The organism is Bacillus sp. FSL K6-1218 (assembly GCF_038006445.1).
Lineage (GTDB): Bacteria > Bacillota > Bacilli > Bacillales > Bacillaceae_G > Bacillus_A > Bacillus_A thuringiensis_S.
Genome location: NZ_JBBOVE010000003.1, coordinates 1 through 57671 on the forward strand (window position 1 = coordinate 1; position 57671 = coordinate 57671).

Consider the following 57671-nt stretch of genomic DNA (forward strand, 5'->3'; position numbering starts at 1 on the left):
TCAATTACGTGCAGGCTCTTCTATGAGTATTAACTGTAAAGTAGTTAGCACGATTAGTGTTGCGGTTTGCTAATTTTTCTTAGGGTCTATGTCTATATACATAGACCCCTAATTTATTGGTAAAACGATGTTTTTCAAAATCTGAAGAATCTCTAAATTTCCGCCATGCTTCAGACACCTTGAAAAGCATTGAAACTGTTAATACTTTATATAGAAGAAAACGAAAAGAGAAGAACCTGGATTAATGGAGAAAGTAGGATTGTTGTAGAGAATCTCTTAAATCGAAACTTTCAAGCTACCAAACCAAATGAAAAATGGGTTACAGATATTAAATATTTGCCATTTGGTACAGAGATGTTGTATTTATCGAGTATTATGTATTTATATAACAATCAAATCATTACGTATGAAATAAGTAACAGACAAGACGTAACACTCGTCTTAAAAACAGTTGAGAAGGCGATAAAATCAAAACAAAAGGCTGAAATTTACTACATAGTGATTAAGGGGCCGTATATATCTCCTACGCTTTCCGAACGCCATCTAAAGAAAATGGCATTACCACAAAATTGTCATGATAATGCCGTAATAGAATCTTTTCATTCCTCATTGAAATCTAAATTATTTTATTCACAAGAAAAACAACTACATTCAACTTCTACTCTCAAATAACTCATTCACGATTACATTGAGTATTATAATACGGAACGTATTCAAGAAAAATTAAACTACCTGTCTCCTATAGAATAAAAGAAACAGGTAGCATAGGTGTTTTTTTCATGTACCGAATTCGTGGGTCAGTTCATAACATCCATGTGTATACATGGTCTTTTTCACACTGTCTACCTAAAGGGGATAATATTACTATAGAAACAAGACTTTTCCCCTTTTTATTTTTGTTCGATTCCATACCGGCTATCCTCTGAAACACATAAACTTACCTCATTCACTTTTATACTACATTTTCCTAATCACCGCTTTACTTCTGATTGTAATTTTTCATTTGCTTCCTCTAAAGAATGTGCTGGAATAATCGTAGATTGTGAGTCTGTTACCTTGCCGCTATAAATCACTAAAAAATCCAATTCATCTTGATGTATCAAGTTTTCTCAAATACTCTATTGTGCTAGCAGGAATAATATTAAACTAATAATCCTATATTCCCCACATTAGACCATCATATCCGGATAGAAAAGTTAATAACCAACCACTTTTCTTTAGAAAATCTTTGTGATCAGCTGGTAAATCATTAATTGCTTTTGTATAACACAATACATATTGATTTAGTTTTACTAGTTTTCCCTAGTATATTCCTCTATTTTAGTAGATTATTGTTGTTCTCTATGATTCATAGAATACCCGCTTTCAAGTTAGGTAGAAGAAGCTATAATAAGATAACGAATAATTTTTACACTTTTACACAAGTATAAAAGTGTAAAGTGAATCATAAAACTTTAAATAAGATATTTATACTTTAAGTAATTGCGTTGGGATTTGTATAGCAATGAAAAAAGTATTGGCGGACATTTTATATGTTATTATGATAAATCGTTATATTATAGTAATATTATATAGGTAAGTATTTTTGAAAATTATAGAAAGGAGCGATTTTGTGAATTGGTTAAATCAATCAAACATGGAAGAAGCAATTAGATTTCATTCAGGTATTTATAAGTTCAAAGTACCTTATTTAAAGCATGATTTAGTACCTAATAAGGATAATGAAGTAAAAGTATATTATTGTGATGTAGAAATGCACGTGGGTAGAGAGGATGATCTACAAGAAGGTTTACTTGCGACAGTTGTCATGACTGGTGTAGACGCAATCACGAATGATATAGAACATATTGCGACTTCCATTTATCATACAATGTTCCAAAATGTTTTTTATACGCATTTAATGAAACAAAATCAATTAGTAAATAAAATTAAATGGGTAGAAAAGTATGAACCAGGCATTTTATCGGTATATCCTAGAGGACATTGGGTAGATGTTAAGTTGCAATGGAATGAAAAACAAAAGTCATATAGTAAGCCTTCTTGGTACGGTTCACCAGAAGAATCCTGGTACGTAAATAGTATCCAATAAGTAGAGATGCAAGGGTTATTTTAATTTTATAATGCCTCTGATACTATTTTTCTTTGTTATAAGGCATAGAAAGTATCTTTTTATTTCCCTATTAAATTTTACTTAAAATAGAAAATGAATAGTAGCAAATGGTAAACATAAATAAGTAATTGTATATTGTGAGGCAATCGAGTTGCTATCCTTTCTCTTATTCAAGGGAGAAAGAATGTGACTTTACATGGATTTTTTACAGCTTATGCAAATAAGCTGTAAAAAATCGGCAGTAATAAACGTAAAAGCCCACCTAAATGAAAAATTTCTTTTTCTACAGTTAGTCATTTTAGAGGTCCCGCTGCACTTAATCAATTAGCTATAGAAGCAGGCGGAATGAAACGAAAACGTAAGTGCCACGGGCACCATTTTTTATCTTTGTGTGTATGGTTAAATCAACAAATCGCTACTACTCCTCTTACTCAACTTTGTAGTCAATTAGAAACTTCAACAGGAGTTTTATTAAGTCCTGAGGGACTCAATCGGCGATTTAACTCAGCTTCTGTAACCTTCTTCCGAACTGTATTTACTACACTTCTACAAGCTAAAATTGGGGGGTTATCTAAGATTTCTCATGCTCTTTCTGCTCACTTTGAGCGTATTCTTATCCTTGATTCTACAACATTTCAAGTGCCGGATCGATTTGCATCTACTTATCCTGGTGCCGGAGGATGTAGTCATAAAGCTGGTGTGAAAATTCAACTAGAGTATGACTTGTTGAGTGGAGAATTTTCTGATGTGAAAATTGAACCAGGAAAACGAAGTGATCAAGCGTATGGCGTGACTCGAACAGGTATGGCACAGAAGAATGAACTATATATTCGTGATTTAGGATATTTTCGTTTACAAGACTTTAAGTCTATTCAAGATAGGCAAGGATATTATTTATCACGTCTTAAGTTACCAACTAAGATATATAGAAAAGAATTCGAAACAGTGGTATTTAAAACAAAACCCGCTCAATTGAGGCCGGTATATATACAAATTCATTTGGAAGACATCATGAACCAATTACAACCTGGTCAAGTGTATGAATTACATGATGTATATGTAGGGAGCAAAGACAAATTACCTACTCGCATTGTGGTTTATAAATATACGGAGGAGCAAAAACAAAAACGCCTACGTGATCGAGCTATTCGTGAAAAGAAAAAAGGAATTACATATACAGAGCGTACGAAACTTTTACAAGGAATTACGGTATATATGATAAACATTCCTACGGAATGGGTACCAAAAGAGAAAATCTATGATTTATACTCACTACGTTGGCAAATTGAGCTGTTATTTAAAATATGGAAATCTTGGTTTCAAATTCATCGTTGTAAATCTATTAAACAAGAGCGGCTAGAATGTCACCTTTATGGACAACTCATTAGTATCCTATTATGTTCTTCTACTATGTTTAAAATGAGGGAACTTCTGTTACGTAAGAAACAGAAAGAACTAAGTGAATATAAAGCGATGTACATGATTAAAGATTATTTCTTACTTTTTCATCAAGCATTACATAAAAACACCCAAGAATTATCAAAGATTCTCCTTCGTCTGTTTAACCTCCTACAGCGAAACGGACGAAAATCCAACAGATATGAGAAAAAAACGGTCTTTGATATTTTGGGCGTTGTTTATGAGTATACCACTTCCATTCATCAGGTAGCATAGTTATAGTAAAAAAATTGAAACCCGTCAGGGTTTATTTGATATGCCTACTTTTATGATATCTATAAACGATAATAAAATACTTCGTGAAAAAACCGCGTTTTGTATAAAAATATACCTTAAGTTGATGGATGTGTGGTGCTACCCCAAGATAGGGGCCAAAAAAATTGTGCTCTTAAAGACAGTTAATCTACAATCTAACATTATATCTGTATCCGTAATTAAATTGATAAATAAAATTCACAATATTCAAATTATTAAACTGTAAATATCTTGAAACAGCGGTTTTAAAGGTAATAATCGTTGGATTTCATTATTTTTCCGCTTTCTGAAGGGTATATATTTTTATAGCTTTATGTATTAAGATAGAGCTGTGCTAGAAAATACCGGTAAAAAAGCATAAATAAGGAAAAGGGATGGGATTAAAAATGAAGACTGTATTAAGAAATATTGTATCGATGGTTCTTGTACTCGCTTTGTTTACAACTTCTTTCGCTGGAATCTCCAAAGCTCAAGAGATTAATAGTGAAGAAGAAAAATTAGTGCAAGAAGTAGCTGCACAATTGAAATTTGTTGTTGAAGAAGCTGCAATTAAAGATAAACATGGAAGAGTAGTAGATATTGATATTGATATGATAGAAAACAAATATGGTAAAACTGAAGAATTAGAACAATTGAGACAAGAAATCCAACGTGTAAATACACCACCTGGCTATGAAGATCCATTCAAACAAGAAACGGAAGCTGTAGATAACTGCATAGAAAGAAAACTTATAGCAAATTATAAAGAATTTCTATCAGTAGGCTTTATAGGTTCTATTATTGCTAATATTACTAACAAAGAATATGAATTAGCAGCTAGAAAAATGATTAGATTAGGCGTCAAAGGTAATTTAATTGGTTTAGCTGGTCAGCTTGCTTGGTATCTAGGTACATGTATTTATGAAGAAGAAGGCTGGACAGGAAAAACATGGTGATTAATAAAAAACAACCTCTTATTTTCTAGAGGTTGTTTTTTTTGAAGAAAATAACCACATCATAATTTCAAAAAACACTACTATAAATAGTGTTTTTATAAGGTTTTCAAACCAATTGAATTGATTATGATTAGCATAGTTAAAAGCTATCAATACAATATACAGTAGGACTATAAAAATTAACGGTCTCTTATAAGTGAAACTCAAATTATTCACCCCTTAAATACTTACTTAGGAAAGTTACCTTAATACTATGTTAACTCAAAGCGCAATCATTTTCAGTTATTTTCTATATTTCTCCACATTTGTAACAGCCCCCCTTTTTTAATGATGCGTTCCCATAATAAATTCTTTTTGAAAAAATGTCGAAATTTGTCGTCAGAATGCCCCCTATATATGAGAGGCCGAAACCAGCTCTTGTAGTTAGGTGATGAGTGAACATATAGCGTTGCTCTTCCTTATCTGCAAGAGGATTTTTTTAAGGTGCAAGTAAGAGGTTAAGAGCCTTACTTTGTATGTATTTCTTGATTTCATTCGTAATTAGGATAGTCTTCAAAACTTCATTAATTTAAATGGTCTAAACGGAGGAGAGCTTCGGCTCTCTTTTTTATTTCCATTCGACACGATATAAAAATATACGAGTTGGTAGTTTGCTATGATAAGCTCAGAAATTTTACATTTTGACCTAAAATTATCAGAAAAGGTGGATGGGCAAAAACATCTATAGAGGCTCTCTGAAATAACTATTTTCTAAATCTATAAAATTTCAAAAAAGACACTGCCTTGAGTGTCTTTTTTGAAATGAAATCAATACTAACTATTTAAGCCATCCTTCATAATGACCAATATATGTGCCGCCATTTGCATTTGTAAACTCAATTTTTTTCAAATACCATACCACTGTTCCGCCACAAGCTGGCTCAGTTTTAGTATTATCAAAGTATTGGTGATTTTGTCTAACTTCTTTTATATACTTACCATTTTCTTTTGGATAGCATCCTGCTAATTGTTTTACAGAACTTGGTGTATTAGATCCATTTTCTGTACTTGCTGAAGCGGCCCCGATCCCCCCTGTTAATGCGATGCCAGCTGCTAATGCTCCAACTACTAATTTCTTGAACATAATAAATCCCCCTTTAATAGTTTTTTATAACTTGCACCTTAAATGCATCACTTTTCTTTTTTGTAAATATTTTGAATTTATAGAAATATTTATTTAAATATTGACAATATTTGGATTTAATTTTATCAAATGGAAAATAGAGGGATTTATTATAATATGTAATAATGCATGTTCATTCAGAAAAAAAACGTGATAAAATCTAAGCACCTGTTCTATTTTTTCAGTTATCTTAGAAACCTTACTTCTTATTTACCCAAATGGGAGGCGCTTTATAGCGCCTTTTTTTTATTTTCAAAAGGCCATGCTCATTTAATCCATAAAAACATAAAGTAATTTGAATCCATTAAGATACATGAGTGACTCCTTATTTTTCTCCTACTATTTAAAGGAGGAATTATTATGGGCTTTGGTGGTAGCTGCGGTGGCGGCTGTGGCTTTGCAGGAGGATTTGCTTTATTAGTTGTATTATTTATCTTATTAATAATTGTCGGAGCTTCTTGCTTCTGCTAAAAACTATGGGAAAAGACACTCTTATTTGGGTGTCTTTTCTTTATGCATAAAAAAGCCTCATCTTTCTATAGAAAAGATAAGGCCTTTATATACTATTTATTATCCTATTCATCAGTTTTATTATAAACACATTTGGCTTCCCCAAAAAGGCCACCAGTGTCCCATTCTCCACCATAATGAGCACATCCTAAAGGATCGCCATCGTCTCTCGAAGGTGGTTTATTGTCAATATCATTAATCATATTAATAAAAAATATACTTGCAATTCCAAATACCACAACAAAGGGGATAAGAAAAGATTTAGAAAGCTCTTTTAAATCCTCTTTTGCTTGTCTCTTTTCTTCTCCTGTTGAAAAGAGATAAGCAAATAAAGCTAAAATGAATGCAAAAAAACCAAAAACTATTTCAATTAATCCACTGATTAAATCTATCATTTCTTATGTACCTCCTTACTATATGTGCGTTATTAATTAACCAATAATTCCCTTGTACATTATATCAGCTAGGGTACATGGAGATATACCAAATTATTTTTATAATTTAATGTATTAATCAAAACGGCATTAATACAGGATAGTCAAAGTCGGAGGGAAGCACCTTTAGTTGTCTTTTTTATGTAACAAAGGAGTCCTAGCCTTAAATTAGTAAACTTCAATATTACTCTTTTTTATTAGTTCGTTTTAACTTAATATATTAATGTAAAATTAAAAATTTGTTATAATTAGTAAAGAATTATATTAATTAGATGGAGAGGATACAATATTATGGGTTATAAGTTTCGTAGAATTATCCAAGTTTCCCCGGGTGTGAAAATTAACTTTACATACACAGGTACGGGAGGGAACTCCATTCCACCTGAATCAAGAACAACAACTTATATACCTGGAACTGGAATCTCGTATACACCACAAATAGCTGAATCAAACAACTATTATATACAACGAGGATTTAAAGATCAAAACACTTCCTATCCTACTATGAATGAACAAGATTACAATACGGTAAGAACATTTGAGCCAGTAAGAGAAACCAATACTTACCTTGTTACTGCTTTTCGTAAGAAGGACAATCAAGTAAACTCCGTGGGTAGAAAACTAATGAAACCACTTTCCATAATTGCAGGCGTTTTTGCAGGTCTATTCTTACTTATGATGCTTGTTATACCTGCTCTATTCCTGGCAGCCATGTCTTTCCTATGCTATAAAAATATAAAAACACCACTTGCAGTTGTATGCCCAGAATGTGATGCTGAGAATCTATTCATTTTTGAAGAAGAGAAAATCTCTTGTCGTAAATGTGAGAGCACTCTTATAATCCAAAAATAAAAGGTTCTCAAATACACTTCCCAATAATGAATTGTGGTATTGAATTCCAAGATGGCCCTTGAAGCTCATAATTATTTCCATACCTCTTTGAAGGCTCCAGCTCTCTTTTTTATTTCCGTTCGACAATATATAACAATATAAAGATAAATAATTTGTTATTATATTTACGGATTTATTTACATTAGGAGGAATGAACAACTATGTTTAAAAGATTAGCAGTATTACTTATTGGGGCTCTATTATTATTTGGTTTATCCGCTTGTGACAGCGTTAAATCAATGACAAGTAATGTCACGGTTGGTAAGGTAATTGAAGAATTTAAAGCTGCAGGATTAGAAGCTGACAATCCTAGTGACCTACCAGAAAAAGAATTTGGAAATACTAGAAAAGAAGCAAAGCGCATTCTTGTTCCAGCATTAGGTGAAGATAGTGGTGGTAGAATATTTGAGTTTAAAAACAAAGAAGATCTTGAAAAAGCTAAGAAATACTATAATGATTTAGGTAATGGTAATCAAATGCTATTCTCTCATACTTACGCAAAAGGTAACTTCCTTATACAAATGAATGGTGATATGGAAGATGCCCAATTTAACAAATATAAAGAAGTTATGGACAAAGTAATTAAGTAAGTTAAAGAATCCGCTTTCATTTATATGAAAACATGTTAGAATTATCTTTGGATTGGTGTCCAATACATATTATTAAAATTAAAGTGGTTCAAGTCGGCGGAAGACACCTTAGGGTGTCTTTTCTTTTTCTCAATATAAGAGTTATAAATGCATGCTATAATTTTAATAGAAATTCCCTTTTGTGCATTGAGATAGAAATACCCAACTAACAACCCACTGTTACGGAAATTCAGTGGGCTTTTCTTTTGTTTTTCTATTTGTTATAATTTCCTTAAAGGTATTTCAATGTTTCTGTACGTATATAATAAAAGAAGAGATGCGTCAACATCTCTTCAAATAACTGCTACCGCAAGGTGAGTGGTTACAACTAAATACTACTTTTTAGATTTAGAAGACCGCCCACGCTTTGCCGGCTTACGGGTGGTCTTCTTCTGTTTTTTAGAAGTAATCTTCTTAACTACGAAAACCACAAGTTCTCGTACAATCGTCTTAATTACCTCTAATACTATTTGAAGAAATAGATCCATTGGCTACACCTCCTTTCCCCATCAAATGAGAAAAGGACAGTCGTAACCTCCCACCCTACAATATACAGTTGTTCTTATTCTATCATACTTGTATTAACTCACCAATATAAAATAACCCACCTATTTCCGTAGGTGAGTTCCATGTGATTTTGCACTTGTGCTCAATTGATTATAACAGAAACTCCTGATCATCGTTATATCTCTACACCAAAAATTTCACGTACTATATCTGATTGATAAAACCAACTTCAGCAATAAAGCCTATTCTACCATCCCCTTATCCTCTAACCAACTTAGTGAGAAGTTCCCCCAGGTCTTAAACAATCCCATGTTTTTCATCGTTTCTTCGTAATTAAGCTTGACTTAAAGTCTTGAAGGTTTTTATCATGTGGGAACGATTAAGGAATACGGCTGGAAGGCAGATTTATCCCCTACTTTGAAAGATCACAAAAAAGTAATCAATCAAAATAGAAGGATAAGCGTCTTGTTTTCGCCATGCGGTCACTTATAAGGTATCCGTATGTATAGACCCTGTTCACTCAGCGATTTTCACCGCATACATCCTTTTACTATGGCTTGTCCTTGTAATATCGTCCCTACACGACAAACTGAATGTACTCCCTAGCACCGTAATGCTAACGATAACCACCCGAACCTTTTAGAGAATCGTCCCTGGGCAAGTTCTCGCCCTCCCTCACCAGAAGAACAGGATTCCAATGAGGGGTGCTGTTTTTGTAGGCGCATACTCTGTACCCCCTGCACGACCAACAGCTAGCCACGCCGTAACACGTTCCCCCTATATGTATAGCAGCACGGAATTACGGCTTATCAGTTTTTATTTACGTGGTATCAGGCAATTCCACGCGAACAAAAAACAAAAAGGCATCTCCAACTCCTAAATGGCTTGTACATTCACAAGACCTCTAGGCTTAGAGATGCCCTATATATATCTTTTGACTGCAAAAAATACAATTCTAGCATTTACTAGTTGAATTTTAGCTGAATCATAGATAAAATGGGTATATCAAATAAGCCTAGTCGAAAGGCATAATTGTTTAAGGATAGTGGTGGTACACTACTTAAACGTAAATACTGTGGGTTAATACAGTTCGTTTCTAGCCAAGTGGTGGTACACTAGCTAGATAAGTCATTCCCGCTAAAGGTTGGTAGCCGTTAGCATATGGGAGTGGCTTTTTGTTTTGTGTTCATATTCAATTGTTTTTAATTTTGCTCTATAGATCCTCTTGATCTTCATTTATGTAAAATATCAAATTATGTTTTGTTTTGTAGAATGGTACTTGTTGTTTATTACGTTACAACAAGCTTTTTTCTTTGTAAATACCCCTATAAGCCTGTGACATTCCCCTCTATCTAAAATTCTAATTTCATTTTTATACTTTTATAAATTTATACTTTTATAAAAAACTAGTTTTCTAAAAAAAGAATGATGATTTTTTTATACTTTTATAAAAATATAAAAGTATAAATTTATATTTTTATAAAAAATATGCTAATTAAGCTTTAAAATACAGCTTTTAAAAAATAGTTTTTAAAAACTATCATCCTTCTACAGATTAATATTATTTTTTTATAAAAGTATAAAAGTATAAAATTATACTTTACCGTAGGTATGTTGTGTTATAAAATCAAATTATAAATTTATAAAAGTATAAAAAATTTTTTTTTACGAGGTGACGGAAAATGTGCAAGGTTATCACAACTGGTAACTTCAAAGGTGGGGTTGGAAAGACTACCAACGCTGTAATGTTAGCTTATACATTCGCAAAACAAGGAAAGAAAACTTTATTAGTAGATTTAGATCCACAAGCAAATGCGACTGATTTACTATTTAACACAATGAAAAAAGTACATTCGATTGAACCGGAATTTAAAAGAACATTAGCTATGGCTCTTATAGACGCGAACTTACAAAGCGCACTGATTAATGTACTACCTAACTTGGACTTACTTCCTTCTTACGAGGATTTACAAACGTATGAAAAATTCCTATTTAGAAACTTTGAGGATGACTTCTCGCAAGATACATATTTTGCAAAACAGTTAAGTACAATCAAAGAAAATTATGATTACATTTTTATTGACGTGCCACCACAATTAAATAAATTTGCAGATAGTGCCTTAGTCGCTAGTGACTATGTAATGGTTATTTTACAAACGCAAGAAAGATCATTAAAGGGTGCTCAAAAATACGTTGAACATGTATTTTCATTAGCAGATGATTACAATTTACCATTAGAAATTATCGGGGCATTACCTGTACTAATGCAAAATGGGAATGAAATCGATAAAGATATTCTTCAAGAAGCAGAAGAGATTTTTGGCAAGGCCAATGTATTCAGTAACATCATTAAACAGATGGCACGTTTAAAGAGATTTGATAGAACAGGAATCACTTACAATCTGAAAGATGTTCATGATAAAAACGTTCATACTGTATACCAAAATATTGCTGGTGAAGTCGAAAAAAGAATCGAGATTTTGGAAGGAATGACAACAGTAAATGGATAACAAATTGAATATAGATAAAGAACAACTTGGAATGAGAAGAAAGAAAACTGAAGGGTCAGTAACCTTCACACCAGAAAGCAAAGAAAATCAGGAACGTAGTTTTCCTGACGATGATAAACTCTTTGAAAAACCTAAGAGAAAACTTACTACGAAAGAGTTACCTAAATCTTTCCGTGTCTCATTAGAAACGCATACGGCAATATCTACCCTGGCTACAATTGAAGATATGAAAATTTATGAAGTTATAAATATGTTAATCGAAGAAAAAGTTGCTTCATTACCTGCACCAAAGCAAAAGTTAGTAAAAAACGCTGTAAAACAAGTGCTTGAAGTGAAGAAAAGTCGAGAATAGGAATGAAGTTAAACTTTATTCCTATCTAAATAAACGCATTTATACTTTTATAAATTTATAAAAGTATAAGATTATAAATTTATAAATAGAGGTGGTACCTTTGGATAATAAGAACCATTCATTTGTAGTAACCGTTACACCTATCACTGACGATTCAGCTTCGAATACAGAAATGACATTGCAAACACCTGAGAAAAAGAGTTTTAAAAACCAACAGGGTAGTATTAAAATCCCTAAACAATCCAAAAAAGAACTTGAAGCACTAATGAAAATTACCAACACGAAATTCACTCACGAAATCATCGGTTTACTAATAAATCATTATGTAGATAATGAACTGACCCCTGAACAACAAAGGAAATTTACAATCTTAACAGACATTTAATAGAATGCTAACTAGGAGTGGTATCTTTGGAAAATAAAAGTAAATCTTTTGTAGTAACCGTTACACCTATTACCGAGGCTTCAGATTTAACTGACCAACTTAATCCTGTTAACACGGAAAAGGAAATACAGACACCAGAGAAACCAGATCAACGTTTAGTTCCATCTAAAACAGCTAAAATTTCACCTGCTGTTTTGTTAAAGCTAAATACCCTTAAACCATTTATAAAGGAACAAGAAGGTATGGATAAAACATCAATTAATAATATCATTGACATGTTAGTTGAGCATTATGTAGATTCTCAACTAGTCAACCGACATTCTAAAGCATATAAAGATATGTACAAGCGTCTTTACGAGACGTTAGAAAGTAAATAAAAGACAGAAGTATCCTTGTTTTGAGGATGCTTCTTTTTTGTTTGTTAATATGTATCTAAAGATAAATATATCTTTTTATTTTAAGCAGGAAAAACATATACTCCTGCTTATATATGGTACAAATTCTTATGAAAACTACCACTAGCTCGTTTACAAAACTTTACTTATTGGTAGTTAATAAATATTAGCTTATTTATCTTATAAGTTAAATTGAAAACAATTAGATTCCGAAATATTCCAGTTCTTTTTGTATGTTATTCAAAGCAAATCCCTCTCGTTCTCGAAAAGGGTTATTTGATTCGTTCGAAGATAATCTCAAAATATTGCGCGTATCCTGCGATTGATGGTGCAAAGATTTGAACAAATTTCCAAACGTCTTCAGCATGTTCGGCAATAATACGTTTATAATCTTCTTTAGGTTCCCCTTTCCAGTTATTAACTTCGACTTTCACGAATTTGTAATCGTACATATCCTTTTCCCCCTTTTCCTAATTGTACCATCAGCAAGGAATCCACTCTTTCTTTTTCTACAACTCTATTTTTATACGTTCCTCTTCTTGCCCTTACCAAAACCTCCACCAAGGCTTCTTCTCTTTCGCTGCAGCAACCTCATCCCGAAATTCCTGCATCATTCTCTTCGTTTCTTTCATCTCACGTAGTGTTTTCATCAACGTCTCGTCTCGCGCCTCCAATCGTTTTTCCACTCGTTCATTATGCGATTCTATACTCGCTTTGATTTCCTCGTTACTTTGCTTCGCCTACTTACTTAATCGCTTCTCCATTGCTAACATACTCTGATTGATTTCTTGCGCCATAACGCTGTACTATTGCTACAATTGTTCTTAAAAGTGGAATGGGATATAAGGATTTTTGACAATATTTTTTTGCTTATTCTCCTTTTCAAAGAGATGAACAAAAACACCAAATGATTGAAACAAACTACTTGAGAAAAATTCCCATAATAAACATTTAAATTTAAATATCTATATGTTAATATTAAACGGAATGTGTACAGTGTTCTGTGTGAACACATTATTTTACGGATAAGGGGATTTAATTATGAACTTTAAACAACTAATCTTAGCAGGGACAGTTATCGCATCAACAACACTAACCCCTCTAACAAATGTGCAAGCAGCAGAAACGGTAGGATTTAAAGATGTTCCTGTAGATCACTGGTCTTATAAAGCAATTATGGATTTAAAAGAGAAAAATATTGTAGCTGGTTATGGAAATGGAATATTTGGTTTTGGTGATAATATTACACGAGGACAAGTAGCCAGACTGATATATAACTACTTGAAGCCAGCAGATGAACCTAGTGCACCAAATCCTTTCAGCGATATCCAAGGACATATGTTTGAAAAGGAAATTTTAAGTCTTAGTAAGGCAGGTATTATAAACGGATTTGGCGATGGGAAATTTGGTCCAGATGATTTTTTAACACGTGAACAATTGGCTTCTGTATTAACAAAGGCTTTTAATTTCAAAGCGACATCTACTACTACTTTCAAAGATGTAGATAAAAATTACTGGGCAACAAATGCTATCAGTGCATTACAAGAAAATAAAATCACTATTGGCACGGGCGATAATATGTTTGAACCTAAAAATATTGTAACTCGTGAACAGTATGCACAATTCTTATACAATGCAATTATTAAGTCAGAAAAACCAGAAAAAGAGCCTGAATCTAAGCCTACTGTTATACCGCAAGATTTAGCCGATGAGTATATTACTTATCACGAGGGTTGGATGGATAGTTCATCTGTACTAAAAAAATCTATATCTAAGGAAGCACAAAATCTTGTTACTGAAATCAATGCAAAATATAACGCGGATTTAAAGTATATACAGGTAGGGGCTCCACATTCAGAGATAGTTTTATTCTCTCCTGTATTAGAGGGGATTCCTGGATTTGATGGGAATTTTTATGTAAATGGCGATAATGAAAATAACTTTACTGTTAATTTTGTAATTGATAGAGCTAAAGATAAGAAGGCATTAATAGAGTTAGGCAAAAAGTGGATCACTATGATAAATCCAAACTTAGATTTGAGTACAGAGATTGATAAAATAATAGCTTCTAATACAAGCACAGATACATATCATATAAATAAAAATAATCTTAAAATAGATATAAGTTTAGAGAAGCAAAATCGTAGTAGCGATCTAATGCTTATTGAAATCCACAATTAAAAAAAGAGGAGTGAAATCTCACTCCTCTTTTCCTATGCGTAGTTTGTTACATATTCTTACCAGAACTTCCACCACGGCTTCTTTCCTTTCGTAGCAGCAACCTCATCTCGAAATTCCTGCATCATTCTCTTGGTTTCCTGCATCTCACGTAGTGTCTTCATAAGGGTTTCGTCTCGAGCTTCCAATCGTTTTTCCAATCGTTCATTGTGCGCTTCTACGCTCGCTTTGATTTCCTCATTGCTTTGTTTCGCTTGCTCACTTAAGCGTTTCTCCATCGCTAACATACTCTGATTCATTTCTTGCGCCATAACGCTGTACTGTTCCTGTAATTGCTGTTTAATGTGGAATGGTACTAAATCCGTTTCCTCAGACTCTTCTTGAATCAGATCCGGATTAACTTTTTCTATTTGCTGCGCAATCATCTTCGCTGCCTTCTCTAGTGTCATACCGTCATGCTTACTCAGTTCAATTAATTTCTCAATAACCATAATGTCATTGTCTGTGTATTGGCGTCTGCCACGATTATCCTTCTTTACAGCGAATCCCTCACGCTGTAATACTTCCATGTACTTTCTAAGGGTGCTATCGGAAATTCCTAGTCGTTTGTATACTTCACTAGCAGAATAAACAATTTCGTCCGTCATAACGTCACAACACCTCCTAGTGAGAGTATTCCATGATGGCAAAGAAATTCCTGCAAATAAAAAAAAGACCTGTACAGGCCTTTTCAACTTAACTATATACTTTCTTTTTCTCTTTTCTCTAACTGATAAGTTAAAGCTAGATTAATCAAGAATGTTATAAATGCAAATATACTTGTTGCAATAAAGATATAGCCCATGATTGATATATTATTATAATCAATCGACAAACATAATAATAAGCCTATACAAAAGAAAGATGCAAAGTTATCCGAAATGACTTTTTTCATTCTAGTTTCCTCCATACACTTTCTGTTTCCCATTTTCCACTATAAAAATATTTTATAGCGATTTATTGATTTTAACAAGCAATTTCCTAAACTACAGAATCATTTGAACTACAATATAAACAATTCCCGTTTGACTTATTAGCGAGAATCCTTGTTCCTGGCTACCAACCATAATGTACAAACCACCGCATAACGCTATAACGGTTGAAGTTGAAGTTGAACCGACTGTTAAGTTTCTTAGTCACATCATAAATATTTCCTATTATTTAATTAAATAAGAATTCACTTTTCCATTCAGGATTCTTTCTATTCTCTTCATTATAATCAAGAAGGCACTCTTTCATTATTTTTGTATCTATCGGTAGCCTTTTTTCTAACTTTGACCATCCTTCGAAGATCATTTTGTTTGGCAAAGGAAACACAAACCCTGTAATACAATCCCAAAAGGCATCCCAATTTTCCCCATAAAAATCAGGAAACTCAAGCTTCTCTTTAAGAAGTAAATGCAATTCTTTTGCATTATAAATGTTGCTTACATCTATGACCATAGTTGATTCATGTTCATTCCTCAATTTATACACCTCATTAACATATTGGCTTATATTTTATCATTATTTTACAAGATAACACTTATTCCTAGTCGTTTGTATACTCCACTAGCGGAATACACTATTTCATCCGTCATAACGTCACGACACCCCCTAGTGACAGCATTCCATGATGGTTCAGAAATTTCTACAAGTAAAAAAAAGGAGCCCACTAGGACTCCTCTTTGTTTTAAATCTTAATAGTTAATTATAGCTTGTCCAGCCGGATACCAGGTTCCATTATTTGCCAGGGCGAAACCATAGACCGTCTGACCAGAGCCAATTTTTTGTTTAACATTATTTAATGATTCATATCCATATGCCTGATAACCATTCCCGCTTTGTGGATATGCTACTGTTAATGTATTGTAATTATTTGGATCCGAATAACTATTTGTCCAAGCTATTCTTTGATAATACTTTGAAGTGAATGGATTTTCTAAGCCTTTTACAGCAAATTCAACAGTGCTCCCATTGACATTAACAGTAGTATACGCCGTACTTAAAGTATTTAAGTCTGCAACCTTTTCCTTACTTAAAGCTGGTGTGTTTTCTGCCGCCATCACACCGCCAGCTCCAGACAACATAATCCCAGTTACTAATGCTCCAATTGCTAGTTTCTTTAACATAAAAAATCCCCCTTTAATAGTTTTATAGCTTGCACCTTCATCATACTTTCGATTTTCATATATGTAAATATATTACAATTTCAGAAACATAAAACTATTTATTGCGAATGTTGAGTTAAGATATGTTGTCTGATAATAACGATAAATGGTTATTATTATATGAAAAAGTCCTACATTAGGTAGGACAAAATAGCCTTAGCAATCTCATAAACAACGGAATCATTTGCACAACTATGTAAACCAATCCCAGCACGACTTATTAGCGAGAATCCCTGTTCCTGGCTACCTACCATAATGAACATCCCTCCGCATAACGCTATAACGGATGCAATCGGATATGACACAACTTTAATTAAGAATATAACCGGTTCAAACGCATTTACAATACGATTGTATAATTGGCCATCTATATAATTCTTTATCTTTCCGTCGTTTGATTGCATATCTTTAAATACCTCATTCACATCTAAATTATGATCATCAGCAAATACATGAGGAATATCCATAATTTTACTGAATATAATAGCACTACCGATCACAATACTTATTCGCGCCGCCACGGGTGCGTATTTTTTTGCTTTCTTTTTTGAACAAGCTCCTCTTTTTCTTAGCGCCATAGTTACCATCCATAAAATCCTCGATGCTCATTGTCTCTGCTACCGTATGGACCATCTCCCTGTATAAGACCTTCTATATTTAATAAATGGGCTAAATATTATGTACTTGAAATCACGAAAAAACCAACATCACGTTAAACACTCTTTGAATTACTTGTATAAACTTTAAATCAACTCTATACTTATTGCGTTAACCATAAAAACAAAACGTATTACAAGCAAATCTGAGGAATATTTTTTCAATTTCTCACTTTCATTTTTGTAAACAAAAGGAAAAATCTCAATTAAATATGAATTCTTTTTATTTACTTCTCTAATTTATCGTTTTCCGGCAGAAGACTCCTTCCTCAAAAATGTGAAGGTATGAAACATCAATTTTAGGTGGGAGATGAATGTCGGTTGGCATAAGCCAACATATTTGCTATCATTTACTTGTACAGATTGCTCTTCGAAAACTGAAGATATGAGGTTGGTTGCAGAAAAACGTTGCAACCGTAAAATCTTCAACGTTCTATCGCCCCACGCTTCTCAAAATTGCGAAAACCAAGCTAAAGTAGGTAGTGTGGTGAGTCAGCGTCCAAGATACTTATGTTCTCACCGTAGGGACTGCGGGTAGAGCCTGCTAAGATAACTGGTGGATACATCGGTGTTCGCAGGAATCTCCCACTTCAAACAGTCCGTTAGGACGTTAAGTGGTGAGTAGTTCAATCATTGCAACATATCCGCAAATGAAGTCCCCACATTATTCTTTCGTTTCATATGCTTCTCTAAATAGATCTTTGTTGTTTGAATATTTTCATGCCCAAGTGTTTGCATTAAATGATATAGATCCGCATTTCCTTGTTCAACTGCCATGATTGCAAAAGCATGACGAAATGTATGTGCTGTTACTGGATTTTCACGATACTGCAGAAACTCTAAATTTGTTTTTTTGATCATATCTGTTACCTGGTTTGATAATGTTTTTGAATTATAAAAGCTCCCTCTTTGGTTTATAAATAAAGGACTTTCATCTCCTCGATCCAATACAGTTTGGAACCCTCTTCTCTTTCTCATTTCACAAATACATTGATACAAATGTTCCGAAATGAAAAGTTCACGCACTTTATCTCCTTTACCCGTTACTTTTAACCAGTACTTTCCGTCATAGTGTAAATCTTTGACTCTTGTTGTACACAATTCTTGAATTCTTGCACCTGTACTTGCCAGAGCTAGTAAAATTGTATAGTTTACTACATGCCCTCTTTCTTTATAAAATCCTAATATTTTCATTACTTCATCATAAGATAGGTCCCGATTTGGCCGATCCTGTTCATTTACATTTGCGCGCTGCAGTTCTTCATGAAGAGGCTTTTCAATGTAAGAAAATACATGAAGATGTTTTAGAAAAGAACGAATGAGCACCGTTTTCTTCGCAAGTGTTGCGACTGCATATGTGTCACCATTCCTACCGTTCTCTACCTTTTTCAACCAAGAATTATATTTACGAATATGCCAAGGTTGTAATGTTCTCAATAAAGAGTCATTTTGCCGTACCTCTTCCCCATTTAATTCGAATTCTTCTGCATACTGCACCATGCACTGACAAAATGACAAGATTTCAGATATATAACTCTTTTTCGTATCCTCTTTTCTATTCTTCTTCTCATCCATATCTTTTTGTAAATGTACGAAATGATAAATGACCTCCAGGTCACTTAAATACGTATATTTACTCTTTCCCTCTTTTTCCGCAAACCCCATCTTCTCTTCCACCATATCTACATAACGATTATTATGCAGGTATGGGACAATATCTCTTATATTCTCTAAATATGCATCTATATATTTACTTTGATTATTTATGATAGGTAAATTTTCTTTTATAATTTTATTATCCATATTTCAAATTCACCTCTCCTATTGTAGATTATGAATATAATTATTTTTAATAACTATACTTATCATTTTATTTCACTTCTATTAATTATACAAATGATAATACATATTATTTCAGTAATAATTCTATATTCTTCTCTATTAACTTATATTTATATTTTTTAATAATTTATTAATAAATAGATATTATTTAACAGCTAATAACTTAGCATTCATAGTTATTTTATAATAAACTCATCTATAAAAACCTATTAAAATACAAAACGAATTACAAACATTAACAAAATATAAAAATACATAAAATATTTAATAAAATTCATTTCTTATTTTAAATACAAATAAAATTCTGATATGATATATACATATCTAAAATATTAGCAAACAATAGTTATGGAGGTGTCATTTCATGACACAAGATTTATTGTTCATTACAAAACCTACTGTAACGACAAAAGAGGCAGCCAACTTATTAGGAGTAACGATACAAACAATTTTAAAAAAAGAAAAAGACGGATTAATAGAATGTGTATATAAAGATAACTGGAAGCAATTCGGTAGTAAGATTTTCTATTTAGAAGATATAGAGCGCTTAAAAAATAAAAATACGGTTAAAGGACTTAGCACAAAAGAAGCAGCTGATATTCTTAATGTTGCCCCATCTACTATCTTTACATATATCAAATCTGGAAAATTACCTGCAACAAAGGTAGAAAAACGAGGAAAACAAGTATATCTTATCGATGAGGAAGAGCTAGAAATTTTTATGCTTGATTATGAAAAAACTAAAACAAAAGAGCGAAAAACATTCATTACTAAAATTCAAGGAGAAGATATATATTTATACCAATTATTAAGACATCAACATACCGGAAAAGCAGCTAGGGTAATAGAGATCAATGGAACAGATGGAAAGATTCTTACAGAGGATGAAGAAATTTTCCCGCTATCCACTTATAAGGAACATGATTATTCCTTTGAATCTCTTCCAAAACAAGCTGTAATTACAAAACGGGGGTATTTATCTTTTTCATTTAAAAAGCCTCAATTATTTAATTCCATTACTTATAATTTAATTAACTTATTTTATAAAGAACTTGGTGTCACAAATATGCGATTGAATATTTCATCTGATACTATCAAATTAGAAATTAAACCTTTTGTATTACAAATAGAGCCATTGCAGTTTCAAGAAGAAATTAAATACTTACATTCTCATATGAAATCTGGCACGATCCTTCCACATGTAGAGGGGATTTACTTTAAAAGTAATGTAGAGCCATTCACATTTCATGCAGATAATGAATTCAAGAAAAAAGTAGTTCAAATGGCAGCGGATGCTGGTATTGGGCAAGAAGAATTCTTATTACAAGCAGTAAAATCCTATATAACAAATTTAGAGCAGTATTAAATACTAAAGCAAATAAAAAAGAGAAAAACTAACTAAAATAGTTAATTTTTCTCTTTTTTTATTTACTCAATTCAGGCTGGATTTTTTCAATAAATATATAAATCCTTAATCCTTACTGGAAATAACCAAATAAAATTATTAAATAAATAATATATCTATCTATTACTTGAACTACCCCCACTTTAACTTCGTTTAGAAGTGAGGGATTCCTGCCATCCCTTGTTCGAAGCCAATTCATCTCCCACCTACTCACTGGACTGTGACCCTTCACGCTCCTTGAGGAAAGAGTCTTCTTGACTAAAATGATAAAAAAAGAGCCACCTAGACCAAGGCAGCGTCTATAATAATTGTTATAAACCTATTTATTCTCAAATCATTTATTTCTTTGCTTCCATACCCCATTCTCTTTACGATAAGTATTTTTTCCATTCATGAATCCTGCTGTATTACCAGGAATGATATATTTCTTATTCTTAGACTTCTTCTTCATCCTCTTTTCTTCTTGAACAACTTGCAAATCCACCTTCCATTGTTTCAACAAATCCTTTTTACTTCGCATCGAATTTGTACCCCTTATATTGAAATAATAATCCAATAATCATATTATATACATTTACATATTTTTTCAATAAAAAGAGAGCACCCTGGCTATTGGTGCTCTCAATGTGAATTGGGGTTTATCCTGAGCATTGAATAGGACACGAAGAACTTGTCCTATTGTATTATATGCTTGTCCTTATAATAATGTGCAATAAAAAAAGCACCCTCGCCCAGGCGCCAAAAGATACATATACTTTGAGGTAACTAACACGTTAGAAAAGACCCTTCCATATCATTGTATTGATATCAATTTTCTTTATGCCTAGATGACTCATTAAATACGTTTAATGTGTAATTTCTATATAACAAAGAAAAAGCACCCGTCATGGATGCTTAATGTTAAAATTTTATGGCCATAACATCTTTTTTGCACTCACACACGCTACACTGGAATATGTCATTGTTATACATTCATTGGTCTTTTCATCTTAACGCGGGTTCTTATCGTCTTTGCCGTCCTACTATGCGGTATACGTTATCGTGACATTCTCGCATTAGAACGTTTCATTTATAGGTGTACTAATCCTCTTCGATATGCAGTTGTCAAAGGGATTATACATTAAGAATACCGTTGATTTCATTATCAAAATCCCCCTTTTTTGTCGATGTTTTTAAAATCATAAACATTCCAATTTATTATATTTTCCCTTTTTTGATAATATATATACCCTATTTAGTTATTGATATCATATAATTATACTATTGTAATTTTAAGTAATTAAGGGTGGTTAGACATGACAGTACAACAAGAAAAAGTAACAAGGCGGATTCTTTGTAGGAAATGTAAATCTGATCAAATAGTTGGTAATAAACGTGGTTATAATTTCAAAAGGGTGTTTTTAATTCTGTTTCTTATGTTAGCTACACTTATAGCTATTGGAATAGTTCCTCGACATTCTCCACTTCATGATATAGCTGCATTTGTTGTTTTTTTAATCATGCTCCTAGGGGCGCCAATAACTTTATTTAGCGGGCTTGTTGGTAGAAAAAATATTGTTAATGGTTGCATGAATTGCGGACATACATGGATGCCTAAAAAATAAAACATAAAAAGCCAAATAAATAGTTAATTAAAAACTGTCTATTTGGCTTTTTGTATTATTACCTCACCCCTAAAGATTTAGAGATTAATTGAGTCACATTTTTCTTCATTAATAACTCATCGTAGATAAAACTATCCTTTAATTTCTCCCCATTCAAATATTATATCTTGATAGTCTCTGCCTCCTTATAATCTAAAACGTACTGTAGAGCCTTTTCAATTTTTTTAAATTTGATGTTACTAACATGTCTTATATTCCTTATCTCAGAAAACAGACTGCTTCCTTCTTGCTGTTGCAACCTCTTCTTCATTTCTTTGTCCATTACTAGTAATAATGTTATTTGCTCCATCAATAATCCCTCTATTTCTGAATTTTGGTTTTTATATTTACATAAGGTACGTGAAATTTTAATATTTTATCATTGAATAAGGAGAACATACATAACCAGTAGTCCCATCATCAAATCTGCATGACTCTGTTATCTATTAAGCCTTTAATAACTTACGTTTCTTGTTAGTCATCTTCGTTTATTTCAAGTTTTTTAACTTCAATCTTATTTTTCAGTTCATTTTCTATGTATGTACACGTCGATCCTTTAACTTTTATTTTTATACTATCTATCTTAATTGTTTTAGCTATTCTTGCTCCAAAAGGAGATACAGCAAAAAAATTACTTTTGCTATGTTAATAATTTTACGTATTTTAATTGCTTGCGTATTAATTATTGCTACTATTATTGAGGCAGGAATGGCTGAAACACATTCGAATAATCACAATTCTCTCAAATAACATTTTTTTCATTACTCTTAATTCATATAGGAAACTATGCATTTAAATATTAAAATTTTATTGTGGTTCTCATATAGAGTCATATACGACTTTTCTCTGTTTATGGTGCTCTTCATAGTAGTAAGGGCCATTTTTCATTAAAATTTATACAAAAATCTTAATATATAGTTGTAAAAATACTTTATCAAGTGTTAAAATTCCATATATACTCCTTAGGGAGTTCTCATGTAATTAAACAAGAGTTTAAAAATTCTCGAATCTTAGCCCCTTGGAGCGCCCTCCAAGGGGCTGCAACAATTAAAATAACTTTTTTGTTCACTTTTTTGATACATTTACGAAACATTCATGTGTTATCTTCAGTAAGTTCTATTCTTTTTATAATATCGTGTGAAATATACCAAAACGAGAAGCCCTAGGCCCCTAAGCCTAGGGCTTCTTCTTTTAAATACGAATTCTATGCACTTTTATTCTTTTCACAAACTAATCCATTCATTATATGTAATATACGAATGGATTAGTTTTCGATATCTTTATGAAACATCACGTGTTTTAAATACAACATTTTTTGATGGCCTCTTATCTTTCCGTATGGGGTTCTTTTTTCAAATAATACTTTTGTTTAATTTATATTTAAAAAGTTCATTTCCATAAGGCCTATCATGATGTGCTATACTCATTCTTAAATAATTGTATAAGGAATGTTAAAAATGGCTGATAGATCATCAAGACAATGGAAAATGAAACAAAAGTTAAGAGAACTGAAAACAAAAAATAGAAATGATACAAATCCTTTGTTTAATGAATGCCTTGAATCCCTAGGAGACGAAACTCTCATCTTCTCTCAGGAAAAAAGCAAGCAGATTGCTACTAATTTGATGAATTTATTTCCTATAACTGTTTCTGGAAGAATAGATTGGGAACAGATAGACAATCAATTACTAGCTTCGAACAAAGAACAACTAATTTCCCTTATTAAAGCAAACCAACTAGATTTTGATGAACAGATTTTTATAATATGGGATAACTATGAAATCCCTGTAGTAAGTACAAATCTTGATAAAGTATTCCAATCACTAGTTGACGTTGATGCAGTCAGTTTTTATTACTGGCTATTAAATAAAGAATATAGATTCGTAATTGAAATAAGCGATGAAGAATTGATTAGGGTTGGGTTTCGCTAATACTCTAAGCATATTTCCTCATTCTGCTGTTCCACAAAATTCAAATTTTGTTTTAATCAAATACTTCAATCACATGTAAAAGTTACGTAAAAATTGCTATGATTCAACCGTTACACCTTAGAAACGTTATATAATAAAACATCGAACATTAGGCTTACAAACAACTACCTTTCTGTACGACATAACTCTTTGCTAGGAGCAAAATCCTAGCCCTTTTTATTTAATCTCGCTACTTCCAAAACCATTTTTTCCTCTTTATGATTCTAATAACTCCTCCACATCTTCTAAAGAAAATGACCAACTTATTGTGGAACATGAAAATAAAACATATACATATAGAATTAACAACACTAGATAACTGATTCAGAAGGTGGAACAATTATTGTAGACAAAAATGAGCCAACAATTAACGTTAACAACTTGCTATCCTTTTGACTATATGGGAGACGCTCCAAATCGGTACATAATTGAATCACCTCTTCTTTCCATTAGTTGAGGATGGAAGTCCAATTTAAAATTAAGATGATTCAGGTCAGAGGAAGGCACCTTAGAGTGTCTTTTATTTATGAATAAGAGGTACAGCAGAAATAATAGATTATAGGACAGAAAGATAATCTGAAACTTCCAAACTATCTTTTTATTTCCTTTAGACATAATATAACAATATAAAGATATGTAATTTGGTATTATTAACGAGGTAATCTTACATTTTACATAATTGGAGGAACAAACGTGGGAAAAATATTTAAGTTTGGATGCCTAGGCATTATAGCTTTATTTGTAATCGGAATAATTGCTATGGTTGCTGGTGGTGGAGATTCAACAGAAAAAACTTCAACAGACACTACAGCAGTATCAAAAGAAGGTGTATCTTCTGATGTAAAAATCGCTGTCGGACCTATGGAAACAGTAGATTCTGTGGGTAATGAATATACAAAGGAACAAGCACAAGGTGTCTTTAAAATTTTAGAAGTTACACTTACTAATAATCAGAAAGATGCCATCACTGTTGATGCTAATAGTTTTAAATTGGTAGATAACAAAGGTCGTGAATTCACATATTCAACACAAGGTCAAACATCTTTTGACTTAGCTAATGGTGGGAAAACTGACTTCTTCTTAAAACAATTGAATCCTGGTCTAACACAGACAGGTAAAATTGTATTTGATATACCAAAAGATGCTGAAGGCATTTTCTTAAAAGCTAGTGGCGGTATGACTGGTAAAGAAATTAAGTTAAAAGTTGAATAGTTGAAGGCACTCGAAAGAGTGCTTTTATTCTTTCTCAATGCCTAAAATTGCTTAATGCGGTAAAATAATATTTGGATGGAAATCCAATACATATTATTAAAGTTAAAGTGGGTTAAATCGCAAGGCACATTTGGGTGTCTTTTCTAATAACTGCTACCGTCAGGGTGATGGTTATTCATTTATTTTTTACGAAACTCACCCTTTTGCTTCCGACAGCGACGAGGAGTGGGGGGGGGGCTTTTTCTAAGAACATACGCAGAAGCTTCACCTACAACGGCTTTCACAAATTTTTTTAGAAGCTCAAACAAAAACTCCATCGGTATATTCCCCCTTTCCTTCCAAATGGAAAGAAGGGATAACCAATCACCCTCACAATATACCGTTAATTCTGTTCTATCATACTAGTACAATCTCACCCATATAAAAAAGACCACCATTAGGCAGTCTTTTTTAGGTAGTTTTAGAGAAAAAATTATAACATATTAATATACAGATAACAAATATACTTTTCCAAAGATACTATAATTTTTTATAATTCTTGATTTCTCAATCTTCATTGCATGATAAATTTTTCTATAACAATTAACAAATAACATTAAAATTATCAATCTATTAGATTATTAGGAAAGACTGGTTATACATATAATCTTTCGGTAAAATATGGATATAATTTAAGAAGATAAAGTTAATATAGATCAACTAAGTAATGCAAAGAAAATGTTTTATTGTATAAAAAAAGGCTCCGTTACTGGAGCGCTCAAAAATAAAATAAATAAACGAATTAAAACAAGAAACAGACAATTTAACTATATAGATAAAATATATTAAAATCTATATATATGAAGTATTGCATATAAAAACCCTCTACTTATTGATGCTATAATAGGCTTACTCGATGATTATTATATTTTTTTATGGTTTTTAAGCAATACAATACCTTCTTAACACCAATTGTACAAGTAAAAGAGGACATCTTAACCGTTTTCTTTTTTAGTATAGTACTTCTAAACCAATAAGAAAGCCTCCTTATTGGAGGCTTTTGATGATATAACCTATTATTTTCTTCCTTTTTCGTTGTAGTAAGAATCAGATTTATTATCTTTTAAACCACTTTTATTATACTAAGGTAGCAGGAATCAATATATATCAACGTTTTATACATACTTAAAACATATAAAACAATAATATATAAAAGTGTTATTTATACTTGTCTATCCAATCATTTATAGCTCCAGGAATATTTTTTGTATTACTTTTTACTTCTTCAACAATATAAGACAAAAATTCTGTCCACGAAAATTCTTCTTCGTATGGATTATTTTGATTAATAAACTTTATAATCCTTTTTAACTCCTTTAGTCTTCCAGAGTCTAATTGCTCTTGTAAATACATTTTAAAATATTTGTTTATAATGGCTGAGTTTTTTAAACTCACTTCCAGCAATATTGCTGTAGCTTTAGAGGGTGTTACATCTAATGCATAGGCTAAACTGTTTATCTTTTCAGCGATTTCCTGTGTAAAACGAATTGTAATACGATCTGTCAGACCGTCTATCTTTTGACGTTGTAAAGACGTTCTTTCTAGGTCCCCAATATAGCATGTATTTCCGAACACTAAATCTCTTCTAAAGTATTCTGATAAAAGGTCCATTACTTGTTTAGAATATAAACCAATCGAACAAATCTGCTCTGCTACATCTTTTACTGGAGTAGTAGTTATATAGGAAATCCGTGAAATTGTTTCTTTAAGATTAATAGAAACAGTTGGTTTAATGTCCTTTTTTTTATCTGAACGTGTCTTCCTCTGTTTTTCTTCTATTTTCATTTTGCCCTCCATTTTCATACTTTAAGTTTTAACCAGTGTCCTAGTGTCCTAGATTTATTTTATGTATATGTGGTAGAGAAGAGGGGTATGTATAAATTTTTACTAATCTGTTAAACATAGAAATAAATACGGAAGGGGAGAGGATCTTTATGCGATTATCAAAAGAAGAAGCTAAAAAAATCGCAAAGATAGGTATTGAAGCGAGAAAAAAATATAATTTACCAGGAAAGAAAAAAAAGCAAAATAAAATTATTTTAGACAATAAAAAATAATAAAATATTTTATTAAACTTGTGCAAAAAAGAAAATATAGTCCAGCTATAATTTCTCTTTTATTATTTACTAACAAACCCATTAAACCTATAATTAATATATATGAATTATAGGTTTAATGAAGGAGTTTATGAAGAAAAAGATATTCATGGGAGCCTTAATTGTAATCATCATTCTGGGTGTTACTCTTGGTTTCTTAGTAAACAAAGCAAATAATATGAAGAATGAATTCACAGGATTTAGAGAAGAACTTGACAAAGACTTCTTCCCACTACTTAAGGATACTAAAGAACATTTTGAAGCTATAGTTCAAAAAGGAAACTCCTACGAGTTAGAGAGTTGGTATCTTACAGGGGATGGAATGAATAATACCCTAAAGTATAATGCTAAGATAAAAGAAATAAGGGATAGAATTGTGAATAAAGATGTTAAGAACCAAGATACACTTGAGTTGAAGAAAAATGTTTTAAACTCATTATCTTTAATGGAAACTGCTTTAAAAGACATTAACACTTTTTACAAGAATGAAAACTCTCATTTACTATGGGATATGCTAAGTGAAGACACAGATAAGTTAACAAAGAACATTTCAGAACAAAACAAGATATTAGCTAAGTATTACAAATAAGAATCCATAAATAGGATTTTCATTTAAAAATTCTTTAGATTTGGAAAGCCTAAATGAACAGAAAGGAAACCATATTAATTAATCTTTTTCAAAATGGTTTCCTTTTAATAATTATATCTTGTAGGTTTACAAAACATTTTTGATCAAAAAACATTTCAAATCTACAATAGATTTTATTAAAATTACTAATAAAAAAATACATTTGGATATTGCAAATGTCATTATGTTAAGTAAATTTCCCATTATTTATTAATAAATAATGTATCAGATAAAATCTGTGTCTTATGCCTTGAAACGGTTATTTACCATTTTTTAATAATTCAATTGCCTTAGCAGCAGCTTCATTAGTTGAAAGACCTAACTTTTCACCCTCATTATGGAACATTTCATACATTTTAAGTGCATCATGTGCCACTTCAAACATCTTCTTATTGTCTTTAAAAGCATATGTTTTAAGACGAACATGATCTTCTTCTAAAACCTTAGTTGTATGTGTAGCATATATTGCCTTTGACTGTTGCTCACCTTTTGTTAAAGGATTTGATTTTCCAGATCTAAACTCATTTGTGTTAATATCTTTAAAGCTCATTCTTTTCCAATCCTTTCTATTAACTCATTAACTACACTTTGATACATATCTAATACCGCTTTATCATGCATATCTTCATTAGTAATACCATTTTTACTAAACAATTTTATACGTTCACGTTTCATTATTTGTGAATTAAATAAATGATCACTAAATATCTTCTTAGAGTCTTCAAGCACTTCATTATCGACTTTTCCCTTTTTTGTAACCAAATAAGGAATAACTCCAGCTAATTTAATATTCTCATTATAGTCAAGAAGGTCTTTTAAATACTCAATAAACTTTACAGATGATGCAAAGGACTGTTGATGTGTTTGCATAATAAGAGCCACATAATCACTAGCTACAATTGCATTATTGGTAAATTCACTGATTGTTGGCGGAACATCAATAATAATGTAATCGTAATCTTCTTTGATTTGATCAATTAGATATTTTAATAGATAAAATCTCTTTGTTTTATCACTAGTTAAGTCATATAAATGTGCTGGAAATCCTACTAAATCCAAATCACTTGGGAAGATATCTAACTCTGAATTTGCTTTAACAACACATTTAAGCAGATCCTCTTCTTGAATTGCTTCAAAAAGACTAGTTTTTACATTTGAATCCATATTGAATGTATTAAACATGATTTCAGTAGCATTAGCTTGTGGATCAAAGTCAATTAATCCAACCTTTTTTCCTTGCTGCTGTAATAAGTATGCTAAGATAGTTGCAAAAGTTGTTTTACCAACTCCACCTTTGAAATTAGAAATTGTAATTACTGTCATTTTTCATTTCTCCTTTTGTGTTATTCTACTTAATTTTACACTTTTACACAAGTAAAAAAGTGTAAAAAATAATTAATACTTATCTTTAATTTCTCCAATAATCTTTTTTCAAGTTCTTCACCATTTAATTGCATGAGAGCATTTAAATGGATTTCATCAATTAAAACAATCCACTCTATAAGATGGAATCTTTCAGCTTCAACTACTTAGTTCATATTTCCGCATCATTTTACACTTTGCTATTTTTACACTTTTACACTGTATAGTTTTAGAGAATAACTATTTTGTTTGCTCCTTTAAACCTACGCTTAAATTCTTTCTTTACTTTTATCTTAGCAATTCTCTTAATGATGCCTAAATCGAACATAATCCGCTTGATCTCCCTAACTCCTTATGTATTTCATATGCTATTTCAAATTTAATCAAACCAACACTTACTTCTTTAATCATGTTTTAACGTCTTTTTTTACACTTTAGTTATAATAGAAGATAGTCTCAACTCATTTATTCCCCTATACTAAATGTTTTTATACTGGATCCAACTAAACAAATAGAGGTTGCAACTATAATAGCTTTTAAAATGAAATCCATTGGTTGTGAAAAATCCCTTATGTATTCAGCAATCTTATTCAAATAGAAAATATATATTCCAAACATCCCACCATGTGCAAATGAATCCCTTGTAAGATCATAATTTTTTAGTTATTCGTTTGCTCGCTGTTTTCCATAAATTTTAGCTTTCTTAATATCTTTAAATACAAAAACCTCACTACCTGAACCCACCATTGCGTCAATCATAATTTATTACTACCAAAATTGGACTTGTCATAACTGAAGCATCCACCTTATATATATGTAAGTTAGTAATAAGTTTAATTCTTTAAAACACTTTTACACTTTTACACAAGTATAAAAGTGTAATTTTTTTCTACTTCAAGCGAAGTAAAGCATATATAAGAACATGTAACAAGAAGCACACACCAAAAAACAACTAGCTCCTCGTAAGAGGTAATAGTTGACGTAAAATTCGTTCTCAGAAGTTGATCTTGTAGTGCTCTTTGGTAAAAAACATAAATTACCAGTTTATTTATTTTAAAAATGAGAAAAAAGATGTCATTGACATCTTTTTTCTGTTTGTTTTTCCATTTTTCAGGTGTTTATTTTTTGCAACACCCTATACCTTATAAAGCCTTGATATTACTGGGTTTTGTTACTTTGCTCTTCTCACTCTTATATATAGGGCTAAAAGTTCCGCAAGGAACAGGTCGTATTTTCTTTTGCTTTGCTTCATCCTTGCGGAACTTTTTTCGGCGGGGGTTGGAATGTCGCCAAGCCGAACAGACCAAAAACGGGATATTGAGTTGCTCGACTTAAACAATCAATTATACCCGCCGAACCGCTTAGATTTACTGTTCATAACTTAACTCTTACTTTGAATTTCTATGACACTAAAAGGGGCTAGCCTCTCGCTTCGCTTCCCCCCAGCCTTTGCACTCACACCCAAAAACAAAGGAACGAGCAAAAATATTTATTAACCTCCCAATTGGGTCACCCTGGCTTTAAGATCGCTAATTGAGACCTCGGCTTGTGTAATTCTACCAGTTAAATTGCTAACTGCAGTGTTGACTTGACTTTGTAAGGCAACTATTTTTTGTTCTAAGGAGTTTATACGTTGAACAAACTGTCCCAAATTTGTAGATTGTTGTTCAAGTTGAACAACACGTTGAAGCAATGTTTGAACACCAATACCCTGAACAGTTAAATTTCCTGTCACTTCAACATTTCCTTCAAACATGCCCGCAAGTCGACCACCTTTACCATAAACACCAACACCTACTCTGTTGTCATTTGCTCCCGCTACACCGGCATGAATATTAGAAGAACTGTACCCTACTACTCCATTTCCATTCTTACTTTGACCATATACACCATTTCCGTTGCTTCCTTCATTTACACCTGCTATACCGGCTTTTCCATCTCCCTTTGTGATACCTAATACTCCATCATTTTTTGCGCTGAACCCATATACACCATTTCCATTGCCTTCATCATTTGCACCTGCTACGCCGGCAGAACCATTAGAGGAGCTTTTTCCAATAACGCCGTTTCCTTGTTTACTAAATCCGTATACGCCGTTTCCGTTACCTGTGTCGCAAACACCTGCTACACCTGCTTTTCCATTCCCTTGTGTGGTACCAACTATTCCATCGTTTTGGGCACTTCGACCGTATACACCGTGTCCATTACCTGTATCACAAACGCCTGCTACACCGGAGTGATTATCTGCGGTGGTAGCGCCCAAAACACCGTTGTATGTGCTACTTACGCCGCTCACTCCTGCTATGTTAGGGGTATTGCTGTCTCCAGATATCGGTGCTCTCCAAGAATAAGACATAAGGATCTTTCCTCCTTTGAGTTTATATTTTCCAGATGATTTTCTGTATATAATTTGGCAATTCCCTAAAATTAACCATATTATATGCTTTTTAACAAAAATTCATATTAATGTGTTGGTCAAACAAAACGGATTTAGCGAAGCAAAGGAAGTATTTGATTTGACGTGTTGTTATAACAACATGTCAAATCACTGGTAATGGGGTTTACACACATTTTGACAGGCGTAGAAATTACCACCTGTTATTTGCATGCAACGCGCAAAACAACTAGGTTCAGATGAATATGACATGATTGTAGGAGAATTTGAGGACATTTCTACCGGTCCTAATGGTCCTGGACCGATTATTATCGGAATGTCTGGTATAGTTGGGCAAGGTTTTATGGTACATTGTAGTTTATAGTAGCAAAATGGTCTATTTCCAAAATAAACACAGTGAAGTACTGGAGAACAGTTTATACATTGCATAGTTTTTTCTCTCCCTTTAATTTATATATTAATCTAAGCATAAATTAAGGTTTTATAAGGTATTTTAAAAGTTTTACATAGTCATTCAAATTATAGATTATGAGTAATTTATCTAATATGATTGGGTAGTTTTAAGTTTTAACTTGTCTAGGGGGAAAACCAAAGGGGAGACTGATATCTTCCTTTCCTCCATAAAAAAAGTCCTCCAGATTGTTTAGCTGGGGGACTTTCTTGTTCACATAATTATCGTTAGCGGAAGTATAGAAGAGTATAAGAAAATCACCTGTGATGGCAATCAATTTTTAACATAGTAATGGAGTTAATGTAATCATCTTAAAAGTGCATCTTAACAAGGCGTATTAAAATATATCGTTTTAATTTAACGCTTTTATGATGTCATCTACAAATATTTTATCGATTTCATGTCCTTGGTTCGTTTGTTCTGAATCCATAATTATTCCTTGGGATTTCTCTTTGTCAATCCACAAATAGTATGTTTGAGTTGTTCCACTTAAAAAGTGAACATTTACTTTGAAATTTGGCTTGTATGTACTGGATATATTTGAATGTGTATGCCCGATATGAGTGATAGCGTTCACGAATGCTCCGACATCAAATTGTTTTACGAATATGTAGGTTTTATCCCCCTCAACTTCAATAAATTCAATAGACTTATCTTTTATGGAGTGTACTCCTTCACCGTCCTTCGCTGTATTATGAAGTATAATACCATCTTCTGACTGTTCACAATCTCTTAGCATATATGCTATACCATGTGTTTCTTGAGGAGTAACAAGCTTATTACATATATCCTTTCTATAGTCGTTTTTGTACTTGTAAGTAAAAGTGAATTTTTCATCTTTATAAGTTACAGTTTGTAAAGTTGGTACTTTTGCTTCCTCGTCAGTTAAATAATTTTTAATTTGTATTTCGTCATTTTTCTTATCTTTTACATTTTGAGAAAATGTTTCAAATCGTTCTAGGTTTCTAGATTTTTCTTTAGGTATATGTACAATAATCTCATTTTTGTTCGCTTCAGTGGATGCCTCTTCACCACCATTACTACATGCAGTTAAAGCAGCGATCGATAAGCATAATGCTCCAACCATTAATGTTTTCTTCAAATTGAGTTCCTCCCTAAAAAATATTATAAATTTAATCATAACAAGAAATGACTATTCTTATTAAAAAACTTAGTACCTCGAATAAGCTAAGTTTAGATCACATATCTCTAATCAGGTAATTAATAAACATGCATGTAAAGTTAACATAACGTCTCATTATAAGAAGTTATCCTCACCAACAATTCCCTACTTATCAACACCTTGTGAAATATCCTCTTCACCTACGTATGCAGTTTCTTATTCATCTCATTATATTTTAGTGGTTAAAAGCAATCATTGTCTTTATTTCCTTTACTTCATATGTATAAAAGTTCGCATAAACAAAAGGCCAACTTATAGGTAAAGTGACAGAACAAATGCTCATCTATATAAAAATAGTAGAAGTGTAGATTTGAGGGATTCACACACTTCTACTAAATCATGTAATCAATCCATTATATGCGGCATATAATTTCTTACAAATTAAACAATCTCTGAATTAAGGATTTCTTTGGAACTGGAATCTCTTTCTTATCTTCTTGTAGTAGTATTATGGCTTTATCTAACTTATTTTGTAGCAATTTAATTTCTTGGTCCTTTTCTTCTGCTATGGATCGTTCCTGTATTAATAGATCTATAATGGTTTGGTTTTGCTGGACTATTTTATCCTGTTGTTCAAACATGTGTACAAACCGTTCTTTCATCATAAAACTCTCTTCCTGTGAACGTTCAGCCTCTAAAAGCGTTATATCAGCGTTATCAGATTCGTGAACGCTTATCCGTTTCCGTTGCGTTTATCCCCTCATATAGCTTATTCTCTGCATCCTGAGGGCTATTCGATGTATTGTCTTTAAATGTCTCAGGAGCTGCAATGTCTTCATTACTAACAGTGGCAGCGGCTTCGTCTAGTTTCCAATTTTGCTTTAGATATATTTTCATCTGTCTCAGTATCTCTATATCTTTTTGATAATATATTCGCTGGTTGCGATCATTACGTTCAAATGTGTAATCCATCTTTTCTAATTCAATGGACCATCTACGAAGTGTATTGGCGTTTATTTCTAATTGCTTTGCTACTTCTTGAGCAAAATAACCATATTCCAAGTGTTACACTTCCGTTTTTCTACAAACTATATTAGTTATATATATCTTTTATATACATAATAGGCCGAACCCTTTGTCTTCCCTTAGTTTCCCTAAAAATAGTCAAAAATCGCTAAATTTATTAATTATTAATAAAAAAAAATTCTAAATTTTAATTGAATAATAGTTTAATTTTGTCGGATTCATTTTTATGTACATATTACAAATAAATGTAAAGTTATCATTTTTAAAAATAAAAATTGGAACAATAATAAATAACTAATTCAAATAAATATAAAGAGCAAAGGGAGATAGCGTAAAAGCCTTGAGGCTCTAAGTGTAAAAGAATTATTAAAAATATTTAAATGTAGAATAAACAATTTAACAAGAAGTCTACTAAATAATTAACAATTAACAAGAAGATTATTCAATAATTAACAATTAAACAAGTTTTCTATCGTATTATCACATATACACAAGTCTTGAATCGTAATAGAGAAAATAGAAAAAGAACACAAGAATAGGAGAGTTGATGTTTAAAACTTACTTTTCCTGGTGTTCTTTTTTGTTTCCTTTATAGTTTTCCACGACTAATAGCCTTATGCTTTATTTTAAAAAATAAAGCATAAGGCTGAAATAAAGTAGATTTTTAATTTTTTATTTTATGCCTTTAAGGCATCTGGTACAGGAATATTATTAGTTGTTAGAGCCAGCACTAGATCATGCCTCATATCGCTATAAGAATCATCTGGTATATATTTAGTCCTCCAGGACAGAATAGATTCACGGAATTTAGCACGCATAAACGCTCCCAAAACGCTTACTTTGTTACCAGATTTCACAAAATTCTCTAGCTCATCTAACGCATATGTCATTGTATATGTCATAAATCTCTTAATATCTTTTGTATGTTTTAGAAATTGAGCAATTGTGGAGATTTCATTTTTAAATGCAACAATAAGATCATTGTCTTCTTTCATAGTCAATGCTAATTTTAAAGACTTCAAGCGATTCTTTGCTTCTTTTCTCATATGTGCTTCTTGTTGTCTTAAAACTTTATTTTGTGATTCAATTACACATTCAGCAGAAATGTGAACGTTAAATTTTTTGATAAAAATTTGTTCAACATACTCTTTGATACGAGTAAGCCTACCCATATTAGGTTTACGCACTTCTGTATTTGAAGCTGTAAAAGGGAAAATAGGTCTAATAATCTTTAAGTATTCACGTACTTTTTTAGCATTACGTCCTAGTTTTTCTTTTAGGTAACTCATCGTGCGTTGTGTAATGAATTTTTCAATTTGATTTTTATTCTCTAGACCTATTTTTCTAGTAAATGTATTACATAAGTCTAAAAGTAATAGAATACCTTTTGAGTCACGGTGAGAAACTAATTGTTTTAAAACTTTAGAATCTAGTAAATGGTTAGGAATTCGGAAATAAGAGAGTTTTCCAATGTCTTGTTTAGTTGTTTCTTTATATGTACGGTTTAATCTAGCATAGTTACAAATTTCATAAATTGAGATTCCGTTAATAAAAACTTCTCGAATCATTCCAGATTCTAATAATGCTTGAAATCCTGTATGTACAGTCGTATATGCAATACCAGAAGCATTGGAAATAATAGATAATTTAAAATCACGAGGTAATAAACCTACATCATTTACATAAAAATGTAAGTAAATATAGGTTGCTAAGGCTGATGAAGGAAGTGCATATTTGCCTAGCTCGTTATTTTTAAGTAGATAATGGCGTGTTTCATCAAACATTTTTACTCCACGCATGAGGAACTTTGATGATATGTTGCTTGTGGTATCTAATTTTATATTTGTAAGTTCATTGATATCAAAATCATTGTTTGTGAACATGAAAAAGCCTCCCTAAATTTCCCACCTAAATATAAGAGAATTAGAGAGTTTTGTATTCACAAACCTTTATAACTTATGATATAATTTAGTCATAAATAATTTTGTGATTAAAACTCTGCTAATGGGAGTTTTTAATTGATTCAAAGTTTGCCGACCTAGATCAATTAAAAACTGAGGTGGAGTTTTATTTTTTTGTGATTTTTTATTATATAAATGTGTTTCTTTAGATTGTTTATCTGTAATTACTTTTTATTCTATAACGTTTTCCCAATAATTTCAATATACTTAAAGTGTATGTTGTATACTTTTGGAGAATAGTAATAATTTCATATAAATAATTATACCATAAAGAAGAACTATAGTTCTGAAATTTCGGAATTTTTATACACTAGAAACAAATTATAATTAAAATAAAAGGCTTGAGGGAGAAATTCCTCAAGCCTTTTATTTTTAAAAATTTTATGTATAATTACTAACCTATTTCCCTTCACATATAAGGAAAATATTAAATTCGAAATAAGAAAACATTGCTATATAAAATAAAACGAAACTGGAATATAAAAGTTGTCATTGGAAAAGAATTCATGTTATTCTATGAAATGTTTTTTTACTAAGTCTGTATAATCAAGCAGTGAGTCAAGAATAATTTTTTGTTTTTCTAATGGTAAAGTACTAATTTTGTCTTTTATTTCTTCAAGTTGTACATCTGTATCACATTTTCTCCCAACTAATGTATCAAGTGATATACCAAGATAATCTGAAATCTTTATTAAAGTTGAGAGATCGGGTTCAGTCCTATTTGCTTCCCAATTTGTGTATGTTGGACGAGCGACATTAAGGTAACTTGCGATTTCATATTGTGTTAATCCCCGTTTTTTGCGAAAATACATTAAATGCTCTCCTACCGTCCCCATATACACCATCCTTTCGAATCTTCGAACATTATACTTGAAGTAATAATAAGGATGGAATATATTTGGATAGAACGTTCTCAAACTAAACCTTTGGTGCGCAAATGGTAACGGTTTGAAACCTGTTTGAGCTTAAAAGTAGAACAGACGTTCTATCCCGTGGTAGAATATGTTATATTCATGTTGTTATATGTGGTTAATATGATTAAATTTTTTTTAAAAACAATATTAAAAAATCTTAATATACATTTAAAAAGTATTTAGAAAGTAGGAACTCTTATGGAACAAACTTTTTTTGTAGATATAGTAAAAGAATGCAAGGAATATACCAACTCCGATACATTAGAAACATTTATAGAATTACTAGATGTCATAGAAAAATATGAAAATCTAGATAACTTAAGTGACTCGTAATTACCTTTCATATCTAACCCTTAATCGTCTGTATTATTTTCATTTTTTAAATTAGCTTCTAATTTTAAAAGATCAGCATAACGAATTAACTCACGTTCTACCTCGGGTTTATATTTATCTGGGACGCTCATAAATCGGTCATATAGAAGACGAGCTAAACGTTCAATAGGTTCTTCCCCAGTTTCATTCCGTAAATCCTCGTCACGAATATTATGTGTAAGTAAATATGCCTCTGTTACATTGAAGTAAGAAGCAATTTGAGAGATTTTATTTAGTCTTGGCTTCTTCTCTCCCTTTTCCCAGCTGGAGACAGCACTAACAGAAACCGACATTGCTTTAGCAAATTCAGTTTGATTAACGCCCTTAATTGCTCTTAATTTTCTTATGTTTTTTCCTAAAACTTCTTGGTTCATATAATCAAACACCTTTCTTTTTCACTTAAAGTATAATTTTTAATCTTTCAGAGTTGACTTTAATCTTTTAGAGCTATACAATATTTTCAGGGGGTGAGAATATGGATAATATTTCTACTCGAATTACCATGCGAAATATTCGCAAATCCAAAAATCTTTCTCTAGCAGAAGTATCAAAGGAATTAAATTTATCATTAGGCGTTCTAAGAGAGATTGAGATTGGGAGTAAAAGTACAACACTCTCTAGAGCTGAACGAATTTCAGAATTTTATGGAGTTCCGATTGAAAAATTATTTCTTCCAAAGTATTTTACTGCTTTAACAGACGAAAATGATCCCAAAATATAAAACCATTTATATTTTGTTTAAGTAATTCTTCTTATATTATAAACAAAATTGCACTAAAAGATAAAAAAGTACTATAGGATTTGCTTATTTCTAAAATTCCCAATATTTAGTTAACAATTTTCATATATAAATTTCAAAACATTTTAAACTTAAGAATTTTACTTTAAGTGAAATTGTAGGAGGTGATTTGGTTGGTATTGCTGGTTGAACCGACTAAAAAACAGGAAAAGAAAATTATTAAACTTGTTCTTAAAGAATTCAAAAAGTATCATTTGTATGTTTGGTCATTGGAAGAGAAACAACAACCAAAGATTACAGCATCGTACACTTTGAACGAATCAACTACAGTAAACAACACGTTTCATTCTTCTACAGAAAGTACGGCTCTTAAAAATGTTGAGGCATGTGAGTTTACTACTTCTCTATTACGTAAGGTTAGTCGTTTGGAGTTAACCCAAAGGCAATTGGTTATTCATTACTATATTAAGAAAGATAAAAGTGTAGTGCAGCTTTGTAATCAATTTCATATTTCAGAATCCCAATTTCATAGGATAAGAAATCGGGCATTGATGACTTTAGCATATGCACTTGGATTAGCAAGAGAAGAGCTGATTGATATCGACTAAAAAGTTAAATTTCGAATAGTCAACTACCATATAAAATGTTATATTTTAATATGGTTAAATAATAATTAGTTGATATCGAGCATTATCCTAGTGCTATATATAGGGAGGAAGCTATTACTAAATTAGGATAACTCAACAATTTGAGTGTTTAGTGATAGATTACACACATGTTTAAAAAGACTACTACTAAAAAAACTGCTGCTGGTATTATGACAATTGGTATTGCATTATCTACAACAATGATTTTTAGTCCAACAAAGACGTTAGCATGGTATACACCAGATGATCCAGCATATGATGAAATTGTTATTTATTCACATAATACGCTTCAAGATCCTGCACGCCCGAAGGGGGATTTAAATTATTATGTTAAAGGTTATGTTGCTCCAAGTGGAAAAGTAATTTTAATCGGACCGTATACTGGAGAAGTATTTGATGGACAAGAAATTGAAGTTGTGGAGCCGTTCAAAGGGAACTATAAGTTGAAGATTAAAGTGGCTACATCTGAAAAGCCAGAACCGAAGCCAGAACCAAAACCTGAGCCGAAGCCAGAACCGAAGCCAGAACCGAAGCCAGAACCAAAACCTGAGCCGAAGCCAGAACCGAAGCCAGAACCAAAACCTGAGCCGAAACCTGAACCGAAGCCAGAGCCGAAACCTGAGCCGAAACCTGAACCGAAGCCAGAGCCGAAACCTGAGCCGAAACCTGAACCGAAACCTGAACCGAAACCTGAGCCGAAACCTGAACCGAAGCCGGATGGTAACAAAATTCCAGAGAAACCAGTAGAAAAAACAGATGGTAATAAAATTCCGGAGAAGCCAGTTGTAAAACCTACTACAAAACCAAACTTCTTTATTCCTAAACAAGAAGTAGTTCCAGAAGCTAAATATGTAGTAGTAGAGGATAAAAAGGAAACTTCAAGTCCAGTGGATTTACCTAAACAAGACAATAAACCAAAAGCTGAAAGTATTGCCAAAGGTGAAATTAAATTTGTAGAGAATAATGGCGTAGTAGTTCCAATGAAGAATAAAGAAGATGATGTTGCTTTATCTGTGAATACTACCCTTAAAGATCTTGCAGATAATAAAGGTAACAAGGAAAAATTAAATACTTCCGATGAACAAGTTAAACAAGAAGAAGCAAAACCAGAAGAAAATAAACCAGAAGAAGCAAAACAAGAGGATAAAAAAGAAGAGAAAAAAGGTACGGATAAAGATAAAGCCTCTAATCAAAAAGACAAAAATTCTGAGGTGAAAGATGAACAAGGTGGCTTATCACCAATTGCGGTAGCTGGTGGAGTTGCTGCAGCTGGAGCTGTAGGTGTCGGTGCTGCAGCTGGGGTTAGTCCAACATTTAGAAGATCACTTCAAAGTGGTTTAAGAAGACTGAAAGACCTATTTAGAAAATAATTATTCGAAAAGACTAGGATTGTACAATCCTAGTCTTTTTTTATTTCTCTAAGAACAAAAAATTTGGGAGTTTTATGAAAGTTTTATGAAAGTATCTTGACAGATTCTTGGCAGGGAGGAAATTGGAATTGGCGATATCATATTACCAGAAGCAAAACATGTGTGGAGAAGCGTCTACCTCCCTTATCAATGACGAACCGTGTATAGGTAAAAGATGTTTCGAAAAGTGTAACCATAAGAGAGGACACTTGGTTTCTGGATCGCACTAGTTTGCGACTACTTATATGGGGGATTTGGACTATTATTTTTAATGGTTTTACTAGGTTCGGTTTTTATCCTCTCTATCTTAGTGATTTAATAAACCATTAGTTTTATTCTTTTTTGAATTAATGATTTTTTATTTAGCAATGGATAATAAACATGTATGCAAGATATTTAATCGTTAATTGAAAGAGGTGTAGGACTAGTAAAGTGATACATCCAGTGTGAGTTTTTTGCATCCATTATGGATGTTTTTTTATTGAATTTTTAAGAGGGGGTGAAAAGAGTGGGTGAACAAAAAGGAGCTATTTTAATTATTGTAGTATGTCTTGTGATTTTTGGATTATGCGTAGGATTTGCAACAGGTGTGATTCAACCATTATTAAGTCAAATTGGTACAGGAATGAGCAACATGGTAAACAATGTATTTAAAGCTATTCCAACGGCTGGTAAGTAGGAAATAGCAAGAAAGAATTTAAAGGAGGTGAAAAGAAGTGGGTGAACAAAAAGGAGCTATTTTAATTATTGTAGTATGTCTCGTGATTTTTGGATTATGCGTAGGATTTGCAACAGGTGTGATCCAACCATTATTAAATCAAATTGGTACAGGAATGAGTAATATGGTAAGCAATGTATTCAAAGCGATTCCAACGGCTGGTAAGTAATTAGTTGTTTTAATATAGGATGTGAAACGAAACATGAAAGTAAAACATTTGCTAATGGTAATTGGTTTTTCGTTTCTTTTTTCTTTAAGTTTTTTTAGCAACCCTACATACGGGGCGGCATATTCGCCCTATCCTTCTCATAACGTTTCTCCTGGAGAAGGTGGAGGAAAGGAAGAGGCTTGGAAAAGTGGTAGAAAGTTAGTATACGATGTTTATAGTGGTGTTGATGGAAAACCTAAATGGCAAATCACCAACAGGGATTATGGACGAGGAACGCAACCTTATTTAGAATTTACAGGTTGGAGTGCGCTAGTAGGGTATCATGAGCATAATGCTTCCAATCAAGAAACGTATTTATGGGCGTTGAATAAACGGACTGGTAAAAGTTATATTTATCAAGCTGAAATGACGGATTTAGATGCCTCTAAAGACTTGGAGTACAACCGACAAAACAGTACAGGGGAAGTTTATAATGCATGTCCCAAAGATGCTTATAACAAAAGTAACGATGAGTGTAACATGTATTATCATAATGTAGGATTTGTTGCGCACATCCCTTTAAACGAACTATTTCCTAATGGAACTACAGAAGATACATGGAATCTAAGGATTATTAAAAAGGTAGAAAATAATGTTGTTTGGGACTATTTAAAAGTACCATTTCAATTTAGTGATTTAGATTTCAGTCTTGGTAAAATTTCATTAGATTCTGGTTTAAATGCTGGAAACTTAGTTATGGCGAATGATGGAGTAGCAAGAAGGAATTATCCCCGTCAAACAGGTTGGTCTGGTGGAAGATACTTTACTATAAATGAAACGTATCAAAGGGTTGCGCAAAATGAAGCGAATACCGTTGTATGGTATGGAGTAAGCTCTCCAGAAGAAGCTGGACAAACAAGATGGGCTGGTAGTGCGTATTGGATATTTGGAGGCCAACCAGCTGAATTATCCTATAAAATTGGTCAAAAAACTTGTCCAGACGGTTCAATTGTAAACTTGGACCAAACTTGCTCTATTAAAGTAGACATAAAGCATGTAGATGCTAAGTCTAATAAAATTTTAAGAGAAGATCATCATAAGATGAAGATAGGTTCAGATTATAGTTATACTCCAGAAAATAAAGGAGTATTTAAGGATTCACAAAATAACCCTTATGTTGCTGCGCCTTTAAACCAGCAATATAAAGGGAAAGCTCCAGAAAACAACTTGAGTTTTACTTTTACGTATAAGAGTTCTCTCTCTGATCCAACTAGGGTTGTAGAAATGGAAGGCTCAACAGAAGGAATGACAAAAGGTGATTATTTATGGGAGCTTAGACGTGTAGATCCATCTAAACCGAGTCAAATATATGCAAGTAGTAATTTTGAAATTACAGGTAAGCATTATTCGGTTAGAAATGTCTTAAATCGTATAAGTGCAAATGGTGTTTTTTCAGAGCAAAGTGATAAACCGATGGCACTTTTATTAGATTTGAAAAACCTACAAAATAAGAATATACAATATGATTCTTCTTATGAATATACGAATCATTACAGTGAAAATTATATGTGTAAAGATCAACAAGGTAGTGATTGCTTTGATTGGGTCTACAAGGATACAACAGCCGTTTGGTCCGAACCATATAAAAAAGTATTTGATTTAGTTAAACATTATGGTGAAAACCTCCGACTTTTAGTAGATCCAAGTTTTGAAAAAATGTTCAATGTAACTGGCGCTAAAGATTTACAAAATATCACTGGCAATGGAGCGTCAGGTGAAAAGGGTGGCAATCTAATTGTAGGTAAAAAGAAAGCCATTGATATGAGCAAGGATAAAGCGAAAGTAGTCTTTAATAAAAATTACTACGAAAGATTTAAACAAGCTGCAATTTCAAAGGCTAAAGATGACAATAGTTTACCTACGCAATCATGGATTGATATTTCACCTGGAACGATGGAGTATGAAGTAGAATTACCTACTGATTCCCAAAAATCTAAGTCTTTCATGTATCAACGCAAAAATGGAGCGAATAGTTATTATTACGCTGTTGATATTGATAAGAATTTAAGAAGTACATATCAAAATCAAAGTCCCTATGCGTATACGAAGTATGCATTGCCCCTTCAATTAGAGAATATGAAGGATAAGGGCGTAGTGAATGATACAAAGCGTAGCTATACTTTAAATTGGGCCTCTGATTATTTCTTTGTTGGAAAACAAACAGGATTTATTCAGCCGTTTCCTTATACAAAGTATTTACGTGATATGGAACAGGGAAAAGGAAAGCTACCATCAGCTGACGAGATTAAGAACATTGTAAATCAAGAAGCTAAAACCAATTATGAACAGCAAACAGGACAGAAATTCAATGATACACTCTTACATGCAGATTCTAATAGTAAGGAAGGTTTGTATGGATCAAGAACAAACCTAAATCGTTATTACCTTCCTATTTCATCTGATTCAGCTTTAAAAGCCAAACAACCCTATGAAAATAAGGTTTTGTTAGCAAATATGGGATTAAATGATGCCACTTTAATATTTGGACAAAAATTTAATTTCGAACGCTATTTAGTGGGAAGTGTCGTTGACGATGCTTATGTAGTAGAGCAACATGATCCAACGGTAGAGATTTCATCATATCCACATCAAGTGAATGTGATGAATAATCAACAATCTAAGATTAATGCGATTACAAAGGCCCACTCGGCAGAAAAATTGTTTGAGTTTAGAAAGACTGATACTTTAAGTTTGTATGATCAATTGAAGAAAGTAATTAATTTAGGTATATAACTAAATTTATGTGTAAAAGACCATTTTCCTAAGGAAAACGGTCTTTTTTTATGAATTCATTGAAAGGAGGTGATATGAGTGACGGAATATCAAAACCACAACACTCCAGTTCAAGAAGGAACACATGATGCAGTAGAAGTAGAAAGTGTGAAAAAACCCAAAGTACAAAAGCCACCAACATTTAAAAAAATGGAAACAGCTGCGAAAAATATTTTGGCAGCAAAGGGTATTAATTACTATGATTGGCTCCATGAAGCACATGAGAAGCTAGTTCAAGAAACAATGCTTGCAAATGTGGACTCAATTGGTTCACTAGTAAAATCTTAAAAAAAGGTAGGAAAATTCTATGAATGAATTTATTTCAACGATTGGTAATTTTACAAACACAATTAAACCAGTTGCGCCAGCGTTAGCAGGTTTAATTTTAGTTATTATTGGTATTATTTACATGGTTTCAAAAGATCCGCAGCGAAAAGAACAATGTACAGGCTGGATGATCAATGTAGTAAAGGGATTTTGTATTGTATATCTTGGAATCGCTATTGTTTCTTGGTTATCAGGACAAGTAGTAGGATTCGGTTGATAAAGAGGTCGTATGACCTCTTTATATTTTTTTTATAAAAAAACGGGGGTGTCCAACTTATGTGTTTAGAAAATGGATTAAAAATTGATTTTTATCCCAATCATAGTATGGGTAAAGGATTGATTGAAATTGTACAAATTAAAGCAAATGGTGAAAAAAAACCATATACATATCATTTATGTAGTAATAAAGATGCACAAGAGTTTATTCGAGATGTTAGAGAGAAAAGAAGAAGCTTCTTAATTGCTGAAGATGCTGGAACAAAAAGCTTTGAATTACTTGTAGGTGAAGAAGGTAATATAACATTCAGATACCCAGAGTGGAATACCATTAAAGAAATGGAAACACGTTTATTAAGTGTACATTGTAAAGTTAAATTTAAATTATTACCAGAATTGAATTTCAGAGAAATAGTGAAAAAATACGTGGATACAGAATCCAATAGATTGTTTGGGGTAGAAAAAAATTTTTTCCAAGAACGAGAAATTACGAAAGACAGTATTTTTAATTCTTATTTTGAGGATTTATATAAAGAAGAGAACTTGCAAGAGGATACTTATGATTTTCTTACATTAGAAGAGTGGATATATCAAAAAAATTTAATTAATGGGTATGAAAAGTAAAGGAGGGAGTGATTTTGAGAGAGATAATTATAAAATTCTCAACGGAAGGTGAACGTTTTAGGGAACTTGATGAATCAAAAAGCTACTTTTTACAAGAAGCTGAGGATATTATTTTTCAATTGCGGCATAAAGTAAAGAGTAGATCACAAGAGATTCAGCCGAAACGATTTGGATTATATTTAAACGGGAAGTTTCTGTTGGATTCTAAGATTTCCTTTTCTGATAAGAACTCAATAGAGCAACAAATTAAAGATACCTTTCAGCGTACCGATGTATGGACGGATGATATAAAAAAGCAATATATAAAAATTCTAGGCGATTATGCAAAGGAAGAAAAACAGGCATTTCTTAATCAAGAATTTCGTTCGTTTATCTTTTTGAAGCGGGATTTATTTGAGAAAAAGGCAAATTTTTCATTTTCATTAAAACAATCGGAAAGGTTGTTCCAAAGCGTATATGCAAAGATTTCGAATGGTTTTTTCTCACAACTTGAGGATATTGTATCTTCTATGTTTGATTCTTACGAGTATATTGTACATTATTATAATTTACTAAATGGAAGCTATGAGGAAGTTGTAAAAAATAAAGAAGAATGGTTTGGAAGTGTAGAAAATTTCGAGAAATTTGTTCGTTTTGTAACCGCAAATTATTTTTCTATAAATCGTTCCAGATTAAAAGTAATACAAGCTAATAACCCAGTATATCATTCATTTCAAGATTATTTATTTGAATGGCGTGCTAAAACTGATTTTCAAGAATCACTAAAAGTCCATGAAAATATTAATCAAAAATTACAAAATAAATGGACAGAAGTACTTCTTAATGGTTCAACTTTTGTAAATGCCGAAAGTGTGGAAAAGTGGGTTGTTGAGAAGGTATTAAGGGAATTCTTTCAAGAAGAAGCAAAACGTGAAGGTTTATCAGAAGAGGAAAAACAATTTTGTGAGATAGCTGCTGGAACAGAAACTAGGTTTTAGGAGGTAAATCTTGGTGGCACGTTCAGAAGTAATGACTTATTCATATCAAAATGTCGAGGAAGCTTTAGCTGCTGTTAACGCTCAAAATCGCGGGCGTTATTTTTTATGCACTTGTCCAGAATGTAAACAACCCGAAGCCTTTATTTATAAAAATAATCCCCAATTTTTACAATGTAACCGTGAAAACGTGTGTGGTTCATCTATTGTGTTTGAATATGAAGAAAACAAAAAGGTGAATGATTGGAAAGGGAAACAAGATGTTAAAGATTCTGAGATTACACCAGAACAAAGAAAAGAAATAGATTTGGTAACTAAGTTATTAAAGCATATTCAATATAATACAGAAAATAAGAATCTTGAGGGTTTTAGGGGCATGAGTAGAAACACGACACAAGACTTTATTCTTGACTTGGAACAAGAAAAGCTTGTGAAGAAAATGTTCGAAATCGCTCCTAATATTTTTTACTCGAAGAAGACGATGCAAAATGAAGGCAAAAAGATAAATTATGCCACCATTCCAGATATGGTTAAAAGAAATATTGTTCTTCCAATCTATGGTGATGACGGCATGATTGACAGAATTTTATTACGGTCAACAATCGATCCGAATTTAGCTAAAAAGGAAATTCAATTACAAGTAAATCCAAAATCAAATGCAAAGGATTATTTTAAAGATATTCCAGAGAAGGCAACACATATTGTAATTGGAGAATCACCAATAGATGCATATTCCTTTCGTGAAATAGACGCCGATGTCGGTATATACGCTCTTACAGGATCACGAAAGTGGAGAAAGGTAATAGAAGATATAAAGAGTAATAAGGAAGCCTTACAAGATAAGGTATTTATTATAGCAACAGATAATGATAAGGCTGGAATTGAGGCTAATGAGAATATAAAGAAAGCATTGGAAGAAGAAAACTTAAATTATAGGTCATTTAAGTATCAATTAGAAGATGTAAAAGATACAAATGAATATCTTCAAAAAAATAGGCTGGAATTTAAAAAAGCTTATAAAGCCATTAAACATAATATGTGGGATAAAAACTTAATAGATGCACCAAAATTAGAGCAGAGATTAGTAATTAACCGTTTATATCGTTCGGATCAAGAAAGTATTGATCGTACACAATTTAAAGTTAGTTATGAAGGGGTAACACTTCATAACATTTCATTTGATAATCCACCAGGAAGCGTGAATATTCCAGGGCTAGAAGCTAATAAATCGTTTGTAGAAGTGGGTCGAGGAATGGAAGGATTCTTAAAACATATTGCTCAAAAAACACCGAAAAATCAAGATTATCAAGATATAGTGATTCCTACTAAAAACAGTAAACCAACAAAAATAAAGATGCTTTCTTATAAGAAAGAAAATGATATGACAAGGAAATTGTCGTTTCAGATAGGTGAAATTATCGTTAGGGATGCGGAGGTTAATTCTTTACCAGGTGGCGAAGATCCGATGGTTTTCTATCCTCGACATTCTAATAGAACTACCTTAGTAACGGCAACTGAAGAATTTAATGCGAATTTAATTAAGATTGTGAAGCAATATGAAAAAAATATGGACAAACAGCCAATAGTGAAACAACGCTCTAACGAGAGTACTTTGGGGCGTTAGAAAGATAGGGGATGAAATACTATGGCAGTGCCATTTAAATACTTTTTCGTAATCGTAAGTGTTGCATGTATTATTTTAGCAGCCTCCATATTTGGTTTAAATCAAAATAGTAATACCAGGACTATTACAGAAGTAAAATCATTACTTTCAACGACGGCAGTGGGTCAATTAAGAGAATCACAAACAATTGAACAAGATCCAAAAGAATTAGTTGCTAATTTAGTATCAGAAGTGATTAAAGTCCAAAAGAATCATGGGAATGATATTCGAATTAGTTATGTATTTTTAAATCATGCTGAAAAACCAACGGAGAAGTCGCATGAGATTGAAAGTGTTCAATTTAAAATTGAGCAATTAAATGAAGATAAAGAAGTCCGTTCACAAGCCGAACAAAGATTATCTTTAAATAAGATATCAAATTAGTGAGGCGGAAAGGAGCTGTGACATGGGGGAGCTGAAAGGTTTTATTCTTTCATTACTTTTATTCATATCTATTTTCCTACCCTTTCAATTATTTTTAAGCATTCAATCTATTCACCAAAATGCTTTTATGAAAGTAACCACTGAGATTCAGCAAATGGTTGATTCAGAGGGCGGCGTAACGCCAAAAATTCAAGGGGTAGCTAATAGATTACGTTCTAAAGGATATGAGCTGAATTTTAAGGATCAGAAGGGTGCTAATGTTTCTGGAAAACAGTCCGTTGGTACTGTTATCGAGATTCAGTATCGTTACAAATATATAAATGTATATCGTGAGCAAACGCTAGAAACGTCCAATTATGTTTCAGTATTAAGAAGATAGGAAAGGAGGGCGCTTGTGAAACAGTCAATAAATAAATTAGCCGAAACCAAAGTATTAATGTTGATTAGTATTTTGGTTTTATTTTTTAATTTTTTCTTTGCTAATTTCTTATTAGCATTTTTACAAAATGTATTAGTGGTTTTTAAAGCATTTGCTAATCAAAATATGCAAGCAATGGATCTATTCCACCTTTCGTGGGAGGATTGTTTCAATTTTCAACGTGATATCATTACCTTCTATATAGGTGCATATGCACTTACTCTCTTTGGATTATTAAAATTTTGCTACAGCATGAAAACAAATTACGCAACAATGAATGAGAATCAGCATGGTAGTGCGGAGTTTGAAGATCCAAAAGAATTATTGAAGCAATATAAGGTTGTACCAGGAAGCGACAAAGAGTACAAAGGGGAAAGTGGTGTAATTGTTTCTGCCCTCCAAAAAGGCAAGAAATATCAACTTATGCTAGATACAGGTCCAGTACATACAGCGGTTATCGGTATATCCCGATCAGGTAAAGGGGAACGATACGTTTTTCCATCAGTTGATATAATTTCTCGTGCTGAAGAAAAAGACTCCATGATTGTTAATGATCCAAAAGGAGAAATTGCTGCGGCTAGCTATGAAACATTGAAAAAACGGGGTTATGAAGTTTATATCTTTAACTTAATGCAACAGAAAAAATCAATGGGATTTAATCCCCTGCAGTTAGTCATTGAAGCGTATAAAAAAGGCGACACTGCTTTGGCTCAACAGTATGCTAATAGCGTAGCTTTCTCTTTATATCATGATCCAAACGCTAAAGATCCCTTCTGGAATAACTCTGCAAAATCTTTAGTAACAGCAATTATTTTAGCTATTACTAAAGATTCTTTGAAAGTTGGAAAAGAAGAAAGAGTAAATATGTATTCTGTAGCCAACTTCCTTGCCACAAAAGGAAGTGATAACAATGAGGAAACAGGGGAAAATGCACTAGATATGTTTTTCCGAGCACGAGATGAAAATGATCCAGCACGTATGATGTATGCTACGAGTAACTTTGCCGCTGGTAATACACGTTCTGGTATTTTCAGTAATGCAATGGATAAACTGCAAATTTTTACATTAACACCAAATGCTAAATTGACATCTTATAATTCTTTAGATTTAACAGAGATTGGATTTGGAGAAAAGCCAGTAGCAATTTTTATGGTGACACCTGATTATGACAAGTCCAATCATGTATTAGCTTCGATTTTTGTGAGTCAGGCATATCGTGTCAATGCTGAAAAAGCGACAATGAGTGCAAGTGGAAAAATGAAAAGAAAAGTACAGGTATTACTCGATGAATTCGGAAATATGCCAGCCATTGATGGTATGGACGGTATGATTACGGTTGGTGCTGGTAAAGGTTTCCGCTTCCATTTAGTTTTACAAGCATATTCACAAGTTAAGAGTTTATATGGGGATGAAGCCGACACTATTATTGGTAACTGTTCGAACCAAATTTATATCTTAACAATGGATAAATCTACAGCAGAACACTATGCTGCCTTAATAGGGAAACAGACGATTCAAGACTATACTCGAAGTGGTAAATTCTTATCTACGGATAAGAGTACAAGTGAAAGTACAAAAGAACGTTATTTATTAATGCCTGATGAATTAATGCGATTACAGGAGGGTGAAAGTGTAGTCGTACGTGTAAATAAAAGGCAAGATAATAAGTTTGGAAAAATTGTACCAAAGCCAATTTATAATCGTAATGAAACTGCAGCTAAAGCTCGTTACGAGTATTTAAGTCAAGATTTTGATAATTCAAAGTCAGTATTGAATTTACCAATTATTTCAGAACATGAAAATATTATTTTAGAAAATATCGTATATACTGCAAAATCAGAGACTGATAGTTATGTATTAATGAAGGATTTAATGCCGAAAGATGCCATTTTAGAGATAAAAGACACGATTAGGACGGAGTTAGGGGACTTTATTCATGATCGAGCAGATATTGCTTTAAGTATTGTAGAAACTCATTTTGATGAATTCACATTCCAACAATGTTTATCGTTCATTGTATATGCTTCCTATTTATCTTTAAAAACAAAAGTAGAACTAGTAGGTCAATTAAATGAGTATTTACCTAAATCGGTAATTGAATTATGGCGAGAAAGAGCAAAAAAATCTGATTGTTATAAACCGACGGCGGAAGGAGCATTTATTCAAGTAGAGTCATCTGCAGAATATGAGGAACATGAAGAAAATGCAGAGTATGACGAAATTGATGTAAGGGATCAGTGGGCTACTGTTGCGAGCGATGGTTGGGATAACGTTTCAAATGATGATTAATATAAACAAGGGATATAGATATGAATATTAAAAAGAAATTAGAAACAGAAAAAAATAGTTTGGAAATGGCGAGATAGGAAGGGATAATTCCCTTCCTTTTATTATTTATGGATTAAAAAGGAGTGAAAGAAGATGTTTGGAGAGATTTTGCGTGAAAAACATTTAGAAATGTATTTAGAATACTTTAATTTAAATAAAAAAGCATATCTGATTACAAAATGGATGTTAACTGTAGTAATTTTTATGGTTTATACATTAGTTGTAATGCTCACACAAAAATATGTATTTTTCTTAGGATTACCAATAGTCGTAATTGCTGCCAATAAATATAACTATTTTAGTTTAGTGCTGCGTAATACAAATGCCAATATAGAAAAAACCTTTTTGTTTCCAGAGTTTTTGAGATATTTTTTAGGTTCATTAGGTACCTCTGGGAATGTTTATACAACATTAAAAGAAACAGCTCCATATTTAAAAGGACCGATGCAAGCGCAATTAAATTTATTAGTTGAAAAGATAGAAAAGAGTAATGATCGGGAGCATTATATAGAATTTGCTGACTTTGTTGGGACAAGTGAAGCAAATATGGTTATGAGTATTATTTATGAATTTAGTGAGTACGGGGTAAAGAAAGAAGCTTTACAAGAGTTAGAAATGTTTATTGATCGTATTCAAGAAAATAAAGTTAATGAGCTAGTTGATAAAAAGGTAGAAGCAATGGATATATTTTCTGTGCCCGCATTATTTTTAGCTGTAGGTTTTGTTGCTGGATTTGCAGGGATAATTTTTATCTATTATATGAATCAAATTTCAAATGCCATTACATTTTAATTGAAGGGAAATGAGAATTATGAATATCCAAATGCAAAAACAGCAAAGGGTAGAAAAAATTTTAGCAGAAAGTTTTTTAAAAGCATATCTGAAGGATAAAGATATTACGGATATGAAATGGAATGGTTCTTTCTTAGTAATAGAGAATCGAATGACTGGAAGATATAGACCTAAAGAGCAACCAACGCAAAAAGAAGTGAAAAGTTTGATAAAACAAATTGCTGATATTCAAGGTGATGAATTTACAGAAAGTAATCCAATATTAGATACTGCCTTTGGGAATTTACGAGTGAATGCAATACATCCAGTTTGTGCGAACGGTGGTACATTCGCTATACGTGTGAGTAAACCACATTTAGCAATTCCTGATTTAACAGGACTAGTTAATAAGGATGTAGCAGTACTCTTAGAATTATTGATGAAGGCAAGGGGTAATGTCACAATTAGTGGTGCAACGGGTACAGGGAAAACAGAGTTACAAAAGCTATTGGTAGGATTTATGAATGATGATGATGCAATTTTTTTAATTGAGGATACACCAGATAGTCACTTGAAAGAATTGTATCCACATAAGGACATTAGTAGTTTAGTAACCCTAACAGGTGATGATAGAGAAAAAAAGATAGATATATGGGATTTAAACAAGGCTGGTCTACGTAATAACCCAGATTGGATTTTAATTTCAGAAACTCGTGGCGTTGAGGCAGCCGGAGTATTAGATAGTGTAAAAACGAGTCATTCTATCATTACAACTCTCCATGCCAAGAGTGCGGCTGCTATTCCAAGTCGATATATTCCTATGATGAAACAAGCTCCATCGTATGCTAAATCGGATGATCTTACAATTGCACGAGATATTGTGGAATTACTACCATATGGAATTCAAATGAGCAAAGAAAATGTCAATGGTAGCGTTATACGTGAGATAAAGGAATTCGTAGAGTTCCTAGAATATAATGATAAAGGTCTAGTATATCGACATATATACCAGAAAGAAAATGAATGGAATCCAGAATTAGAAAAGTATGAAACCATTGAAAAGATACAACCCATTTCAGAACGGACGATAAAGTTGTTGAGAGATGCTAAGCTCTATCATTTGCTACCAGATGTATTTAAGGAGAAAGCAGAAAAATAGGAGTTTCTTGCAAGTTTTATGAAATTATCCTGAAAGTTTGTTGATAGGATTGGGATGAAAAAAGCTGATAACATGTTAATATCAAATAATTTAGGTGGGATAAATGATGAAAAAATTGGTCTTCATGTTATCAGCTATTATTGTAGTTTTTGGTGCTTTCATGGCTTTTGATACATATAAAAATGCACAAAAACAAAAAGTAAGTCCATATGGAAACAAACAAGTGTCTATGCAAACTTTAGAGCAAGCAGAGAAAGATCCGTTTTACCAAAATATAATCTTACCAGCGCAATTGAAGGAAAATAAAAAAAATGGGCAGAATGAAGTGGTTTATTTTTTTAGTCCAGTCTGTTCATATTGTGAGGCGCTAGAGCCTAACTTAAAGGATGCAGTAAAAAAATATGATAATACGAAGTTTAGTTTATATAATGCTTATGAGTTTCAAGAAGGATGGCATGATTATGACCTAAAAGGAACGCCTACATTGATTCATTTTAAGGATGGTAAAGAGGTGAATAGATTAGTAGGATACCAGTCTAAAGAGGCTGTAAATCAATTCTTTGATGCTATTAAATGAGAATAAGTCTAGTACATGAAGCTGTAAATTTAGTAAACTATACTTATATGGATTTATAAATATACAGTTGGAGTGATTGAATTGAAAATCATGAAATTAAATTGGATTATTGCACTCGTAATTCTATCTATAATGGTTGTAAGTGGTTGTTCTAAAAATACCGATGGAACAAGTAGTGAATCTAATAAGAATGAGAAATCTGTTAGTGCTGGTGTAGTGGAAGTCTCTTATGATGAATTAATGAAATTAGTTAAAAAAGAAGAGCCTGTATTTGTAATGATGGCTCATAATGATGACCTTCAAAAAACAAATGCAAAACAAGTTTTAGATTATGATGCAAAGCAATTAGATAAAAAAGTGTATCTCTTTTCTTGGGAAGATGCACCAAAAGATTTAAATTGGAGTTCCTATGTGGCAAGTAAGACAAGAAATGAATTAGAGAGTATAGGTATAACAGAGCCAAAAAGTACTTATTTAGCTTTTAAGAAGGGAAAAATAGTTGAAGGTTCAAGTTCTATTTTTAGTGGGAAAACAAGGCTTTATGAAAATGGTGATTTCAGCTACTCAATTAAGATGGGGCTAGAAAAATAATTATGTTAAGAACTTATTCTAAAGAATAGGTTCTTTTTTTATTAAAGGAGGTTTATAAAAGTGGCAAAATCAAAAAAGAAGAAAATATCTTTGTGGCAAGAAGCAAGGTTGCTATTTAGTGGATGGGCAATAGTAGGATGGTTAGCATTTTTATTTATGATGCATATGGGGTATGTATACATTATTTTGAAAGATGTTCCAATAAGTATAATTGCAGGTGCTTTTGGTTCAGTAATGTGGTTCTTCTCCTTTACTGTTGCAAATAAGAAAGTCAAAGTTTATCAATTTCAATTAAATGAGCTATTAAAGTATGCAACGAATATGTCTTTCTTTATGCAGTCGGGGAAAAATCCATATTATAGCTTAATAGAAACAAAGAAAACATTAGATATTTCTATTCAAAAAGAAATTGATAAAACACTAGCTAAATTGGAAGAAGAAGCAAAATTAGATACAAAACACTTTGAAAAATATAATTTCCCAGCTTTGAACCAATTTCATAAAATTTTAAAGATTAAAGATGAAAAAGGTGGTTCAGCAAGGGAAATGTTTGGCCGAGTTATTAAAAGTATGAACTTTGAAATCTCAAAGCGTGATGATCTACACCGTAAGAAGAAAGGTAAAGCAAAAACAATTTATATGATTATTGGTATGGTTGGCGCAATGCCAGTTATGCTAGATTTCATGACAGCTAATATATACGAACAGTTTTTATCAGTGAAAGGACCAGCTACTATACTGCTCCTTCTTTTTTATATAGTTATACTTTTCACTTGTAAATTCGCACAAAAGAATAAAAATGATATTTCAATTCGATTATAGAAAGAGGTGAATGCATTGAGTAAGGAAGAAATACTAACTCAATATCAAGATATATTAGATATAAACGGGATTGCGAGTAATATATTTCGTTGGTTAGGTCAGAAACTTCTATTTATACTTCTTTATATAAATGAGGTTGTAGAAAAGGTAGTAATGCAAGTTATTACAGGTAATGATTTCTTTCAGTATTCGGGAATTAATGATCTAAGGAACGGAATGAGTATGGTAATATGGGCACTTTTGACCGTTACCATAATAGCAGTTGGTTACCAATTGATGTTCAATAAAATAGAAAAAAGAACAAATGTTATATTAAACGGATTACTTTCAATATTGTTTCTTGTGGGTGGACCGATTTTAATGGACAATCTGAATAAAATAGCGAGTGCTGGTGTAAAAGACTTACATGCAGCTCCTGGTTCATTAGGTGTGAGTATTGTAAAAAGTAATTTAGCGGACCTTAACTTTTATGCTAAAGAAAATTTTCAATTACCGAAGCCAAATGAAAAAAGAATTAATGGTGTATCGGAAGAAAATATTAAATATATTGATTTTAATGAAACAGTAAATATGGACGATGCTAGGGATGAAGGAAAAAAGGCATTAAACAGTAGATTAGTTCTTTCATATGATAATAAACTTAAAACAGAAGATTTAGATAACGGTTGGTTTGATGTATTTAAAGAGGCTTATTATAGATGGGATATAAATTGGGGATCAGTATTAATCTCCCTCATTGTTACTGCTTTTGCTTTATTAATTAGCATAGTGAAAGTAGGACGAATTATCTATGAACTGGCTTTTCATAATATATTTGGAGCACTAGTAGCCGCAACTGATATTAGCAGTGGTCAGAGATTAAAAAAGATAATAAATGAAATTTTTAGCTGCTATGCAGTTATTTTTTGTATGGCGTTACTTTTAAAAATATATTCCCTTTATATAGGGTGGCTAGCTACAAAAGATTTTGGCTTTATGGGTTGGGGAAATGCACTACTTCTTCTAGCTGGCTCTTGGGCTGTAATAGATGGACCAAATATTGTTGAACGTATGCTTGGTATTGATGCAGGTTTACAAAGTGGTTGGAAGACTATGATGGCTGGTGCAATGGCTGCCAAAGCTGGAATAGATGTTGCAAAAGCGACAGGGAACATGGTAAAAAAAGGTGCAACAGGAACAGCAGGTATGATTAATAAGCTGAGAGGGAAAGAAGAACCAGCAGGTCCACGGATGCCAGGTGTTGGAGATAATGATTTAAACAACTTTGATATGAAAAATGGTAATGATGATACTGGTGAGGATGGAGATGACGGTCCTCCACCTTCTGACGATGGAGGTGCTATTGATAGTCCTGACGATTCAGAAGAGAAAGATAAGAAAGCCCCAAAAGGTCGAGGTGGTGCAGAAGCAATACCAGGCACATCTTCAATCGGCAGTGGAAATAATAAAGATGTAAAAGGGAAGAATGGATCCAACGTTAATCCTGGTGGATTTTCAACAAATGAGGAATCGTTATTTGATGGAGGGAAGTCTAATATTCCATTACCAATACCGGCTAAATCAAATATAAGTTCAAAATCAGCAGGATCAAAGGCAGGGGCTAAGAAATCTGCAAAGAAAGGTGAAAAATCAACTGATAAGATTACACCAATGAAAAACCAATATGACGGACCGATAGGACCACATCCAGCAGGACCAAAAGCAGGAGTGGGGCAGTCCACAATGAACGGAGAAAAAGCGGAGAGTAAGATTACTCCAATGGAAAATCAATATGATGGACCGATAGGACCACATCCAGCAGGACCAAAAGCGGGAGTGGAACAGTCTGCAATGAACGAACCAAAAGCAAATGGATCACAACCAGCGATTCCAGGAACAGAACAAGGAGCTGTGAACGGGCCAAAAGCAAATGGATCACAACCAGCGATTCCAGGAACAGGACAAGGAGCTGCCAACGGACCAAAATTAAATGGATCACAACCAGCGATTCCAGGAACAGGGCAAGGAGCTGCTAACGGACCAAAAGCAAATGGATCACAACCAGCGATTCCAGGAACAGGGCAAGGAGCTGCCAACGGACCAAAAGTAAATGGATCACAATCAGCGATTCCAGGAACAGGACAAGGAGCTGTGAACGGACCAAAAGCAAATGGATCACAATCAGCAATTCCAGCAACGGGACAAGGGGCTGTGAGTGGACCAAAAGCAAATGGATCACAATCAGCAATTCCAGCAACGGGACAAGGAGCTGTGAACGGATCAGAAGCAACTCCATCACAACCAGCGATTCCAGCAACGGGACAAGGGGCTGTGAGTGGACCAAAAGTAA

59 protein-coding genes and 6 pseudogenes (1 of these 65 running past the window's edge) are annotated in these 57671 nt (G+C 32.5%); 42 read left to right on the forward strand and 23 right to left on the reverse strand.

Features of this window, described 5'->3' with window-relative positions:
* Positions 1 to 119: 119 nt before the first annotated feature.
* The 3 genes and pseudogenes from MHI26_RS30265 to MHI26_RS31675 form a co-directional block, all read left to right on the forward strand.
* A pseudogene (locus tag MHI26_RS30265) lies at positions 120 to 224 on the forward strand (IS6 family transposase); the annotation flags it as partial.
* A gap of 130 nt (positions 225 to 354) precedes the next feature.
* Positions 355 to 672, forward strand: coding sequence for a hypothetical protein (locus MHI26_RS30270; protein ID WP_390228469.1), 318 nt, complete (start codon positions 355 to 357; stop codon positions 670 to 672).
* A gap of 3 nt (positions 673 to 675) precedes the next feature.
* Positions 676 to 750: an IS3 family transposase gene (locus tag MHI26_RS31675; protein WP_098472263.1), complete on the forward strand. Its 75-nt coding sequence runs from the start codon at positions 676 to 678 to the stop codon at positions 748 to 750.
* Positions 751 to 890: 140 nt separating this feature from the next.
* Here MHI26_RS31675 and MHI26_RS30275 read toward each other — a convergent pair.
* Positions 891 to 1103, reverse strand: a pseudogene (locus MHI26_RS30275) (hypothetical protein).
* 509 nt (positions 1104 to 1612) lie between these two features.
* Between MHI26_RS30275 and MHI26_RS30280 the strand changes: the two are divergent.
* The 3 genes from MHI26_RS30280 (at position 1613) to MHI26_RS30290 (ending at position 4758) form a co-directional block, all read left to right on the forward strand.
* A complete protein-coding gene (locus MHI26_RS30280) occupies positions 1613 to 2089 on the forward strand; it encodes a hypothetical protein (RefSeq protein ID WP_061667332.1) in 477 nt (158 codons plus the stop codon).
* A 294-nt stretch (positions 2090 to 2383) separates the two neighbouring features.
* Positions 2384 to 3784: an IS4 family transposase gene (locus MHI26_RS30285; RefSeq protein WP_061667334.1), complete on the forward strand. Its 1401-nt coding sequence runs from the start codon at positions 2384 to 2386 to the stop codon at positions 3782 to 3784.
* A 413-nt stretch (positions 3785 to 4197) separates the two neighbouring features.
* A complete protein-coding gene (locus MHI26_RS30290) occupies positions 4198 to 4758 on the forward strand; it encodes a hypothetical protein (RefSeq protein ID WP_061667338.1) in 561 nt (186 codons plus the stop codon).
* 817 nt (positions 4759 to 5575) lie between these two features.
* On the opposite strand, the gene MHI26_RS30295 is transcribed toward MHI26_RS30290, so the two are convergent.
* Complete coding sequence (locus MHI26_RS30295; RefSeq protein ID WP_061667339.1) at positions 5576 to 5881, reverse strand: hypothetical protein; 306 nt, start codon at positions 5879 to 5881, stop codon at positions 5576 to 5578.
* Positions 5882 to 6280: 399 nt separating this feature from the next.
* Between MHI26_RS30295 and MHI26_RS30300 the strand changes: the two genes are divergently transcribed.
* Positions 6281 to 6391, forward strand: a complete 111-nt coding sequence (locus tag MHI26_RS30300) for a YjcZ family sporulation protein (RefSeq protein WP_000505681.1) — start codon at positions 6281 to 6283, stop codon at positions 6389 to 6391.
* A gap of 104 nt (positions 6392 to 6495) precedes the next feature.
* Here the strand turns inward: MHI26_RS30300 and MHI26_RS30305 are convergent, their stop codons facing one another.
* Entirely contained in the window at positions 6496 to 6825 is a 330-nt protein-coding gene (locus MHI26_RS30305; protein ID WP_061667341.1) for a hypothetical protein, read from the reverse strand.
* A gap of 330 nt (positions 6826 to 7155) precedes the next feature.
* Between MHI26_RS30305 and MHI26_RS30310 the strand changes: the two genes are divergently transcribed.
* The 6 genes from MHI26_RS30310 to MHI26_RS30335 all read left to right on the forward strand — a co-directional run bounded on the left by MHI26_RS30310 (position 7156) and on the right by MHI26_RS30335 (position 12515).
* On the forward strand, positions 7156 to 7716 hold the full coding sequence (locus MHI26_RS30310; protein WP_061667343.1) for a DUF4236 domain-containing protein: 561 nt from the start codon (positions 7156 to 7158) through the stop codon (positions 7714 to 7716).
* A 200-nt stretch (positions 7717 to 7916) separates the two neighbouring features.
* Positions 7917 to 8345 (forward strand): hypothetical protein, encoded by a 429-nt coding sequence (locus MHI26_RS30315; RefSeq protein ID WP_061667345.1) that lies wholly within the window; start codon positions 7917 to 7919, stop codon positions 8343 to 8345.
* 2228 nt (positions 8346 to 10573) lie between these two features.
* Entirely contained in the window at positions 10574 to 11401 is an 828-nt protein-coding gene (locus MHI26_RS30320) for a ParA family protein (RefSeq protein ID WP_061667347.1), read from the forward strand.
* Positions 11394 to 11753, forward strand: coding sequence for a hypothetical protein (locus MHI26_RS30325; protein WP_000369031.1), 360 nt, complete (start codon positions 11394 to 11396; stop codon positions 11751 to 11753). Before MHI26_RS30320 ends, MHI26_RS30325 begins: the two co-directional genes overlap by 8 nt.
* 100 nt (positions 11754 to 11853) lie before the next feature.
* On the forward strand, positions 11854 to 12138 hold the full coding sequence (locus MHI26_RS30330; protein ID WP_061667349.1) for a hypothetical protein: 285 nt from the start codon (positions 11854 to 11856) through the stop codon (positions 12136 to 12138).
* A gap of 26 nt (positions 12139 to 12164) precedes the next feature.
* The gene (locus MHI26_RS30335; protein WP_061667351.1) at positions 12165 to 12515 is read left to right on the forward strand and encodes a hypothetical protein; all 351 of its coding nucleotides are present in this window, start codon (positions 12165 to 12167) and stop codon (positions 12513 to 12515) included.
* 290 nt (positions 12516 to 12805) lie between these two features.
* Here the strand turns inward: MHI26_RS30335 and MHI26_RS30340 are convergent, their stop codons facing one another.
* Both MHI26_RS30340 and MHI26_RS30345 read right to left on the reverse strand, forming a co-directional pair.
* Positions 12806 to 12985 (reverse strand): DUF4177 domain-containing protein, encoded by a 180-nt coding sequence (locus MHI26_RS30340; protein ID WP_061667352.1) that lies wholly within the window; start codon positions 12983 to 12985, stop codon positions 12806 to 12808.
* Positions 12986 to 13078: 93 nt separating this feature from the next.
* Positions 13079 to 13339, reverse strand: a pseudogene (locus tag MHI26_RS30345) (DUF3967 domain-containing protein); the annotation flags it as partial.
* A 235-nt stretch (positions 13340 to 13574) separates the two neighbouring features.
* On the opposite strand from MHI26_RS30345, the gene MHI26_RS30350 reads away from it, so the two are divergent.
* Positions 13575 to 14714 carry an S-layer homology domain-containing protein gene (locus tag MHI26_RS30350; RefSeq protein WP_061667354.1) on the forward strand — a complete coding sequence of 380 codons (1140 nt, stop codon included), beginning with the start codon at positions 13575 to 13577 and terminating at the stop codon, positions 14712 to 14714.
* Positions 14715 to 14770: 56 nt separating this feature from the next.
* Here the strand turns inward: MHI26_RS30350 and MHI26_RS30355 are convergent, their stop codons facing one another.
* The 6 genes and pseudogenes from MHI26_RS30355 to MHI26_RS30380 form a co-directional block, all read right to left on the reverse strand.
* Positions 14771 to 15358, reverse strand: coding sequence for a DUF3967 domain-containing protein (locus tag MHI26_RS30355; protein WP_061667357.1), 588 nt, complete (start codon positions 15356 to 15358; stop codon positions 14771 to 14773).
* A 92-nt stretch (positions 15359 to 15450) separates the two neighbouring features.
* A complete protein-coding gene (locus MHI26_RS30360; protein ID WP_061667359.1) occupies positions 15451 to 15645 on the reverse strand; it encodes a hypothetical protein in 195 nt (64 codons plus the stop codon).
* A 266-nt stretch (positions 15646 to 15911) separates the two neighbouring features.
* Complete coding sequence (locus MHI26_RS30365; RefSeq protein WP_061667361.1) at positions 15912 to 16217, reverse strand: barstar family protein; 306 nt, start codon at positions 16215 to 16217, stop codon at positions 15912 to 15914.
* Between the two features lie 212 nt (positions 16218 to 16429).
* Positions 16430 to 16861, reverse strand: coding sequence for a hypothetical protein (locus MHI26_RS30370; protein WP_061667362.1), 432 nt, complete (start codon positions 16859 to 16861; stop codon positions 16430 to 16432).
* Between the two features lie 175 nt (positions 16862 to 17036).
* Positions 17037 to 17533: pseudogene (locus MHI26_RS30375) on the reverse strand (hypothetical protein).
* Between the two features lie 653 nt (positions 17534 to 18186).
* Positions 18187 to 19359, reverse strand: coding sequence for a tyrosine-type recombinase/integrase (locus MHI26_RS30380; protein WP_097889062.1), 1173 nt, complete (start codon positions 19357 to 19359; stop codon positions 18187 to 18189).
* Positions 19360 to 19762: 403 nt separating this feature from the next.
* Between MHI26_RS30380 and MHI26_RS30385 the strand changes: the two genes are divergently transcribed.
* On the forward strand, positions 19763 to 20764 hold the full coding sequence (locus MHI26_RS30385; protein ID WP_061667682.1) for a helix-turn-helix domain-containing protein: 1002 nt from the start codon (positions 19763 to 19765) through the stop codon (positions 20762 to 20764).
* 373 nt (positions 20765 to 21137) lie between these two features.
* Here MHI26_RS30385 and MHI26_RS30390 read toward each other — a convergent pair whose 3' ends face one another.
* Entirely contained in the window at positions 21138 to 21323 is a 186-nt protein-coding gene (locus MHI26_RS30390; protein WP_061667681.1) for a hypothetical protein, read from the reverse strand.
* 775 nt (positions 21324 to 22098) lie between these two features.
* Here MHI26_RS30390 and MHI26_RS30395 point away from each other — a divergent pair.
* A complete protein-coding gene (locus tag MHI26_RS30395; protein WP_061667680.1) occupies positions 22099 to 22407 on the forward strand; it encodes a hypothetical protein in 309 nt (102 codons plus the stop codon).
* Between the two features lie 160 nt (positions 22408 to 22567).
* Here the strand turns inward: MHI26_RS30395 and MHI26_RS30400 are convergent, their stop codons facing one another.
* Positions 22568 to 22756, reverse strand: coding sequence for a hypothetical protein (locus MHI26_RS30400; RefSeq protein WP_255259140.1), 189 nt, complete (start codon positions 22754 to 22756; stop codon positions 22568 to 22570).
* 1147 nt (positions 22757 to 23903) lie between these two features.
* Here MHI26_RS30400 and MHI26_RS30405 point away from each other — a divergent pair.
* The 3 genes and pseudogenes from MHI26_RS30405 (at position 23904) to MHI26_RS30415 (ending at position 25628) form a co-directional block, all read left to right on the forward strand.
* The gene (locus MHI26_RS30405; protein ID WP_061667679.1) at positions 23904 to 24377 is read left to right on the forward strand and encodes a CDI toxin immunity protein; all 474 of its coding nucleotides are present in this window, start codon (positions 23904 to 23906) and stop codon (positions 24375 to 24377) included.
* Between the two features lie 286 nt (positions 24378 to 24663).
* A pseudogene (locus tag MHI26_RS30410) lies at positions 24664 to 24873 on the forward strand (sortase domain-containing protein); the annotation flags it as partial.
* 236 nt (positions 24874 to 25109) lie between these two features.
* Positions 25110 to 25628, forward strand: coding sequence for a DUF4352 domain-containing protein (locus tag MHI26_RS30415; RefSeq protein WP_061667678.1), 519 nt, complete (start codon positions 25110 to 25112; stop codon positions 25626 to 25628).
* A gap of 179 nt (positions 25629 to 25807) precedes the next feature.
* Here MHI26_RS30415 and MHI26_RS30420 read toward each other — a convergent pair whose 3' ends face one another.
* Positions 25808 to 25945 carry a hypothetical protein gene (locus MHI26_RS30420; protein WP_176523494.1) on the reverse strand — a complete coding sequence of 46 codons (138 nt, stop codon included), beginning with the start codon at positions 25943 to 25945 and terminating at the stop codon, positions 25808 to 25810.
* Between the two features lie 880 nt (positions 25946 to 26825).
* Positions 26826 to 27452 carry a hypothetical protein gene (locus MHI26_RS30425; RefSeq protein ID WP_061667677.1) on the reverse strand — a complete coding sequence of 209 codons (627 nt, stop codon included), beginning with the start codon at positions 27450 to 27452 and terminating at the stop codon, positions 26826 to 26828.
* 149 nt (positions 27453 to 27601) lie between these two features.
* Here MHI26_RS30425 and MHI26_RS30430 point away from each other — a divergent pair, with 149 nt between their 5' ends.
* Positions 27602 to 27724, forward strand: coding sequence for a hypothetical protein (locus MHI26_RS30430; protein WP_255253821.1), 123 nt, complete (start codon positions 27602 to 27604; stop codon positions 27722 to 27724).
* A 130-nt stretch (positions 27725 to 27854) separates the two neighbouring features.
* Entirely contained in the window at positions 27855 to 28352 is a 498-nt protein-coding gene (locus MHI26_RS30435) for a hypothetical protein (RefSeq protein WP_061667676.1), read from the forward strand.
* Between the two features lie 298 nt (positions 28353 to 28650).
* Here MHI26_RS30435 and MHI26_RS30440 read toward each other — a convergent pair whose 3' ends face one another.
* The 3 genes from MHI26_RS30440 to MHI26_RS30450 all read right to left on the reverse strand — a co-directional run bounded on the left by MHI26_RS30440 (position 28651) and on the right by MHI26_RS30450 (position 32109).
* Positions 28651 to 28941, reverse strand: a complete 291-nt coding sequence (locus tag MHI26_RS30440) for a hypothetical protein (RefSeq protein ID WP_061667675.1) — start codon at positions 28939 to 28941, stop codon at positions 28651 to 28653.
* Positions 28938 to 29714 (reverse strand): ParA family protein, encoded by a 777-nt coding sequence (locus MHI26_RS30445; protein WP_061667674.1) that lies wholly within the window; start codon positions 29712 to 29714, stop codon positions 28938 to 28940. The genes MHI26_RS30440 and MHI26_RS30445 overlap by 4 nt, the downstream gene beginning before the upstream one ends.
* Before the next feature lie 1531 nt (positions 29715 to 31245).
* Positions 31246 to 32109 (reverse strand): hypothetical protein, encoded by an 864-nt coding sequence (locus MHI26_RS30450; protein ID WP_061667673.1) that lies wholly within the window; start codon positions 32107 to 32109, stop codon positions 31246 to 31248.
* Between the two features lie 250 nt (positions 32110 to 32359).
* On the opposite strand from MHI26_RS30450, the gene MHI26_RS30455 reads away from it, so the two are divergent.
* Entirely contained in the window at positions 32360 to 32512 is a 153-nt protein-coding gene (locus MHI26_RS30455) for a hypothetical protein (protein WP_176520882.1), read from the forward strand.
* A 439-nt stretch (positions 32513 to 32951) separates the two neighbouring features.
* Here MHI26_RS30455 and MHI26_RS30460 read toward each other — a convergent pair whose 3' ends face one another.
* The 5 genes and pseudogenes from MHI26_RS30460 to MHI26_RS30480 all read right to left on the reverse strand — a co-directional run bounded on the left by MHI26_RS30460 (position 32952) and on the right by MHI26_RS30480 (position 38369).
* A complete protein-coding gene (locus MHI26_RS30460) occupies positions 32952 to 33701 on the reverse strand; it encodes a DUF4362 domain-containing protein (RefSeq protein WP_061667672.1) in 750 nt (249 codons plus the stop codon).
* Positions 33702 to 34156: 455 nt separating this feature from the next.
* Positions 34157 to 34784 (reverse strand): annotated as a pseudogene (locus MHI26_RS30465) (MerR family transcriptional regulator).
* Positions 34785 to 35425: 641 nt separating this feature from the next.
* Positions 35426 to 36631, reverse strand: coding sequence for a hypothetical protein (locus MHI26_RS30470; RefSeq protein WP_061667671.1), 1206 nt, complete (start codon positions 36629 to 36631; stop codon positions 35426 to 35428).
* A 587-nt stretch (positions 36632 to 37218) separates the two neighbouring features.
* Entirely contained in the window at positions 37219 to 37545 is a 327-nt protein-coding gene (locus tag MHI26_RS30475; RefSeq protein ID WP_061667670.1) for a helix-turn-helix domain-containing protein, read from the reverse strand.
* Positions 37546 to 37976: 431 nt separating this feature from the next.
* Entirely contained in the window at positions 37977 to 38369 is a 393-nt protein-coding gene (locus MHI26_RS30480; RefSeq protein WP_061667669.1) for a helix-turn-helix domain-containing protein, read from the reverse strand.
* Between the two features lie 101 nt (positions 38370 to 38470).
* Here MHI26_RS30480 and MHI26_RS30485 point away from each other — a divergent pair, with 101 nt between their 5' ends.
* The 20 genes from MHI26_RS30485 to MHI26_RS30580 all read left to right on the forward strand — a co-directional run.
* Positions 38471 to 38716, forward strand: a complete 246-nt coding sequence (locus MHI26_RS30485) for a helix-turn-helix domain-containing protein (RefSeq protein ID WP_061667668.1) — start codon at positions 38471 to 38473, stop codon at positions 38714 to 38716.
* A 182-nt stretch (positions 38717 to 38898) separates the two neighbouring features.
* A complete protein-coding gene (locus MHI26_RS30490) occupies positions 38899 to 39342 on the forward strand; it encodes an ArpU family phage packaging/lysis transcriptional regulator (protein ID WP_255253822.1) in 444 nt (147 codons plus the stop codon).
* Positions 39343 to 39509: 167 nt separating this feature from the next.
* Positions 39510 to 40751, forward strand: coding sequence for a hypothetical protein (locus tag MHI26_RS30495; protein ID WP_340994826.1), 1242 nt, complete (start codon positions 39510 to 39512; stop codon positions 40749 to 40751).
* Between the two features lie 547 nt (positions 40752 to 41298).
* Positions 41299 to 41469, forward strand: coding sequence for a hypothetical protein (locus MHI26_RS30500; protein WP_164876590.1), 171 nt, complete (start codon positions 41299 to 41301; stop codon positions 41467 to 41469).
* Positions 41470 to 41506: 37 nt separating this feature from the next.
* Positions 41507 to 41677, forward strand: coding sequence for a hypothetical protein (locus tag MHI26_RS30505; RefSeq protein ID WP_176510574.1), 171 nt, complete (start codon positions 41507 to 41509; stop codon positions 41675 to 41677).
* Between the two features lie 33 nt (positions 41678 to 41710).
* The gene (locus MHI26_RS30510) at positions 41711 to 44449 is read left to right on the forward strand and encodes a hypothetical protein (RefSeq protein ID WP_340809301.1); all 2739 of its coding nucleotides are present in this window, start codon (positions 41711 to 41713) and stop codon (positions 44447 to 44449) included.
* A 78-nt stretch (positions 44450 to 44527) separates the two neighbouring features.
* Positions 44528 to 44776, forward strand: a complete 249-nt coding sequence (locus MHI26_RS30515; protein WP_098291701.1) for a hypothetical protein — start codon at positions 44528 to 44530, stop codon at positions 44774 to 44776.
* Positions 44777 to 44795: 19 nt separating this feature from the next.
* Complete coding sequence (locus MHI26_RS30520) at positions 44796 to 45032, forward strand: pilin (protein ID WP_001001740.1); 237 nt, start codon at positions 44796 to 44798, stop codon at positions 45030 to 45032.
* 59 nt (positions 45033 to 45091) lie between these two features.
* Positions 45092 to 45655: a hypothetical protein gene (locus tag MHI26_RS30525; RefSeq protein ID WP_061666000.1), complete on the forward strand. Its 564-nt coding sequence runs from the start codon at positions 45092 to 45094 to the stop codon at positions 45653 to 45655.
* Positions 45656 to 45663: 8 nt separating this feature from the next.
* On the forward strand, positions 45664 to 46632 hold the full coding sequence (locus MHI26_RS30530) for a hypothetical protein (RefSeq protein WP_225989680.1): 969 nt from the start codon (positions 45664 to 45666) through the stop codon (positions 46630 to 46632).
* Between the two features lie 13 nt (positions 46633 to 46645).
* Positions 46646 to 48253 carry a toprim domain-containing protein gene (locus tag MHI26_RS30535; protein ID WP_098291703.1) on the forward strand — a complete coding sequence of 536 codons (1608 nt, stop codon included), beginning with the start codon at positions 46646 to 46648 and terminating at the stop codon, positions 48251 to 48253.
* Between the two features lie 21 nt (positions 48254 to 48274).
* A complete protein-coding gene (locus tag MHI26_RS30540) occupies positions 48275 to 48676 on the forward strand; it encodes a hypothetical protein (RefSeq protein ID WP_061665804.1) in 402 nt (133 codons plus the stop codon).
* 22 nt (positions 48677 to 48698) lie between these two features.
* On the forward strand, positions 48699 to 49055 hold the full coding sequence (locus MHI26_RS30545) for a hypothetical protein (RefSeq protein ID WP_061666003.1): 357 nt from the start codon (positions 48699 to 48701) through the stop codon (positions 49053 to 49055).
* Positions 49056 to 49070: 15 nt separating this feature from the next.
* Complete coding sequence (locus MHI26_RS30550; RefSeq protein WP_098291704.1) at positions 49071 to 51383, forward strand: VirD4-like conjugal transfer protein, CD1115 family; 2313 nt, start codon at positions 49071 to 49073, stop codon at positions 51381 to 51383.
* Between the two features lie 132 nt (positions 51384 to 51515).
* Complete coding sequence (locus MHI26_RS30555) at positions 51516 to 52214, forward strand: flagellar assembly protein FlaJ (protein WP_097889049.1); 699 nt, start codon at positions 51516 to 51518, stop codon at positions 52212 to 52214.
* A gap of 19 nt (positions 52215 to 52233) precedes the next feature.
* A complete protein-coding gene (locus MHI26_RS30560; RefSeq protein WP_098291705.1) occupies positions 52234 to 53352 on the forward strand; it encodes an ATPase, T2SS/T4P/T4SS family in 1119 nt (372 codons plus the stop codon).
* 106 nt (positions 53353 to 53458) lie between these two features.
* On the forward strand, positions 53459 to 53929 hold the full coding sequence (locus MHI26_RS30565) for a thioredoxin family protein (RefSeq protein WP_255259141.1): 471 nt from the start codon (positions 53459 to 53461) through the stop codon (positions 53927 to 53929).
* A 90-nt stretch (positions 53930 to 54019) separates the two neighbouring features.
* Complete coding sequence (locus MHI26_RS30570; protein WP_225987898.1) at positions 54020 to 54520, forward strand: hypothetical protein; 501 nt, start codon at positions 54020 to 54022, stop codon at positions 54518 to 54520.
* 60 nt (positions 54521 to 54580) lie between these two features.
* Positions 54581 to 55342 (forward strand): hypothetical protein, encoded by a 762-nt coding sequence (locus MHI26_RS30575; RefSeq protein ID WP_097889046.1) that lies wholly within the window; start codon positions 54581 to 54583, stop codon positions 55340 to 55342.
* A gap of 15 nt (positions 55343 to 55357) precedes the next feature.
* Positions 55358 to 57671, forward strand: partial view of a pLS20_p028 family conjugation system transmembrane protein gene (locus MHI26_RS30580; RefSeq protein WP_340994831.1) — the 5' portion only. 1649 nt of this gene lie beyond the right edge of the window; the window shows 2314 of its 3963 coding nt (coding positions 1-2314); its start codon is at positions 55358 to 55360; its stop codon lies off the right edge, out of view.

Bases quoted from the DNA above. Each gene is read 5' to 3' on its own strand.
- MHI26_RS30270 (WP_390228469.1), top strand. From the start codon at position 355: ATGTTGTATTTATCGAGTATTATGTATTTATATAACAATCAAATCATT.
- MHI26_RS30290 (WP_061667338.1), top strand. From the start codon at position 4,198: ATGGGATTAAAAATGAAGACTGTATTAAGAAATATTGTATCGATGGTT.
- MHI26_RS30295 (WP_061667339.1), bottom strand. From the start codon at position 5,881: ATGTTCAAGAAATTAGTAGTTGGAGCATTAGCAGCTGGCATCGCATTA.
- MHI26_RS30300 (WP_000505681.1), top strand. From the start codon at position 6,281: ATGGGCTTTGGTGGTAGCTGCGGTGGCGGCTGTGGCTTTGCAGGAGGA.
- MHI26_RS30305 (WP_061667341.1), bottom strand. From the start codon at position 6,825: ATGATAGATTTAATCAGTGGATTAATTGAAATAGTTTTTGGTTTTTTT.
- MHI26_RS30310 (WP_061667343.1), top strand. From the start codon at position 7,156: ATGGGTTATAAGTTTCGTAGAATTATCCAAGTTTCCCCGGGTGTGAAA.
- MHI26_RS30315 (WP_061667345.1), top strand. From the start codon at position 7,917: ATGTTTAAAAGATTAGCAGTATTACTTATTGGGGCTCTATTATTATTT.
- MHI26_RS30320 (WP_061667347.1), top strand. From the start codon at position 10,574: ATGTGCAAGGTTATCACAACTGGTAACTTCAAAGGTGGGGTTGGAAAG.
- MHI26_RS30325 (WP_000369031.1), top strand. From the start codon at position 11,394: ATGGATAACAAATTGAATATAGATAAAGAACAACTTGGAATGAGAAGA.
- MHI26_RS30340 (WP_061667352.1), bottom strand. From the start codon at position 12,985: ATGTACGATTACAAATTCGTGAAAGTCGAAGTTAATAACTGGAAAGGG.
- MHI26_RS30350 (WP_061667354.1), top strand. From the start codon at position 13,575: ATGAACTTTAAACAACTAATCTTAGCAGGGACAGTTATCGCATCAACA.
- MHI26_RS30355 (WP_061667357.1), bottom strand. From the start codon at position 15,358: ATGACGGACGAAATTGTTTATTCTGCTAGTGAAGTATACAAACGACTA.
- MHI26_RS30360 (WP_061667359.1), bottom strand. From the start codon at position 15,645: ATGAAAAAAGTCATTTCGGATAACTTTGCATCTTTCTTTTGTATAGGC.
- MHI26_RS30370 (WP_061667362.1), bottom strand. From the start codon at position 16,861: ATGTTAAAGAAACTAGCAATTGGAGCATTAGTAACTGGGATTATGTTG.
- MHI26_RS30380 (WP_097889062.1), bottom strand. From the start codon at position 19,359: ATGGATAATAAAATTATAAAAGAAAATTTACCTATCATAAATAATCAA.
- MHI26_RS30385 (WP_061667682.1), top strand. From the start codon at position 19,763: ATGACACAAGATTTATTGTTCATTACAAAACCTACTGTAACGACAAAA.
- MHI26_RS30390 (WP_061667681.1), bottom strand. From the start codon at position 21,323: ATGCGAAGTAAAAAGGATTTGTTGAAACAATGGAAGGTGGATTTGCAA.
- MHI26_RS30395 (WP_061667680.1), top strand. From the start codon at position 22,099: ATGACAGTACAACAAGAAAAAGTAACAAGGCGGATTCTTTGTAGGAAA.
- MHI26_RS30400 (WP_255259140.1), bottom strand. From the start codon at position 22,756: ATGGAGCAAATAACATTATTACTAGTAATGGACAAAGAAATGAAGAAG.
- MHI26_RS30405 (WP_061667679.1), top strand. From the start codon at position 23,904: ATGGCTGATAGATCATCAAGACAATGGAAAATGAAACAAAAGTTAAGA.
- MHI26_RS30420 (WP_176523494.1), bottom strand. From the start codon at position 25,945: ATGGAGTTTTTGTTTGAGCTTCTAAAAAAATTTGTGAAAGCCGTTGTA.
- MHI26_RS30425 (WP_061667677.1), bottom strand. From the start codon at position 27,452: ATGAAAATAGAAGAAAAACAGAGGAAGACACGTTCAGATAAAAAAAAG.
- MHI26_RS30430 (WP_255253821.1), top strand. From the start codon at position 27,602: ATGCGATTATCAAAAGAAGAAGCTAAAAAAATCGCAAAGATAGGTATT.
- MHI26_RS30435 (WP_061667676.1), top strand. From the start codon at position 27,855: ATGAAGAAAAAGATATTCATGGGAGCCTTAATTGTAATCATCATTCTG.
- MHI26_RS30440 (WP_061667675.1), bottom strand. From the start codon at position 28,941: ATGAGCTTTAAAGATATTAACACAAATGAGTTTAGATCTGGAAAATCA.
- MHI26_RS30445 (WP_061667674.1), bottom strand. From the start codon at position 29,714: ATGACAGTAATTACAATTTCTAATTTCAAAGGTGGAGTTGGTAAAACA.
- MHI26_RS30450 (WP_061667673.1), bottom strand. From the start codon at position 32,109: ATGTCTTATTCTTGGAGAGCACCGATATCTGGAGACAGCAATACCCCT.
- MHI26_RS30455 (WP_176520882.1), top strand. From the start codon at position 32,360: ATGCAACGCGCAAAACAACTAGGTTCAGATGAATATGACATGATTGTA.
- MHI26_RS30470 (WP_061667671.1), bottom strand. From the start codon at position 36,631: ATGTTCACAAACAATGATTTTGATATCAATGAACTTACAAATATAAAA.
- MHI26_RS30475 (WP_061667670.1), bottom strand. From the start codon at position 37,545: ATGGGGACGGTAGGAGAGCATTTAATGTATTTTCGCAAAAAACGGGGA.
- MHI26_RS30480 (WP_061667669.1), bottom strand. From the start codon at position 38,369: ATGAACCAAGAAGTTTTAGGAAAAAACATAAGAAAATTAAGAGCAATT.
- MHI26_RS30485 (WP_061667668.1), top strand. From the start codon at position 38,471: ATGGATAATATTTCTACTCGAATTACCATGCGAAATATTCGCAAATCC.
- MHI26_RS30495 (WP_340994826.1), top strand. From the start codon at position 39,510: ATGTTTAAAAAGACTACTACTAAAAAAACTGCTGCTGGTATTATGACA.
- MHI26_RS30510 (WP_340809301.1), top strand. From the start codon at position 41,711: ATGAAAGTAAAACATTTGCTAATGGTAATTGGTTTTTCGTTTCTTTTT.
- MHI26_RS30520 (WP_001001740.1), top strand. From the start codon at position 44,796: ATGAATGAATTTATTTCAACGATTGGTAATTTTACAAACACAATTAAA.
- MHI26_RS30525 (WP_061666000.1), top strand. From the start codon at position 45,092: ATGTGTTTAGAAAATGGATTAAAAATTGATTTTTATCCCAATCATAGT.
- MHI26_RS30540 (WP_061665804.1), top strand. From the start codon at position 48,275: ATGGCAGTGCCATTTAAATACTTTTTCGTAATCGTAAGTGTTGCATGT.
- MHI26_RS30545 (WP_061666003.1), top strand. From the start codon at position 48,699: ATGGGGGAGCTGAAAGGTTTTATTCTTTCATTACTTTTATTCATATCT.
- MHI26_RS30555 (WP_097889049.1), top strand. From the start codon at position 51,516: ATGTTTGGAGAGATTTTGCGTGAAAAACATTTAGAAATGTATTTAGAA.
- MHI26_RS30560 (WP_098291705.1), top strand. From the start codon at position 52,234: ATGAATATCCAAATGCAAAAACAGCAAAGGGTAGAAAAAATTTTAGCA.
- MHI26_RS30565 (WP_255259141.1), top strand. From the start codon at position 53,459: ATGAAAAAATTGGTCTTCATGTTATCAGCTATTATTGTAGTTTTTGGT.
- MHI26_RS30570 (WP_225987898.1), top strand. From the start codon at position 54,020: ATGAAATTAAATTGGATTATTGCACTCGTAATTCTATCTATAATGGTT.